49 protein-coding genes and 1 pseudogene (2 of these 50 cut by a window edge) are annotated in these 57,671 nt (G+C 72.6%); 32 read left to right on the top strand and 18 right to left on the bottom strand.

Features of this window, described 5'->3' with window-relative positions:
• Positions 1 to 508, top strand: the 3' end of a protein-coding gene (locus ACIA8L_RS38030) for a glutathione-independent formaldehyde dehydrogenase (RefSeq protein WP_395912264.1). The gene continues 653 nt to the left of window position 1, outside the view; the window shows 508 of its 1,161 coding nt (coding positions 654-1,161); its start codon lies beyond the left edge, outside the window; it ends in the stop codon at positions 506 to 508.
• Between the two features lies 1 nt (position 509).
• Positions 510 to 1,085, top strand: coding sequence for a type 1 glutamine amidotransferase domain-containing protein (locus ACIA8L_RS38025; protein WP_395912262.1), 576 nt, complete (start codon positions 510 to 512; stop codon positions 1,083 to 1,085).
• A 118-nt stretch (positions 1,086 to 1,203) separates the two neighbouring features.
• Here the strand turns inward: ACIA8L_RS38025 and ACIA8L_RS38020 are convergent, their stop codons facing one another.
• Entirely contained in the window at positions 1,204 to 2,907 is a 1,704-nt protein-coding gene (locus tag ACIA8L_RS38020; RefSeq protein WP_395912260.1) for an Hsp70 family protein, read from the bottom strand.
• A 362-nt stretch (positions 2,908 to 3,269) separates the two neighbouring features.
• Entirely contained in the window at positions 3,270 to 3,878 is a 609-nt protein-coding gene (locus ACIA8L_RS38015) for a DNA-binding response regulator (protein WP_395912259.1), read from the bottom strand.
• Positions 3,879 to 4,031: 153 nt separating this feature from the next.
• Here ACIA8L_RS38015 and ACIA8L_RS38010 point away from each other — a divergent pair, with 153 nt between their 5' ends.
• The 5 genes from ACIA8L_RS38010 (at position 4,032) to ACIA8L_RS37990 (ending at position 9,598) form a co-directional block, all read left to right on the top strand.
• Complete coding sequence (locus ACIA8L_RS38010) at positions 4,032 to 4,205, top strand: thiomuracin/GE37468 family thiazolyl RiPP peptide (protein ID WP_395912257.1); 174 nt, start codon at positions 4,032 to 4,034, stop codon at positions 4,203 to 4,205.
• Positions 4,206 to 4,212: 7 nt separating this feature from the next.
• Complete coding sequence (locus ACIA8L_RS38005) at positions 4,213 to 4,389, top strand: thiomuracin/GE37468 family thiazolyl RiPP peptide (RefSeq protein ID WP_395912255.1); 177 nt, start codon at positions 4,213 to 4,215, stop codon at positions 4,387 to 4,389.
• A gap of 39 nt (positions 4,390 to 4,428) precedes the next feature.
• Positions 4,429 to 7,104: a lantibiotic dehydratase gene (locus ACIA8L_RS38000; protein ID WP_395912253.1), complete on the top strand. Its 2,676-nt coding sequence runs from the start codon at positions 4,429 to 4,431 to the stop codon at positions 7,102 to 7,104.
• 114 nt (positions 7,105 to 7,218) lie between these two features.
• Positions 7,219 to 8,301, top strand: a complete 1,083-nt coding sequence (locus tag ACIA8L_RS37995; protein ID WP_395912251.1) for a thiopeptide maturation pyridine synthase — start codon at positions 7,219 to 7,221, stop codon at positions 8,299 to 8,301.
• 247 nt (positions 8,302 to 8,548) lie between these two features.
• Positions 8,549 to 9,598 (top strand): ParB N-terminal domain-containing protein, encoded by a 1,050-nt coding sequence (locus tag ACIA8L_RS37990; RefSeq protein ID WP_395912249.1) that lies wholly within the window; start codon positions 8,549 to 8,551, stop codon positions 9,596 to 9,598.
• Between the two features lie 87 nt (positions 9,599 to 9,685).
• Here the strand turns inward: ACIA8L_RS37990 and ACIA8L_RS37985 are convergent, their stop codons facing one another.
• From ACIA8L_RS37985 to ACIA8L_RS37950, 8 genes are all read right to left on the bottom strand, one after another.
• Positions 9,686 to 11,623 carry a TOMM precursor leader peptide-binding protein gene (locus ACIA8L_RS37985; RefSeq protein WP_395912247.1) on the bottom strand — a complete coding sequence of 646 codons (1,938 nt, stop codon included), beginning with the start codon at positions 11,621 to 11,623 and terminating at the stop codon, positions 9,686 to 9,688.
• A gap of 50 nt (positions 11,624 to 11,673) precedes the next feature.
• The gene (locus ACIA8L_RS37980) at positions 11,674 to 13,665 is read right to left on the bottom strand and encodes a YcaO-like family protein (protein WP_395912246.1); all 1,992 of its coding nucleotides are present in this window, start codon (positions 13,663 to 13,665) and stop codon (positions 11,674 to 11,676) included.
• Positions 13,666 to 13,727: 62 nt separating this feature from the next.
• Positions 13,728 to 15,101, bottom strand: a complete 1,374-nt coding sequence (locus ACIA8L_RS37975; protein ID WP_395912244.1) for a SagB family peptide dehydrogenase — start codon at positions 15,099 to 15,101, stop codon at positions 13,728 to 13,730.
• Positions 15,098 to 16,153, bottom strand: a complete 1,056-nt coding sequence (locus tag ACIA8L_RS37970) for a thiopeptide maturation pyridine synthase (protein WP_395912242.1) — start codon at positions 16,151 to 16,153, stop codon at positions 15,098 to 15,100. Before ACIA8L_RS37970 ends, ACIA8L_RS37975 begins: the two co-directional genes overlap by 4 nt.
• Before the next feature lie 37 nt (positions 16,154 to 16,190).
• On the bottom strand, positions 16,191 to 17,141 hold the full coding sequence (locus tag ACIA8L_RS37965; RefSeq protein ID WP_395912240.1) for a thiopeptide-type bacteriocin biosynthesis protein: 951 nt from the start codon (positions 17,139 to 17,141) through the stop codon (positions 16,191 to 16,193).
• Positions 17,134 to 19,965, bottom strand: a complete 2,832-nt coding sequence (locus tag ACIA8L_RS37960) for a lantibiotic dehydratase (RefSeq protein ID WP_395912238.1) — start codon at positions 19,963 to 19,965, stop codon at positions 17,134 to 17,136. The genes ACIA8L_RS37965 and ACIA8L_RS37960 overlap by 8 nt, the downstream gene beginning before the upstream one ends.
• Positions 19,966 to 20,072: 107 nt before the next feature.
• Positions 20,073 to 20,282 carry a thiomuracin/GE37468 family thiazolyl RiPP peptide gene (locus ACIA8L_RS37955; protein WP_395912236.1) on the bottom strand — a complete coding sequence of 70 codons (210 nt, stop codon included), beginning with the start codon at positions 20,280 to 20,282 and terminating at the stop codon, positions 20,073 to 20,075.
• A gap of 12 nt (positions 20,283 to 20,294) precedes the next feature.
• A complete protein-coding gene (locus tag ACIA8L_RS37950) occupies positions 20,295 to 20,585 on the bottom strand; it encodes a hypothetical protein (protein WP_395912336.1) in 291 nt (96 codons plus the stop codon).
• Between ACIA8L_RS37950 and ACIA8L_RS37945 the strand changes: the two genes are divergently transcribed.
• Entirely contained in the window at positions 20,532 to 20,678 is a 147-nt protein-coding gene (locus ACIA8L_RS37945; RefSeq protein WP_395912333.1) for a thiomuracin/GE37468 family thiazolyl RiPP peptide, read from the top strand. The two genes, ACIA8L_RS37950 and ACIA8L_RS37945, sit on opposite strands and share 54 nt — an antisense overlap.
• Positions 20,679 to 20,942: 264 nt before the next feature.
• Here ACIA8L_RS37945 and ACIA8L_RS37940 read toward each other — a convergent pair whose 3' ends face one another.
• On the bottom strand, positions 20,943 to 21,326 hold the full coding sequence (locus ACIA8L_RS37940; protein ID WP_395912234.1) for a hypothetical protein: 384 nt from the start codon (positions 21,324 to 21,326) through the stop codon (positions 20,943 to 20,945).
• Here ACIA8L_RS37940 and ACIA8L_RS37935 point away from each other — a divergent pair.
• From ACIA8L_RS37935 to ACIA8L_RS37880, 12 genes are all read left to right on the top strand, one after another.
• Positions 21,313 to 22,434, top strand: a complete 1,122-nt coding sequence (locus ACIA8L_RS37935; protein WP_395912233.1) for a transporter substrate-binding protein — start codon at positions 21,313 to 21,315, stop codon at positions 22,432 to 22,434. The two genes, ACIA8L_RS37940 and ACIA8L_RS37935, sit on opposite strands and share 14 nt — an antisense overlap.
• A gap of 92 nt (positions 22,435 to 22,526) precedes the next feature.
• Positions 22,527 to 23,411 (top strand): urea ABC transporter permease subunit UrtB, encoded by an 885-nt coding sequence (gene urtB / locus ACIA8L_RS37930; RefSeq protein ID WP_395912231.1) that lies wholly within the window; start codon positions 22,527 to 22,529, stop codon positions 23,409 to 23,411.
• Positions 23,408 to 24,505: an urea ABC transporter permease subunit UrtC gene (urtC, locus tag ACIA8L_RS37925; RefSeq protein WP_395912229.1), complete on the top strand. Its 1,098-nt coding sequence runs from the start codon at positions 23,408 to 23,410 to the stop codon at positions 24,503 to 24,505. Before urtB ends, urtC begins: the two co-directional genes overlap by 4 nt.
• Positions 24,502 to 25,329: an urea ABC transporter ATP-binding protein UrtD gene (urtD, locus tag ACIA8L_RS37920; protein WP_395912228.1), complete on the top strand. Its 828-nt coding sequence runs from the start codon at positions 24,502 to 24,504 to the stop codon at positions 25,327 to 25,329. The genes urtC and urtD overlap by 4 nt, the downstream gene beginning before the upstream one ends.
• Position 25,330: 1 nt before the next feature.
• Positions 25,331 to 26,014 carry an ATP-binding cassette domain-containing protein gene (locus ACIA8L_RS37915; RefSeq protein WP_395912226.1) on the top strand — a complete coding sequence of 228 codons (684 nt, stop codon included), beginning with the start codon at positions 25,331 to 25,333 and terminating at the stop codon, positions 26,012 to 26,014.
• Positions 26,015 to 26,113: 99 nt separating this feature from the next.
• Positions 26,114 to 27,793, top strand: a complete 1,680-nt coding sequence (locus tag ACIA8L_RS37910; RefSeq protein ID WP_395912224.1) for a purine-cytosine permease family protein — start codon at positions 26,114 to 26,116, stop codon at positions 27,791 to 27,793.
• Positions 27,793 to 28,374, top strand: a complete 582-nt coding sequence (locus ACIA8L_RS37905) for a TetR/AcrR family transcriptional regulator (protein WP_395912331.1) — start codon at positions 27,793 to 27,795, stop codon at positions 28,372 to 28,374. The genes ACIA8L_RS37910 and ACIA8L_RS37905 overlap by 1 nt, the downstream gene beginning before the upstream one ends.
• Complete coding sequence (locus tag ACIA8L_RS37900; RefSeq protein WP_395912222.1) at positions 28,356 to 28,919, top strand: helix-turn-helix domain-containing protein; 564 nt, start codon at positions 28,356 to 28,358, stop codon at positions 28,917 to 28,919. Before ACIA8L_RS37905 ends, ACIA8L_RS37900 begins: the two co-directional genes overlap by 19 nt.
• Positions 28,920 to 28,999: 80 nt before the next feature.
• Positions 29,000 to 30,172 (top strand): hypothetical protein, encoded by a 1,173-nt coding sequence (locus ACIA8L_RS37895; RefSeq protein WP_395912220.1) that lies wholly within the window; start codon positions 29,000 to 29,002, stop codon positions 30,170 to 30,172.
• A 127-nt stretch (positions 30,173 to 30,299) separates the two neighbouring features.
• Positions 30,300 to 30,926: a hypothetical protein gene (locus ACIA8L_RS37890; RefSeq protein ID WP_395912218.1), complete on the top strand. Its 627-nt coding sequence runs from the start codon at positions 30,300 to 30,302 to the stop codon at positions 30,924 to 30,926.
• 31 nt (positions 30,927 to 30,957) lie between these two features.
• Positions 30,958 to 32,964 (top strand): sensor histidine kinase, encoded by a 2,007-nt coding sequence (locus ACIA8L_RS37885; RefSeq protein ID WP_395912217.1) that lies wholly within the window; start codon positions 30,958 to 30,960, stop codon positions 32,962 to 32,964.
• 8 nt (positions 32,965 to 32,972) lie between these two features.
• Positions 32,973 to 33,605, top strand: coding sequence for a response regulator (locus ACIA8L_RS37880; RefSeq protein ID WP_395912215.1), 633 nt, complete (start codon positions 32,973 to 32,975; stop codon positions 33,603 to 33,605).
• Positions 33,606 to 33,649: 44 nt separating this feature from the next.
• Here ACIA8L_RS37880 and ACIA8L_RS37875 read toward each other — a convergent pair whose 3' ends face one another.
• Both ACIA8L_RS37875 and ACIA8L_RS37870 read right to left on the bottom strand, forming a co-directional pair.
• Complete coding sequence (locus ACIA8L_RS37875; protein ID WP_395912213.1) at positions 33,650 to 34,795, bottom strand: endo-1,4-beta-xylanase; 1,146 nt, start codon at positions 34,793 to 34,795, stop codon at positions 33,650 to 33,652.
• 151 nt (positions 34,796 to 34,946) lie between these two features.
• A complete protein-coding gene (locus ACIA8L_RS37870) occupies positions 34,947 to 36,146 on the bottom strand; it encodes an ROK family protein (RefSeq protein WP_395912212.1) in 1,200 nt (399 codons plus the stop codon).
• Between the two features lie 119 nt (positions 36,147 to 36,265).
• Between ACIA8L_RS37870 and ACIA8L_RS37865 the strand changes: the two genes are divergently transcribed.
• From ACIA8L_RS37865 to ACIA8L_RS37850, 4 genes are read left to right on the top strand one after another with little or no spacing between them, the layout of a single operon-like run.
• A complete protein-coding gene (locus ACIA8L_RS37865) occupies positions 36,266 to 37,342 on the top strand; it encodes a sugar ABC transporter substrate-binding protein (RefSeq protein ID WP_395912210.1) in 1,077 nt (358 codons plus the stop codon).
• Positions 37,342 to 38,076: an ATP-binding cassette domain-containing protein gene (locus ACIA8L_RS37860; protein ID WP_395912208.1), complete on the top strand. Its 735-nt coding sequence runs from the start codon at positions 37,342 to 37,344 to the stop codon at positions 38,074 to 38,076. The genes ACIA8L_RS37865 and ACIA8L_RS37860 overlap by 1 nt, the downstream gene beginning before the upstream one ends.
• A complete protein-coding gene (locus ACIA8L_RS37855) occupies positions 38,073 to 39,224 on the top strand; it encodes a sugar ABC transporter permease (protein WP_395912206.1) in 1,152 nt (383 codons plus the stop codon). Before ACIA8L_RS37860 ends, ACIA8L_RS37855 begins: the two co-directional genes overlap by 4 nt.
• Positions 39,221 to 40,111 carry an ROK family protein gene (locus ACIA8L_RS37850; protein WP_395912204.1) on the top strand — a complete coding sequence of 297 codons (891 nt, stop codon included), beginning with the start codon at positions 39,221 to 39,223 and terminating at the stop codon, positions 40,109 to 40,111. Before ACIA8L_RS37855 ends, ACIA8L_RS37850 begins: the two co-directional genes overlap by 4 nt.
• Positions 40,112 to 40,198: 87 nt before the next feature.
• On the opposite strand, the gene ACIA8L_RS37845 is transcribed toward ACIA8L_RS37850, so the two are convergent.
• On the bottom strand, positions 40,199 to 41,413 hold the full coding sequence (locus tag ACIA8L_RS37845) for an MFS transporter (protein WP_395912202.1): 1,215 nt from the start codon (positions 41,411 to 41,413) through the stop codon (positions 40,199 to 40,201).
• A gap of 56 nt (positions 41,414 to 41,469) precedes the next feature.
• Here ACIA8L_RS37845 and ACIA8L_RS37840 point away from each other — a divergent pair, with 56 nt between their 5' ends.
• The 3 genes from ACIA8L_RS37840 (at position 41,470) to ACIA8L_RS37830 (ending at position 46,318) form a co-directional block, all read left to right on the top strand.
• The gene (locus ACIA8L_RS37840; RefSeq protein ID WP_395912200.1) at positions 41,470 to 42,444 is read left to right on the top strand and encodes a transcriptional regulator; all 975 of its coding nucleotides are present in this window, start codon (positions 41,470 to 41,472) and stop codon (positions 42,442 to 42,444) included.
• A 151-nt stretch (positions 42,445 to 42,595) separates the two neighbouring features.
• The gene (locus ACIA8L_RS37835; protein WP_395912199.1) at positions 42,596 to 44,467 is read left to right on the top strand and encodes an Hsp70 family protein; all 1,872 of its coding nucleotides are present in this window, start codon (positions 42,596 to 42,598) and stop codon (positions 44,465 to 44,467) included.
• Between the two features lie 159 nt (positions 44,468 to 44,626).
• Entirely contained in the window at positions 44,627 to 46,318 is a 1,692-nt protein-coding gene (locus tag ACIA8L_RS37830; protein WP_395912330.1) for a tannase/feruloyl esterase family alpha/beta hydrolase, read from the top strand.
• A 22-nt stretch (positions 46,319 to 46,340) separates the two neighbouring features.
• Here ACIA8L_RS37830 and ACIA8L_RS37825 read toward each other — a convergent pair whose 3' ends face one another.
• Entirely contained in the window at positions 46,341 to 47,057 is a 717-nt protein-coding gene (locus tag ACIA8L_RS37825; protein ID WP_395912197.1) for a hypothetical protein, read from the bottom strand.
• A 77-nt stretch (positions 47,058 to 47,134) separates the two neighbouring features.
• Here ACIA8L_RS37825 and ACIA8L_RS37820 point away from each other — a divergent pair, with 77 nt between their 5' ends.
• On the top strand, positions 47,135 to 48,328 hold the full coding sequence (locus tag ACIA8L_RS37820) for a M28 family peptidase (protein ID WP_395912195.1): 1,194 nt from the start codon (positions 47,135 to 47,137) through the stop codon (positions 48,326 to 48,328).
• Positions 48,329 to 48,331: 3 nt separating this feature from the next.
• On the opposite strand, the gene ACIA8L_RS37815 is transcribed toward ACIA8L_RS37820, so the two are convergent.
• The 3 genes and pseudogenes from ACIA8L_RS37815 to ACIA8L_RS37805 all read right to left on the bottom strand — a co-directional run.
• Positions 48,332 to 50,650 carry an NACHT domain-containing protein gene (locus tag ACIA8L_RS37815; protein WP_395912194.1) on the bottom strand — a complete coding sequence of 773 codons (2,319 nt, stop codon included), beginning with the start codon at positions 50,648 to 50,650 and terminating at the stop codon, positions 48,332 to 48,334.
• A gap of 88 nt (positions 50,651 to 50,738) precedes the next feature.
• Positions 50,739 to 52,952: an Hsp70 family protein gene (locus ACIA8L_RS37810; RefSeq protein ID WP_395912192.1), complete on the bottom strand. Its 2,214-nt coding sequence runs from the start codon at positions 52,950 to 52,952 to the stop codon at positions 50,739 to 50,741.
• Between the two features lie 15 nt (positions 52,953 to 52,967).
• Positions 52,968 to 53,333, bottom strand: a pseudogene (locus ACIA8L_RS37805) (hypothetical protein); the annotation flags it as partial.
• A 184-nt stretch (positions 53,334 to 53,517) separates the two neighbouring features.
• On the opposite strand from ACIA8L_RS37805, the gene ACIA8L_RS37800 reads away from it, so the two are divergent.
• The 4 genes from ACIA8L_RS37800 to ACIA8L_RS37785 form a co-directional block, all read left to right on the top strand.
• Complete coding sequence (locus ACIA8L_RS37800; protein WP_395912190.1) at positions 53,518 to 54,759, top strand: cytochrome P450; 1,242 nt, start codon at positions 53,518 to 53,520, stop codon at positions 54,757 to 54,759.
• A gap of 74 nt (positions 54,760 to 54,833) precedes the next feature.
• Positions 54,834 to 56,351: a serine/threonine-protein kinase gene (locus ACIA8L_RS37795; protein ID WP_395912189.1), complete on the top strand. Its 1,518-nt coding sequence runs from the start codon at positions 54,834 to 54,836 to the stop codon at positions 56,349 to 56,351.
• 30 nt (positions 56,352 to 56,381) lie between these two features.
• Positions 56,382 to 57,194, top strand: a complete 813-nt coding sequence (locus ACIA8L_RS37790; protein WP_395912187.1) for a hypothetical protein — start codon at positions 56,382 to 56,384, stop codon at positions 57,192 to 57,194.
• Positions 57,191 to 57,671, top strand: partial view of a class F sortase gene (locus tag ACIA8L_RS37785; RefSeq protein WP_395912185.1) — the 5' portion only. 194 nt of this gene lie beyond the right edge of the window; the window shows 481 of its 675 coding nt (coding positions 1-481); its start codon is at positions 57,191 to 57,193; its stop codon lies beyond the right edge, outside the window. The genes ACIA8L_RS37790 and ACIA8L_RS37785 overlap by 4 nt, the downstream gene beginning before the upstream one ends.

Raw genomic sequence — 57,671 nt, 5'->3', positions numbered from 1 at the left:
CGAGTCGATCGGCGCGATCGCCATCGACGACTCGAAGGTCGATCCGGTCCAGGCCGTGCTCGATGAGACCATGGGGCTCGGCGCCGACAACGGCTGCGAGTGCGTCGGCTACCAGGCGCACGAGCCCAACGGCGAGGAACACGCCAACCTGACCATGAACCGGCTGGTCGCCTCCGTCCGCTTCACCGGCAAGATCGGCAACGTCGGCGTCTTCGTGCCCCAGGACCCCGGAGCCAACGACGAGCTGGCGAAACAGGGCAAGCTCGCCTTCGACTACGGCATGTTCTGGTTCAAGGGTCAGCACGTCGGCACCGGCCAGGCCCCGGTCAAGAAGTACAACCGCCAGCTGCGCGACCTGATCGCCGCGGGCAAGGCCGAGCCGTCCTTCATCGTCAGCCACGAGCTGCCCCTCGACCGCGCGCCGGAGGCCTACGAGCACTTCGACAGGCGGGACGACGGCTGGACGAAGGTCGTCCTGCACCCGGCGATGGCGGGGGCGGGTGCGTGACATGGCTGAGTTGCTGAACGGACGCCGCGTCGCCATCCTCGCCGCCGACGGTGTGGAGCGGGTCGAGCTGGAGCGGCCGCGGCAGGCGCTGCAGGAAGCCGGTGCCCGCACCGCCGTCGTCTCCATCGCCGCCGGCGAGATCCGGGCCCGCGATCGCGACCTCGACGACGCCGGCACCTTCACCGTCGACCAACTGGTCGGCACCGTCTCCGTCGACGACTACGAGGCGCTGCTCCTGCCCGGCGGCACCGTGAACCCCGACAAGCTGCGGATGGAACCGGCCGCGGTGCGGTTCGTCCGTGACTTCGTCCGGTCCGGCAAGCCGGTCGCCTCCATCTGCCACGGCCCGTGGAACTTCGTCGAGGCCGACGTCGCGCGCGGTCGCCGGCTGACCTCGTGGCCGAGCGTGCGCACCGACCTGCGCAACGCCGGGGCGGAGGTGGTCGACGAGCCGGTTGTCACCGACGGCAACATCACCACGAGCCGGTCGCCCGACGACCTGCCCGCGTTCTGCGAGCGCATCGTGCGGGAATTCGCCAAGGCCCCGGCGGCCACCGGCGCTGCGGGCCGGGCATAAGCTCGTCGAGCGTCCGCGACCACGACCGGGCGGCCCGTGTCGCCTGGGCGACCGGGTGGGACCTGGGCCACGGCGTCAATGCTCGGCGGGCGGGTGCCCGGCGGGTTCAGGAGCGGTGTCAGCTGGTGAGTGTGCTGATGAAGTCGCTGAGACCGGTGGCGACGTCGAAGGTGATGCCGGCGAGTTTGGCTCCGAGGACGACCGCCGCCTCGTGGTCACGGTTCAGGGCGATCGGGATGCAGGCCACGGCGATCAGCATGCCGAGCGTGGCCAGGCCGCCGCCCCAGGTGCCGGTGGACCGGGCGCGGCGGCTGGTGCCGGTGCCGATGAAGCAGGTGATGGCGGCGAGCCAGGCGGCCAGTTCGATGCGGTGGGAGGCGGTCGCGGACAGGGCGCTGATGCCGATGAGGAACACGGCGATGGCGAGGATGTTGATCGGGCGGCCGAAGGTGGCGTAGACGCGGACCGGGGTGCGGACCGGCATCCGGCGCGGGTGCACCACCTCCTCCATGGGCGGCTCCGGGCGGGTGCGGGGCAGGCGGCGGGTCGTGGGTTCGGGGATCGCCTCCGGCTCGGCGATCAGCTCCGGCTCGGGGCGCAGCCGTGGCCCGGGAACCGGTCGAGGCTCGGGGCGCGGGTCGTCGAGTGCCGGGGCGGTGCGGCGTGAGCCCTCAAGCGAAGCGTCCTCGAGCGAAGGGGCCTCAACCGCAGGGTCGTCGAGGCCGGAGGATCCGGGGCGGACCAGGCGTTCGGCGCGGCGGGAGGCACGGGGGAGGGCGATCGGGGCCGGCTCCGGGTGCCACAGCGCGCCCTCGGCCACCACCAGCTGCGGGTCCTCCAGGACCGTCGGCGGGACGCCCGTCGCGCGGTGCAGCAAGGTTGCCACGAGCGGGGTGCGGGTGGCGCCGCCGACCAGGAACCAGCCGGCGATGCAGTCCTCGCCCACGCGCGACTGGCGGACCGCGGACTGCGTCAGGGCCACCGTGCGCTCCAGCAGCGGCGTCGCGGCGGCCTCGAACTCCTCGCGGGTCAGCGGGGTCTCGGCGCCGTCGTGGCGGAAGATGGCCGAGACGTCGCGGGAGAGCGCCTCGCGGGTCTGACGGGCCTCGTCCCAGGAGGCCCGGAAGCGCTCGGCCTCGTCCGCGGGGGCGCCGGGGGCGAGGGTCAGCGGGGCACCGGCATGGCGCAGGACCAGCGCGTCCAGGTCCAAGCCGCCGATGTCGTCGGCGCCCAGGGTGGCCAGCTCGCGGAAGCCGTCGGCGGTGCGCTGCACGACGGCGGCGTCGAAGGTGCCCGCGCCGAGGTCGTAGACGACGACGCAGCGGCCGGGCTCCACGGCGTGGCCCAGGACGTCGGCGTAGTAGCGGGCGGCGGCGACCGGCTCGGCGACGAGAACCGGGGTGCCGAGGCCGGCCTCGGCGGCGGCCTCCAGCAGGACCTCGCGGCGGGCGGCGCCCCACGCGGCCGGGTGCGTGAGGGTCGCGGCCGGGCGGACGCCGCCCAGGGTGCGCGCGGCCTCGTCGGCGACGCGGCCGAGGACGGCGGCGAAGATGTCGGGCACCTGATGGACCCAGGTACCGAGGAGTACCTCACGGTCGTCGACGCGGCGCTTCGGGTGCGGCTCGAAGGCGCCGGGGTCGCGGTGGGAGGCGCGGACCGCCTCGCGGCCGACCTGCAGCCGGCCGTCGTCGTCGGACCAGACGGCCGAGGGCAGCAGCGGGGAGGAGTCGAACAGCAGCGGCCGGGTCCGCCCGTCGGGGTGGCGGACGACGGCCACCGTGCTCGAGGTGCCGAAGTCGATGCCCAGCCGGAAGTCGCTCACGCCGGAATCGTAGGGTCACCCTGTGTGATCACGGATCGGCTGAACTGGCCGCGGCGGGGTGCTCGGGTGCGATCCTCAAGAGCCGATCATCCAGGCACTTCCGGAGGACCGGCGGGCCCCGGTGGTGTGAAGCGAGTGTTCGCCGGGCGGGTAACCGGGCCGGACGCGGCATCGCCCAGCGCAGGAGGCACACTGACCGCGCGGGCGATCCAGCGCCCAAGGGGAGGGACACGACGTGACCGCTGCCCGCACCGGCTGCTCCCCCGCGTCGGCGCCTGTTCAACTGCTCGGTCAGGCCGGTTGAACACCGGCCGGCGGACTGGTCGCAGGACTCTTAACACTCGCGCCGCGGGCCGCCCGGATCACGGCCGGCGGGCTCCGCCGGCCAACAGCTCCGACCGCCGCCGCAGCGCCAGCTTGCGCAGGATCGCCGCCACGTGGTTCTTCACCGTGTTGGGACTGATCGACAGCAGCGACGCGATCTGCCGGTTGGTGCGGCCCTCCAGCACCGACCACAGGACCTCCAGCTCGCGGGGGGTGAGGTCGTCCCAGCCGTCCAGGCCGGGCGGCCGGCGCTCGTCCGGCGGGCCGAGCAGCCATTCGCGGTCCCCGCCCAGCGTCGCCGTGACGGCCGCGGCGAGCCGCTCGGGGCGCTCATGGGCGGAGACGAAGCTGTCCAGGCCGGCGAGGAAGCAGTACATCACGTCACGCCGGGTCCGAAACTCCGACAGTGCCAGCGTGTAGGGCGGCGACGGGAGCTGCTTGAGCTCGCGGCAGAGCCGCAGGCCGTCGCCGAACGTCGGCCGGTGCGGGTCCAGGATCACGAGGTCGACGTCGCCGGCACCGACCCGGCCGAGCGCCGGGTCGCGGTGCCCGAAGCGCTCGATGCCGATCGGGCCGGGCAGCTTCGTCAGCGCCGCCTCGACCCCGAACGCCGTCAGTGCCGACAGACCTACCAGCAGAATAGTCACGCGGTGCACCCGTCCCGTTCCGCCGACCGGCCGGCCGGACCATTTCGGACTATGCCTCGGCCGGGCCGATTGTGGTGACCGCGGGTGGATGCGGTCAACGGCACCGGTCGCGAGGATGAGACCCGTCGATGATCCATCGCCGAAGGGGAATGCATGATGAGTGTCTCCAACGAGCCCGACCTCGAGCTCGACGACCTGCCGGTCGACGTGTTCGACCTGAGCGACACCGGGCTCACGATCGACCTGCTGACCGAGGGCCACGGCATGGCCGAGCTGGCCGCGTCCTGCTCCGCCGCCGCGTATCCGTGCTCGTCCCAACCACAGTGAGGTCCGCATGACCATCTCACAGGAACTCGACTTCGAGCTGGAGAGCCTCCCGGTGGACGTGTTCGACCTGGCCGACAGCGGGCTCGTCGTCGAGTCGCTGACCTCCGGGCACGGCATGGCGGAGCTCGGCGCGTCCAGCACCTGTTGCTCGGTAACGGATCTGTGCTCTTGTAAGCCCCTCTGACCGGGGCACCCGGTCGTCTCGCGAAAGGGCCGCCATCCCATGACCACCGACTTCGTCCTGCCCAGTGGCGTCAGGGTCGCGTCGCCGGTGATCGTGCGGATGGCGGGCCTGCCGGCGCGGGCGCTGGACCGGCTGCGCTGCGCGGACTCCTTCGCACTCGCCGCCGACGTGGCGCGGCGGCGGGCCGGACTCGCCGCCGAGGGCACGGCCCTCTCCGACATCCTGCACACGGTCATCGGCGAGCATCCGGGCGCACCGGAGAAGCCGGCGCTCGTCGGGCTGCGCCGGGCCGTGTTCCAGGCCCGCCGGCCCACCACCCGCGAGTGGAACGCCGCGGTGACGGCGGTGCTCGGCCCCGGCCTCACCGGGCGGCTGGACCGCTGGATGTCCACTGTGGAGGAATGCGAGCGGCTGACGGCGCGGCTGCCGGCCCTCCTGGCCGAGGAGATCGAGGCCGGGTACACCGAGCTGCGGGCCGTCGTGGCCGCGCCGGCGTTCCAGCGGGCCCTGTCCCGGGCCAGCCCGGCCCTGTTCGCCGAGGCCGGCAAGTGGCTGGCCGACGAGGCGCACCGCCCGCGGCGGCAGTCCCTGGTCCGGCTGGTGAAGTACGTGGCCCGGGCGGCCGCCAAGACCAGCCCCTTCAGCACCTTCACCAGCAGCGGTGCCGCCCGCTGGGCGCCGGTCGGCCCGGACGCGTGGCCGACGGGGTCCGGCCCGGTCCGCGGTGTGCTGGAGCTCAACGGCTACCTCCTGCTCCGCCTGCGCGATGCGCTGCGCGCCGACCCCCGGCTGGTCGCGAGCCTGCCGTTGCGGGTCAACCCGAGCGCCACCGTCCACGGCGACGTCGTGCGGTTCCTCGGCCGCCCACCGGCCGAGCCGATCCTCTCGCTGCCGGCGACCCCGGCGGTCCGCCGATGCCTGGAGATCCTGGGCGGCGGCCGGGAGCACACCCCGGCCGGCCTGCGGACCCGGCTCGGCGGCGACCGCACCGGCGCCGCGGCGGTGGACCGGTTCCTCGACCGGCTCGTGGAGGCCGGCCTGCTGCACCGCGAGGTGCCGGTCGGCGACCAGGCCGCCGATCCGCTGGGTGCGCTGTCGCGCTGGCTGACCGGGCAGTCCGGGGCCGAGGTCGCCGACGCGACGGACCTGATCGACCGGGTCCGGTCCGGGCTGCGCGCCCCCGCCGCTGTGGACGACGTCGAGGATCACCTGGTCCGGCAGCGTGCGCTCACGGCGGCCGTCGGCGCGCTCAACGCCTGGACGGGCCGGCCCGCCGACGGGCCCGGCCCGGCCGAGTTCGACGCGGTGCACGAGAACGCGGTCATCGCCGGCCCGGTCGGCGCCCTGTCGATCCCCGGCTGGCGCCCGGCCCTGTCCGACCTGGACGTCGTGCGCCGCCTGCTCGGCCCACTGGACCCCGCGCTGCCGCTGCGGGTGTCCCTCGGCGAGTACTGCGCCGCCCGGTTCGGGCCCGGCGCCCGGACGCCGTTCCTGCTGTTGTACGAGGCGATGGCCCGGGACCTCGCCGGCACGACGGCACCGGAGCGCGGCGACGCCGTCCGCGATCTCGCGACGTTCGTGCGGGCCCCTCGCGACCTGGAGGCACCGCTCGCGGACAGCCACCTGCCGCGGCTGCGCGAGCTGGGACGCGTACGACAGGACCTGTGGCGGCTGCTGCTGTCCGCCCCGGCGCGCGACGGCGCCCGGCACACCGACCCGGCCGCGGTCCTGCGCCTCAGCGCCGGCTGGCCGCGGTGGATCACCGCACCCGCCTCGGTCGCCTGGTACGTGCAGGTCGTGCCGGGGCAGCCGGTACCCCGGCTGGTGGTCAACGCCGTGCACGGCGGCTACGGGCGCGGCCGGAGCCGGGCCCTGCACCTCATCCGGCAGGCCGAAGGGGCCACCAGCGGTGCACCGCCGGACCTGCCCCCGGCCGCCGCCGGCGGCCCCGTGCTCGCGGAGCTGAGCGGGATGTTCGGGTTCTCGCCCAACGTACGGCTGGCCGGCGCGCCCTACGAGATCGACTATCCGTTCACGGTGAGCGACCGCCCGGCGCGGGAGCGGATCGCGCTTGGGGACCTGACGGTCGTCCACGATCCGGTGTCCGGGCTGGCCCGGCTGCACGCGAACGGGCTCGGACCGCAGGTCCGGGCGCTGCACCTGGGCATGATGGCCGACGCGCTGCTGCCGCCGGCGGCCCGGATCCTGTCGCTGGCCTTCGGCGCCGGCCACTACCCGATCACCGGCATGCCGCAGCCGGCGTCGGCGCCGGCGGACGTGCTCGCCTACCCGCGGGTGGAGATCGGCCACGTCACGCTGCGCCGGGCGCGCTGGGTGGCGCCGACGCACCTGGTGCCGGTCCGTGACCGGGGCGAGACGGACGCCGGCTATTTGCTGCGGCTCGTGGCCTGGACCCGCTCGTGCGGCGTGCCGGACCGCTCGTTCGTGCGCGGCTTCGCGCCGCGGCTGTTCACCCCGTCGGCGGACTCGGCCGTGACGTGGGTGCTCGACAAGTCCCACAAGCCGGTCTACCTCGACCTCGCCAACTGGGCCATGGTCCTGGACTTCGAACGGATGCTCAAGGGGTGCGGCCCCGTCGTGATCTTCGAGGAGGTCCGGCCGGACCCGGCCGACGCGGGCACCGCGGCCGAAGCCGGCGCGCGGGTCGCCGAGTTCGTGGTGGAGCTGTCCGAGCCGGGGAGCGGCCGTGACTGACCGGGCCTCGCCCGAGTCGGCGTGGGTGAGTGTCCACATCTTCTACCGGGACGACCTGGACCGGCTGGCCGGCGACGCGCTCACGGCACTCGCCACGGAAGGGGCCTGAGCGACGTGGACTGGCGAAGGATCGACGTGTACTACTACGACCCGGACAAGGACCGGCTGATCCTGGAGGGTGTGCGCCCGCTCCTGCGCCGGCTGGCCGGCCGGGTCGACGGCGCCTGGTTCACCCGGCACTGGCGCCGGGGCCCCCATCTGCGGCTGCTGGTGTCGACCGGCGCGGCGACCTTCGACGAGGTGGTCCGCCCGGCCGCCGACGAGATCATCGGCGGCTTCCTGGCCCGGCACCCCTCGACGCACGTGCTGGACCCGGAGCGGGAACGGGCCGCCCATCAGCGCCTCGCCGAGCTGGAGCACGAGCAGGGTCCACTGTGGCCGTGGTTCCCGGACAACTCGCTGCGGGTGTCGGCCCACGAACCGCGGGAGGCGCAGCTCGGTGGCCCGGCCGCCGCCGAGCTGCTGGCCGACTTCTACGCGGGCACGAACGAGCTCGCCTTCCGGATGATCGAACAGGTCAGCGGCCGGAGCCGGCTGGCGCTGGCGTTCAACCTGATGATCACCACGGCGCACGCGCTGTCCAACAGCGACATCACGAGCGGGTTCGTGTCGTTCCGCTCCCACGCGGAGGCGTTCCTGCACGTCTTCCCCGAGGCCGACGGGCTGCGTCCCCGCTGGGACCGGCACTACCGCGCGCACGCGCCGGTGCTGCGGCGGCGGGTCGGCGCCGTCACCGCGGCGCTGGACGGCGGCGCGCCGGGCGTGCCGTTCGTCGAGGACTGGGTGCGGGCGCTCGCGCCGTACCGGATCAGCGGGGCCGAGCTCATCCGGTCCGGTGCCGTCGCGCTGCCGGCCGACCGGGCGACCACCGCCGCCGAGCTGCCCGACGTCAGCGCCTTCCACCGCCGCCTGTACACCAACCCCCGCTGGGCGCAGACGCGCGCGTCGGTGGACTTCCAGGTGTACCGGCTCATGCTGAACCTGACGTACCTGCACCTGACCCGGCTCGGCATCACGCCGGTCGAGCGGTTCCTGCTGTGTCACCTGGCTGCCAACGCGGTCGAGGAGGAGCACGGCATCCGCGCCATCGACCTCGTCGGCCCGCCGCCGGACCCGCGCGCCGAGGCGGTCCGATGAGTACGGCGATCGAGGAGCGGCTGAACCTGCGGCCCGGCGTACTCCTGGCCCCGTTCCTCGACGGCCGGCGGCGGTCGCACGACGATGGGCCGAGCAAGGCCCGCTGATCGTCGGGCGCCGATTTTTCGCATGGCACGAGATGGAACGGCGAATCTCATGACATCAATGCCGGGCTGTTCCGCGCCGGATTCCGACGTACAGCGTCGACATCCGGTTCGGTCAATCCCACGATGCAGGAGGTCGCACCGTGACGTCGCCCAGCCGCCGATACCGCAAGGCAACCAACACGGTCAACGGTGAACCGCGGGTCGCCCCGGCGGCCGTGGCCACCCGCGAGCCGGGCTGGGCGCCGCGGACCGAGCGGGTACCCATCGCCGCCCTGGCCCGGGGCGACTCGCCCCGCTCGGCCGGCGAGGTGCCGGAGCACATGCGCCTGCTGGCCGAGTCCATGGACCCGTTCCCGCCGATCCTCGTCCACCGGGCCACCATGCGGGTGATCGACGGCATGCACCGGCTGCACGCCGGCATGCTGCGCGGCGACGAGACGATCGAGGTCGAGTTCTTCGACGGCGACGAGTCGGAGGCCTTCGTCGCCGGGGTCCAGGCGAACATCACCCACGGCCTGCCGCTGACCCGCCCGGACCGGGAGATGGCGGCCGGGCGCCTGGTCAGCATGTATCCGGAGCGCTCGGACCGCTGGATCGCCCAGGTCGCGGGCCTCGCGCCGAGCACCGTGGCCAACCTGCGCGCGCGGGTCACCGACGCCGCTGACGCCCCGCAGTCCCGCGTGGGCCGCGACGGCAAGGTGCGGCCGCTCAACAGCGCGGAGGCCCGCCGGGCCGCGTCCGCGGTCATCGCCGAACGGCCCGAGGCGTCCCTGCGCGAGGTGGCCCGGCTCACCGGGCTGTCCCCGGCGACCGTCCGGGACGTCCGGCAACGCATCGGCCGGGGCGACGACCCGGTGCCGCCGCGGGAGCGCGAGGGCGACGGCGACACCCCCCGCCTCCGGCCGGCACCGCGCCGCCGGGAGCACCGCGACCCGCGGACGCTGCTGCGCATCCTGGCCCGGGACCCGGCCCTGCGCTTCAACGAGGCCGGCCGGTCCCTGCTGCACTGGCTCGCCGGGAAGGCCCGCGGGCCGGAGGACTGGCAGCTGCGGGTCGACGTCATCCCGGCGCACTCCGCGTATCTCGTCGCCGAGCTGGCTCGGGCCTGCGCCGACGAGTGGTCCGAGTTCAACGCCGAGCTCGAACAGCGCCTCAACGACCGGCCCGAGCTGCCGCTCAGGCGAGGGTGAGCCGCTCCAGCAGCGGCACCAGGCGTCGCCGGCGAGGACGGCCTCCGGCCGCAGGACCGAGTGCCCGACGTGTCTACCCCCACATGCTCATGGAAAGGGATGCGGGTGGGGGTTGACGTCCTCGGGAGCGAGTCGATCGGATCGGAATCCGAGCAGGCGGGGCACGTCGTACAGCCGGGGCAGGCCGTCGACGCGCCTGAACTGGTGGCCGAACGTCATCGGGAGGGTGCCCGGGATGATGACTTTGACGCAGGAGAGGCCGCCGGCGCGGTGTTCGGGGGTGGTCTGGTCCACGACGATGACGTCGAGGCCCGTGGTGCGGTAGCGGTCGATTGTCGATCGAAGATCGTCACATAGGTCGGTGTTGCGGTGGCCGTCGGATCGGGCGATGTCCGCGAACGAGCGGACCCGCGTGGATTCGGTCAGGAAGTCGAATCGGTGATAGGCGGTGATGTCGCCGTTGGCAATTGTGTGGTCGGCCATGGCCTCGACCCGCGAGGGGTCGGCCACCATCTCGCGCGCTCGCCGCCGTTCGTGCGGAAGTGTGGCGATGTGGCTGGCCAGGATGGGGCCGAGCTCGCTGAGCGCGTTCTCCACCGCACGCTCGGGATCGAGGTGCGACCCGGCCGCGCACACCACCTTGAGCTGCCCGTCGGACTCCGATGGGTTCACGGCCATCACCCAGAAGCAGGGAATCCCCTGCTCCAGAGTGATGTCGAAGATGTGGACCAGGTAGCCGGTTTCGGCCTCGATGGTCTCGACCAGCGTGGGAATGGCACGGTCCCGGGCGGAGCTCGGATCGATCCGAGGCACCGGCATGCGGGCGTACCAGGTCATCAGAAAGGCATCCCGCTCGGCTATCTCGAGGACGCCGTACAAAATCGCCTCCTCCAGGCAACTGCCCAGTGCACAGCCGTTGGAGATCTCGTACACGAAGGTGTCGTGGTCATGGGTCCCGTAGTACGCGTACGCCTCGGGCACGAGAACGGGTGCCTCACGCACGAACGAGTACCCCCAGACCCATCGGTAGGGCGCGTTTTCGTCGAAGGGCCGGTACCGGAAGTCCGGTGACTGGTAGGAGTCCGTCGCGTGCAGTCCTAGCGTCCTGGGGTCGATCGCTTGGGCGCGCAGCTCGGTGTAGCTGGCCCGCACCGCGGTGCGCTTGCCCCCTGGCTGCATTCCCGCGTAGCGCTCCAATGCCTCGAGCAGTGCGATCGTCTCACTGGCCAGGTAGCTGCGGGTCCGGCCGAACCCGCTCTCGACCTGGCCGCCCCGCAGACCCATCGGCGCGGCGGCGACGGCGAGGCCAGCCGAACTGTCGCGTCGAATCACCCTGACGACTCCACATTCGGCGTCCACGTACGTCTGCCGCAGCGCGTCGAGTTCATCCATCACGGCCCGCACCCGATAGGTGTCCGGTGTGGGCTTCGGACGTGATCGCAGGACGATCCGCGCCGATTCGGCGTCGTCGGTCGGTAGGCCACCGCACTCGGGGCAGAGTGGATCAGGCAGGAAGCGGTGGGTCGTCACCTGCAGCGTCCGCAGATCGACATACAGCATCGCGCAGTGGGTGCGAGCCGCGCTGACATCGCGCGTCAGTCTCGCCACCTCGTCGGCGACCAGCCCCGCGATCAGCTCCGCGGCCAGGACGGTGAGCAGCTCCGTTGGCCGCTGGGCGAGCGCCTCCGCGTGGCGGGTACGTACCGCGTCGTATCCTTCCGGGTGCTCACGTGCCCGTTGTCGCCGAGCCTCCGCGCATTGCACGCAGCCCGGGCGGCCCGCGACCTCGACCGGCCCGATGACGACGCGGCCCAGCTCGGCGCGCACCGGCAGCCACGGCCCGCCCGACACGCGGCCGGCCTCCCGCACCGCCGGATAGGCGTTCATGTCCCAGCAGTCGCTGGCAACGACGACAACCTGACCGGACGCCGCGGCCGTGGCCGGTTCCGCCGGGTCGCCCCGGCGCGGGCCGCTGTCGGTCCGCGCGATCGCATCGGCGATCAGTCCGGCTCCGATCAGCGCCACGCCGCGCCCTCGCCGGCGGCCGAGAGCTCGGGTCGATGCCGTACTCGCGGTCATCCGGACACCACCACGTGCACGGCGTAGGGCATGACGGCGTTGACCCCGCGATCGTCGACAAGCGGCACCGCGATGGGATTGTGCCCATGTTCGACCAGGGCGGAGATGACGGCGGCGGCGGTGGCGTCACCGGCCGCTCCGGCGACCTGAACCTTGTCGGTCCCCCGCAGGCCCGGCGGGATACCGGCGACGGGCGGCGGAGCGTAGACGCTTTGCCGGTTCGATTGAGCCTGATGGTGCAACAACACGTCCTCCAGTGTGTCGGTCAAGGCGGCCACCCTGGACAGCGAGCTGCCGCAGCCGGCCGCGACCGATCCGATACAGCCGACCATGGTCGGTACGCCGAGCGGTCCGGTTACGTCATACACGGTGACGGGCAGGCCGGTAGCCGCGAGCAGCGCTCGATACCGGTTTCCGCGGCTGTCCAGAGCCGCCCCGACCAGGTCGACGAGCGGGAACGGGGTGGTCGAGGCATGCATGCCGCCGATCGTGAGGCTTCGGCCCTGGCCCACCAGACCCGCGGTCACGGCCTCGTCCCAGTCATAGCCGACCGCGACACCAGGCGACGGCGCGTACGGTCGATCGGACCTACGGATCGCCGGAAACACACGCGGTGCGTCCACGAGGTGGCTGGCGCCATCGGCAAGTCCGTACCCCGGTACCAAGCCGGTCACGGCTCCCTTGCGCACTGCGAGCAGCAGCTCGTCAGGATCGGCCCGGAGTCCCATCTCACCGAGCGGGCCGGAGATGAATCGCCGTGGATCGACCATCAACGAGGCGTAGACGGCGAACGCCCTGCGCGCCGCCCTCCACCTGGCCGTGGCGAAGTCCAGGCCAGCGCCGGTGACTGTCGTAGTCGGCCCGCCGTGTGGCAGTAATCCGACGGGGTCGGCGACCTCGATCGCGCACACATGCAGCGGCTGCTGGGCGAAATCACGCTCGACCGGGTTGCCGAAGACACCGACCAGGTCGCCGACGCAGGCCGCGGCCCGTTGCGAGAACTCCTCATCGGTCAGCCGGGCGCCCCGTCGAAGTTGCCCGATCCGATCGACGATGTCGGTGGCGGGCTCCGCCGCCTCCGAGTAGGGGTGCGGCAGGAAGGTAGCAGTCTCACTGGCCAAGGTGGACAAGTCGACCCGTACCATCCGGCTACGGCCGCGCTCCGCGGGCTGCGTTATCGACTGGAACACGCCATGCACCATCTGCGCGGCCACTGCCATTGCGGACACCGACCTCACGTCCGGCCCGGCCGGCTGTGATGGCCCCGCAGTACCTGGGCGCCGTGCCTCTGCGCGCCGCCAACCCGCGGTCCAGCTGTCGCCGGGACGACTGGTCATCCAAGCATGCCCGTCGATGACGAGCGCCTGGGCCAACCAGATGTTCCGGTCCCCGCACAAGCGGTCGAGCAACCGGGCCCGCCCCACCATGGCGCCGTCCGTGGCATGCAGGACCAACTGGACCCCGTCGAGCAATGACTCGATCGCGGTGGCGGCCTGCGGACCGGCAAGCACATCTCCGGTCGCACCCCCGCACTCCGATGTCGTGACCACGCGGACCTCGCGCAGGCCCGAGCTCGCCGCGGCGGCAACGACCGCAGCGCTCAGTTCCCCGGCACCGAGCACCAGCGTCGGGGTGTTCTGGTACTCCCTGACCACGGTGGCCGGTGCGCCGCGGAAGTAGCCGGTGAAGGTGACCTCGTGTTCGTGCCCGGCCGGCCCGGCATCGGTATCGTCGGCCCGTTCGATATCTCTGATCACCGATCGTTCGACCAGCGCCGTTATCAGATCCCGCACCATGACCTTGCGTTCCGGGGTCAACTGCGCGGTGAGTTCATCGAGGGTGTACTGCCCGTTCAAGACCGGCGCCAGACGGTCGAGAAGCCGGTAGACCGAGCCGCCGGTGAACGCGAATTCCCCCTCATGCGAGAGGATGTGTGCGCCTTGGAGGGTCTCGGCATAGTAGGCACCCGGACCCAGCAGTAGTCCCATCATCGCTTCCTGTCGATATCGAAGGGTGTCAGCTGTGCACCGGAGTTGCGCGGGACCGGTCCCTACTGCGGGGTGCGGCTGCCGAGCATGAACTCGCCTACGCTGCTCTCGACCGTGTATTCGAGGCCCGTGGCGTCGGAGAACGCAACGGCGTCACCGGCACCTAGTCCACAGGGCGCCAACCCCATGGCCGTCGCCACCAGATACATGGTCTGGTACAGCACCCCGACGTGTTTGAGGATCAGCGAGTACGCGAGTTGCTCGTACATCGATGTCAGCCGGCCGAATCTGGCCGCCAGCACGATCAGCGCCTGCGGTCGGGCCGACATCATCGACGACCACATGGCACCTTGCAGCAACCGGTCGACTGCGGGTCCCGACCCACAGACGAGGCGGAGCTGATGCAGTCGCGGGTCGTAGTGGTACATGCCTGGCGCCAGCCCGTCGACGTGGCGCACCACCGGATACAGCTCGAGTTCGTACATTCCGCCGCCGGACGGGTAAGGCCGGCCGGTCCGTTCCGGAAAGCCGTCCTCGGCCCGGCTGCGGTGCGCTGCGCAGCGATACAGCAGTTCGCTGAGTTGGTTGACGGTCATGGGGTTCTCGTCGTCGTGCGTTCTGATGGATCGGCGTTCCTCCAGCACCGCCGCCAGCGGCGGGTCCGACCGGCCCAGCGCCGCCAGATCCGGTCGGTTCAGGGCGAGCACCGTATCTGTCCACCCCTCCCGGTCGGCGACCGGCGGCTCCACGAACGGCGCAGCCCAACCGGTCCGGCCGAAGCCGCCCGCGTAGCCGCCGGTGCCCATCCGGCTACGTCCGTGCAACAGCAGGTCGGGTGGACTCCACAGCCGCGCGGCCGGCGCGTCGTCACGGGAGCGCGGTACGGCCAGACCGGCGCGGGACAGGTCGGCGAGCAGTGCATCCCGTACCGCCGACGGCACGCCGGCCGCGCCGATCTCACCCTGCGCGAGTTCGGCGACCATCGCGGCGACCGCGGCACTGTGCACCAGCATTCGTGCCCGAGCCAGCGGCGACTCAACGACCACTTCGCCGCCTTCACGCCGCAGCACGGCGAAGCGGCAAAGCGTGAGATTCCGCGCAGGGAACTCACACTCCGGCGGGCGGCCGGCCACATCCATCGGCTGCATGCTGTAGAGGTCCCGGCCGTCGTACCGCACCGTTGTCACCAGCCAGCCACCGGCCTGCAGCGCCTCGGTGAAGGCGGCGGCATCACCATCGGCGGCTGTCGTCGCGGCTTCGAGGTCCGCCACCGAACACGGACCGTCAGCGAGCTTCGTGAGCATGGCGCGTTTCGAGGCCGTGGGCGCTCCGAACATGTCGCTGCGGTGCCAAGGCTCGCGGCGCAACAGCATCAGCCGGTCCGGGTCCGTGGCGAGGAAGACCCCCGGGCGCAAGCTGAGCCGCTCCTCCCTCACCGGATGCCCGCGATCTGCTCGGAGGCCGATCGTCCGCGGACGAGCTCGACGGCCGAGACGCCGTACGTGTCCTCGACCGTGTTGGCCACCAGGTGACACAACAGGAACCGTTCGACGGGGGTGACGCCGATCCTGGTCATCATGAGATACGTCAGGTTGAGCATCAGGCGGTACTGCAGGAAGGCCGACGACCGTGCGGTCTGCTCCCACGTGGGGTTGGCCAGCAGCACCTGGTGGAACGGACTGACCTCAGCCAGATCGACCCTGTCCCCGGCCTCCGCCTCGAAGTGGGCCGGCACCCCCATCGGCAGTGCGAGAGCGCCGGCCGATGCCAGACGTTCCGCCCGTTCCCATGACGGCCTGAGTGCGGCGATCCACTCCTGGACGAACGGCACATCGGCGATGTTCTCCGGCACCGCGGCGACCACCGCACGCACCCGGCTCCTCAGTGATTCCCGGTGTATGTCGTAGTGCCGATCCCAGGCCGGGCGCAGCCCGGCACTCTCGGGGAAACCGCACAGGAATCCCTCAGCATGTGACCGGAACGAGATGAACCCGTTGGTGATACCGCGCGTCGCCATGGTCTGCGCGACGGCGATCATGCAGTCGAAGCTCCGCGCCAGCCGCTGCCGCGGGCTGAGTTCCTCGGTCATCCTGAAGGCGAGCGCCGTGGCCCTCGACTGGAAGTCGGCCACAAGTGCCGCCGTCTGCGGACCGCCGACCACTGCGGTTCGCGCGTCGTACGGGGCAGTCACGATGGTGTTGTCCGGAAACCACGGCAGCAGCTCGCCCTCTTCCTGCTCCAACTCGGCCAGCCGCCGGTGAACCGCAAGTTCGCGCGTCGGATCCAAGTGCTTGGTAGAAGGATGTCTCGTCAGGAACGCGCCGACAATCCCGTCGACGGCCGGCCGGACCACGTCGGCGAAGCGGCTGGCCGTGGTGCGGATGTTCAGCCGCAGATGTGGTCCGTTCCGCCAGTGCCGGGTGTAGTAGGCGGAGTCCACCTGTCCCTGCAAGGTATGGAACAGCGGGCGGACACCGTCGAGGATCAACCTGTCCTTGTCGTGGTCGTAGTAGTAGACGTGGACGCTATGCCAATCCATCCGGTCGGCTCCTTTCGGTGTGCAGTGAGTCGACAGCCTGAGCCGCCAGGTTTCGCAGAGCTGCTTCGGTGAGAACCGAGATGCCGAGCCGGTTGCAGACCAGATGGGCGCACAGATCCAGCACCGGCCCCACGTTGCCGCCGGAACCCGGCTCGGCGGCCTCAGCGGCCGACAACGCCGCTCGAAGATCGGTCATCGACCGCGTCCAGCGGGTCAATACGCCTTCGGCCCGCGCCGCCGGGCCACCCTCGGCGAGGTGCCGAGCTGTTCGTGCGAGCTCGACCGTGCGCGCAAGCTCTCCGATCTGCACCGTACCGAGGTACTCGGCGCCCTTCCGGTAGCTCGTAGCCGGCCACATCGTGATGCTGCCGCGATCGGAGTGCCCGACAAACCAGGCCACGAGGATGCATGCGAGCGCCAACGTCGCTCGGCGCTCGGCCGGCGCCGCCAATGTGACGACCCGCAAAGCGATCCGGCTCGATTCGACGAAGTGCCGCTCAACGGCCTGGATCGAAGCGCCGTGTCCATAGCGCTCGTGCTCCCGCCGGTAGGCGATGAAGGACACCGAGTTGTTCGGATACAACGCAGCGGTCCACGACCGCATCTGCTCCCGCAGCGCCAACTGTGGTGCGACCGCCTCGTACTGCGCGGCCGACATCCGCTCGGCCGACGGGTTCCTGGACAGATACTGGCCGAACCGTGCCGCAATCACCCGCCGGACATCGACCGGGGACACACCAGCGGCCGGTCGGACCCGCAGCCGCAGATGCGGGCCACCCTCCCAGTAGCGCAGGAAAAAGAAGTCGCTCGCCATCCTCCGGGCGGCGAACTCATCCACCAGGGGAGCCACCACCTGCTTCACCAGCAGGTCCAGATCACTCTGAAAGAACGCATGGGCGCTCACCCACGCGGACTCGTGCCCGGCCCCGTCAACCATCGTGTCGCTCCGGCGCGCGGAGTTCCACAATGAATTCGGACACGCTGGCGGGGCCGTGCTCCGGGCCGATCGCGTCATGGACGGCCGGCAAGACCTCCTCGAAGACGATCACCGGACCAGCATCCGCGAGCATCCGTTCGAAAGCCTGCACCAGGTACCAGTTGGCGAAGTCGACATAGACCGGCTTGCGGGACTTGTCGAAGCGCCCGCCGCCCCCGGGACCGTCCGCCACGGGGGCGTCGTTCATCCGCACGAAACAGCGGCTCGGCATTTCCCGCGCCAGGAGCCACTGCGCGATCCTCAGCAGGAACCCGGCATCGGGCTCACCCTTGTCACGCATGGGTACCTGCGCTTTCGGCGCCACCCACCGCGCCCGCCGAACCACCACCCGGCCGATCTCCACGCGGGGGAACCGCACTACCGTCGCGGCGGTCGGCGCCGATGGCAGTGCGGTGAATATCGGGACGCCGGCGTGGATGAGATAGCCGGAACCAAACGCCTGGGTCAGCAACCGCGCCGCGGGCGGCAGGAGAAAGTCCGCCATCATGCCCAGATGCAGAGCCTTGATGGGCGAGGTGACACCGGGACCGAACAGCGAGGCGATCCCGAGGACCGGGTCATGCCCGACCGTCAGCCGCCGCAGCGGCAAGCGCTCGCCACCTGGTCGCCCGCTGACCGCGAACGGATAGTCGATCTCATACGGGGCGCCGGCCAGCCGCACATTGGGCGCGAAGCCGAAGAGCCCGCCGAGCTCGGCCGCGGCCGATCGGCCCGCAACGATCGCGGCTTCAAACGGCGCCTGGCCGCCGGCCTCTCGGATCAGGTGCAGCGCCCTGCTGCGACCCCGTCCCTGCCCGCCGTGCGCGGCGTTGACGACCAAACGCAACGAATCCCCGTCGAGGATCGTCTGCAGATAGCAGGCGATCGAATCCGGCGCGGTGATCCATCGCGGCCACGTTGCCGCCAACCGCCCGAGCGCATCCGCATCAGCTCGGATGACACCGTCCGGGTCCGGTGACGTCAGCACGGCGGCCTGCAGGCTCTGCCGGAGCTGGTCCAGCTCACGCAGCCGGACCAACCGGCTGTCACGCAGCGACGGCCTCGCGGTGCCTGAGAAAGTCCTGAGCCGGTCCATGATCTCGTCCATGACCGGCCCGCCGTCGGATGGCGGGCGACGCGCCAGATCTCGCGCGACTGCCTCATACAGCGTCAGAAAGGGCACTCGTGACCCGGATCCGAACCGTTCACCGCAGTACGCGCCCAGCGCTACCCGCATGGGCAGCGCTTGGTCGAGTACGGCCAGCACCCGTCGGACGACATCAAGATCAGCCAGCGCCGGTCGCCATACCGAGGCCGACAACTGACCGGCCCGCTCGGTGAAGACGGCATTCTCGTGCCACAGATCCACCTGCTGCTCCGCCAACTGCCGGACCGGGAGATCGGTCCGCTCACCGAGAGCCTCGACAGCCGCGCCGAGCGCCTGCTGGTGACGAATGTGATCGGCTATGAGATGCACCGGCACCGGGTGCCGCAGCCTCGACCCGGTCAGGTCGATCGCCGCACCGAGATCCTCCGCCCCGCTGCTGGACAGCCAGGAGGACAACTCACCGAACGGGTCCGTCGACAGGTCGGCGACCATCAGTGGCCGCTCCAGCAGGCCCACCTCGAGAAGCCGGTCGAGGAGCCGGTCGACCCCCGGATCAGGTACGTCACCCGCATCCAGTGCCACCCGCAGCTCCGCCCTGGGTAAGCTCGCCCCGTCATCGAGGATCCGCAAGCATTCCAGCACCATCGGCAGGGCGGGCACGGACACGATCGACTCGTGCGGCGGTGGCCCCAGGAAGCGGACAGTCCCGTCGACGGCGGTGGCGCTCGGGTTGAGCCGCAGCGGCAACGCCACGGCCAGGCGGGGGTCGTCGCGCAGAGCGACCCGCAGGCCGGCCTGCAGGAAGCCGCTCAGCTCGAGCACACCGACCGCGGACCTGAGGTCGCCGAACCGGACACCCGGGCCTCCGGCTGTCCAACTGCACCAACCGCTGATGGTGAACGTGCTGTACGGGCTGGTCTTCGCGGCCGCACGGGCCGCATATTTGGCCAGCCGAACCAACGAACCACGCCGGGGCACGTGGGTGTCGTCAGCCAGCCACTTCGTGGTCTCACCGAACAGAGATGGGCTCGCCAACGACAACGCGTGCCGAAACCATGGGCGACCAACGACGTCGCGCAGGACGGCCTGCTTCGCCGCGAGCTCCCGGGCCAGGACATCTGGCAACGCCGCGCGGAGTCGGCCGCACTGCTCCAGCCGCGATATCCAGTCGCGCAACCGCTCAGCGACGTCGGTGGAGAGCAGCTCGGCCACCTGCTCGTTCCATTCCCGTCCGTTCGGCGCTCGCAGTTGGAACACGGCCCGACGAAGCCCGACGAGCGCACCCTTCTCGACGCCCGGCACACAGCCGCGAATCGTAAAAAATAGGTCATCCGACAGCGCCGCGGACTCGACTCGCAGACACTGCAAGGCTCTGGCGATGGAACCGGCCAGCGAAAAGGATTCGACCAAACGAAGGTCTCGCAAAACACCGGCCGGCAAGCCGGCGATCCGCACCACCACCGGCGATACAACGTCGACACCACCCGGCAGGGCAATGCTGCCGACGCTGCCGGAACCATCGACGAGATCGACGGCCGGTCCATCCGGATCGAGGCTCGACGCCGCAAAGACACCGGCCGATCGCTCCGATGCCGAGCCAAGACTCATGGTGTGGAAGTTCCTCTCACGAATGTCTGTGGCATCCAAATCGACGCCGTCCTCCGGGAGACGTTCCACCGCGTTCCACTGCCGGCGCCATCGTCACCGCCAGACCGGACCGGGCCGGCCGCGCCGTCACTGGAGTGGACAAACGCGGCCGGACCGGTGGCCTGTCTGCTGAGCTCCTACTGCTGCCAGCAGGAGCAGATGCAGACCAGATTGCCGGGCAGGGGGCAGGACGCGCCGGTCTCGGTCATCCCGTGGCCGCCGGTCAGCGACTCAACCGTCAAGCCGCTTCCGTCGACCTCGAAGACGTCGATGGGCAGATCGTCCAGCTGGAAGCTCAACGCCGCGAAATCGCCGGCCGCTCGCTGCGCCGCAGGGTCAGAGCCCATGGTGTGATCCCTTCACGAGTCGTCCACGACACCCGATCTGGGTGTCCACGCATCGATGCGTTCCGTCCCGTTCCAAAACAAGATCACGCCGGACGGAACGAAGTGGAACGCCGCAGCCAGGACGGCATCGGTTGGGATGCCATCCAGAGTTCGCGAGGGGGTCACACCATGAGTCTCGACCGAAATTCCCGGCAATCGGGCAATGGTTTCGAAGCGCTGAACTTCCAGCTGGACGATCTGCCCATCGACGTGTTCGAGGTCGACGGGGTCGGCCTGACGGTTGAGTCGCTGACCGGCGGCCACGGCATGTCCGAGATGGGTGCCTCCTGCACGTGCTCGTGCTGCGGCGACCGACCCTGCGCGTGCGGCGCATCCGGCTCCTGCGCCCAGCTGTAAGACGGGGCCACACGGCCTCGATGCCGGTCAACGCCCGGCAAGGTGGGCGCCGCCGCCCGCGTGGACGAGCTCCGGATCGGCCTGCCGTCACGGCGGGCCGGTGCGGAAACGCTCGATGAGGCCGGCGCCGCGCGCGAGCCGGGCCCGGCCGGCGGACCGATCCGCCGGGCCGCCGGCCATCGGCTACTCCCGATGTCAGAAGTGTGCCATCCGATGGCCCCTGTCGACGAACGCGGCAGAAGTCTGACATCGCTCAACCGCGATTTATAGCGTTTCTCCTGGATCAGGGCAGCACTGCTGGGTGTCGGTTACATAGTTGGAACGGTCGAGAAATGTCAGAGCAATGACATGAGACCAATCTGCTCTCACCTGCAGCAGCGGCTGCATCTCGTCGGCGATATCGAGCGCTTGGAACCCCGGCGTCACGCCTTCCTGACCAGGAACGGAGTTTCCGTATATGTTCAGTACCAGCATGCGGCTGCGCACGGCTGTCGCCACGGGCGCCTTCGCCACGACCGTGGCGCTCATGCTCGCCGGCTGTGGCGCCCGCGCGGGTGACGAAGCGTCCGCCAGCAGCAAGTCGGCCGGACCGAGCTGCGTCGACACCTCTGGCAGTACCATCAAACTCGGCTTTTTGAACTCTCTCACCGGTGGCATGGCGATCTCCGAGAAGACCGTCTCCAATGTGCTGCACATGGCCGCCGACGAGATCAACGCCGGCGGGGGCATCCTCGGCAAGAAGATCCAGTACGTCCAGGAGGACGGCGCCACCGACTGGCCGACCTTCGCGGAGAAGACCGAGAAGCTGCTCACGCAGGACTGCGTCGGCGCGATCTTCGGCGGCTGGACCTCGTCGTCGCGCAAGGCGGTCAAGCCGGTCGTCGAGAAGAACAACGGCCTGTTCTTCTACCCGGTGCAGTACGAAGGCCTGGAGGCGTCGCCGAACATCTACTACACCGGTGCGACCACCAACCAGCAGATCATCCCGGCGATGGACTTCCTGGCCGCCAAGGGGGTGAAGAAGCTGTTCCTGGCCGGCAGCGACTACGTCTTCCCGCGCACCGCGAACGCGATCATCAAGCTCTACGCGGCCAAGCTCGGCATCCAGATCGTCGGCGAGGAGTACGTGCCCCTCGACAAGGACGACTGGACCACCCAGGTGGCGAAGATCAAGGCGGCCAAGCCCGACTTCATCTTCAACACCATCAACGGCTCGTCGAACGTCGGCTTCATCAAGGCCTACTACGACGCCGGCCTCACCGCCGCGACGACGCCGATCATCTCGGTGTCGATCGCCGAGGAGGAGGCACCGGCGATGGGCCACGAGGTCACCGGCCACTACGCGTCCTGGAACTACTTCCAGTCGCTCAAGTCCGACACCAACCCGAAGTTCATCGCGAACTGGAAGGCCTACCCGAAGAGCAGCGGCGTCACCTCCGACCCGATGGAGGCCGCCTACATCTCGCTGTACCTGTACAAGGCCCTCGTCGAGGCGGCCGGCTCGTTCGACGTCACCGCGGTGAACGCCGCGGCGAAGAAGAACGCCATCACGTTCGCCGCGCCGGAAGGCACCGTCACGCTCGACGGCGAGAACCACCACATCTCGAAGCCGGGCCACATCGGGCAGATCAACTCCAGCAACCAGTTCGACATCGTCTGGTCCTCCGACAAGTTCATCAAGCCCGACCCGTTCCTCAACGGCTACGACTGGTTCCCGGCCAACGTCCGCGACCAGCTCGTGAAGGCCGCGGGCTGACCGCACCCGGCACAGACGCGGGGTTGCCCGCCACCGCGGCCGGCAACCCCGCGTATCCCCCCAAAAAAGCAACGCACAGAGAGCGAGAGCACGTGGACGCACTAATCTCACCGCTGCTGAACGGCAGCGCGCAGGGTGCGCTGCTCCTGCTCGCCGCGCTCGGCCTCTCGCTCACGTTCGGTCAGATGGGCGTGATCAACATGGCCCACGGCGAGTTCCTCATGATCGGCGCCTTCACCGCCTACCTCGTCCAGCAGGTGATCGACTCCAGCGACCTGTCGATCCCGGTCGCGCTGCCGGTCGCGTTCGTCGTCGCCGGGCTGTTCGGCCTGCTGCTGGAGGTCAGCATCATCCAGTGGATGTATCGCCGGCCCCTCGACACCCTGCTCGTCACGGTCGGCGTCAGCCTGATCCTGCAGCAGGCGGCGCTGCACATCTTCCCGTCCCAGGGCGTCCCGGTGGAGAAGCCGGGCTGGCTCGACGGGCAGCTGACCGTCCTGGGCTACGACTGGCCGCTGCGGCAGGTGTTCACCATCGTCCTCGCGGCCGTCTGCGTCGCCGCGCTGGCGGCCTGGATGAAGTACACCTCGTTCGGGCGCCGCATCCGGGCGACAGTACAGAACCGGGACCTCGCCGAGGTCGCGGGTATCTCCACCCGCACCGTCGACCGCCTGACCTTCTTCGTCGGTTCGGGTTTCGCCGGGGTCGCCGGCGTGGCCGCGTCGCTCGCCGGCGGCACGAACTCGCAGATGGGGGCGCAGTACATCATCCCGGCCTTTCTCGTCGTCGCCGCCGGCGGCATCGGCCAGCTCAAGGGCACCATCGTCGCCGCGTGGGCGGTCGGCGTCGGCCTCTCGGCCTTCGCCTACTGGACGACCGGCAGCCTCGCCCAGGTGCTCGCCTTCATCCTCGTGATCGTTTTCCTGCAGCTGCGCCCGCAGGGCCTGTTCACGGTGCGGACCAGGAGTCTGGTATGACCAAACTGAAGCAGTCGGGCGTCTCCCTTGTGGGCATCGGGGTGTTCGCCGTCCTGCTCCTCGCGGTCGCGCCCCTCGTGCTCAGCGACCACTGGCTGGGCAACCTCGGCAAGTACTGCTGCTGGGCGATGGCCGCCGTCGGCATCGGCCTGGCGTGGGGCCGGGGCGGGATGCTCGTGATGGGGCAGGGGGTGTTCTTCGCCCTCGGTGCCTACTCGATGGCCATGCACCTCACCCTGGAGACGGCCGGTGACGGGGTCCCCGGGTTCATGGTGCTCTACGACCCGCTCGCGCCGCTCCCGGCGTTCTGGGAACCGTTCCGCAGCACCGCGGTCACCCTGGTGGCGATCGTACTGCTCCCGGTGGTCGTGGCCGGCATCCTCGGCTACGCGCTGTTCAAGCGCCGCGTCAAGGGCGCGTACTTCGCGATCCTGACCCAGGCGCTCGCCGTCGCGCTCGCCACCCTGGTCAGCTCCACGATCCGCGAGACCGGCGGCGACACCGGGCTCAGCGACTTCAAGTACTTCTTCGGCTTCGTCCTGAACGACCCGGCGAACCGGAACATGGTGTACCTCATCGCGGCCGGCCTGCTCGTCGTGTGCCTGCTCGTGGTGTGGCAGCTCTACCGCAGCCGCTTCGGCGAGCTCCTCGTCGCCACCCGGGACGCCGAGGAGCGCGTGCGCTTCCTCGGCTACGACCCGGCCAACGTCAAGCTCGTCGCCTTCGTCGGCGCGGCGTTGATGGCCAGCATCGGCGGAGCGATGTTCGTGCCCATCGTCGGCATCATCACACCGGCCGAGATCGGCGCGGCCGCCTCCATCCTCATGATCGCGGGCGTTGCCTTCGGCGGCCGCGCCTCGCTCTTCGGCCCCGCGCTCGGTGCGATGGCGGTCGGCTGGGGACAGTCCAGCCTCGGCTCCGCCTGGCCCGACGGCTGGACGTACATCCTCGGTCTGCTGTTCATCGTGGTCATCCTCTTCCTGCCGAAGGGACTGTCGTCGGTGCTCGCCCGGTTCACAGCCACCCGCCGGAGCCACGGCGAACAGCCCCCGGCGGCGGCCCCCGCCCGGCAGCTCGAGGAGGCGACGTCGTGACCGACGCCTCCTCCTCGCTGGTCGTCACGGACCTGCACGTCGAATTCTCGGGCTTCGTCGCGGTCGGCGGCGTCTCCTTCGACGCCCACCCCGGCGAGGTCCGGTTCCTCATCGGCCCGAACGGCGCCGGCAAGACGACCTGCATCGACGCGATCACGGGGCTCTCCGCGGCCACCGGGTCGGCCCGGCTCGGCGAGCAGGAGCTGCTCGGCCGGCCGGTGCACAAGATCGTCCGGCTCGGGGTCGGCCGCACGTTCCAGACCGCCAGCGTCTTCAACGAGCTCACGGTGCTGCAGAACCTCGACATCGCCGCCGGCCGCCACCGCCACTGGGCCTCGCTGCTGCGGGCCCGGCGGGGCGTCGAACCGTCGATCCTGCAGGCCCTCGAGGAGACCGGGCTCGCCGGCGAGCTCGCCACGCCCGCCGGCATCCTCTCGCACGGCCAGAAACAGTGGTTGGAGATCGCGATGCTGCTCGTGCAGGACGCGAGGGTACTGCTCCTCGACGAACCGGTCGCCGGCATGAGCCACGACGAGCGGACCGCGACCGGCGAGCTCCTGCAGCGCATCGCGGCGAAGCGCATCGTGCTGGTCGTCGAGCACGACATGGACTTCATGCGCCGCTTCGCCACCCGCGTCACGGTGCTGCACCAGGGCAAGGTGCTCTCCCACGGCTCGGTGGCCGAGGTCCAGGCCGACCCGAAGGTCCAGGAGGTCTACCTCGGCACCGCCGGCGCCGCGACCACGGCCGCCATGGCGGTCGTGCCCGAAGCGGCCGTGGTCGGGGTGGCCGGCACGCCGACGGCGTCACAGGAGGAGGACTGACATGCTCGAGCTCACCGACATCGAGGCCGGCTACGGGCGCACGCGGGTGCTGCACGGCGTGACGGTGCCGGCCGGGAAGGTCGTGGCCGTGCTCGGCCACAACGGCGCCGGCAAGACGACGCTGCTGCGGGTCGCGATCGGGCTCATCAAGCCGACGAAGGGCCGCGTGTACTTCGACGGCGAGGACATCGCCTCACTCGCCCCCAACAAGCGCGTCGCCCGCGGCCTGGCCTACGTGCCGCAGGGTCAGCAGGCGTTCGGCCAGCTCACCACCATCGAGAACCTGCGGCTCGTCGCCGACGGGCGCCGGCGCGGCCAGGCCCTCATCGACGCGCAGCTGGCCCGCTTCCCGGCGCTGGAGCAGTTCGCGGCCCGCAAGGCCGGCCTGCTCTCGGGCGGGCAGCGCCAGCAGCTCGCGATCGCCCGCGCACTGATCACCGAGCCGAAGCTCCTGATCCTCGACGAGCCGACCGAAGGCATCCAGCCCACGATCGTCGCCGAGATCGAACGCACCATCGTGCAGCTGGCCGGCGAGGGCATCAACGTGCTGCTCGTCGAGCAGCACATCGGCTTCGCCCTCGAGGCCGCCGAGCGCTACGTCGTGCTCGCCTCGGGCTTCGTCACCCAGACCGACGAGGGCGGCTCGGCCGCCGTCTCCACCGTGCGGGCCGCCATGGCGATCTGAGCCGGCCGGAACCGACACGGCCGGTTTCCGGGCCGGCAACAGCTTCGTAACAACGAAACCGGAGGATGCCCCACGCCCGGCGCGTGAGGGGATGCCACTGTGAGCAGGACAGGCAACGCGCGCGCGGCCGCGGAGGACAGCCTCGAGGACTACGCCTTCCGATATGTGCCGCGCACCTTCCGGCGCTGGAGCGCGGCCTCCGTCGGCGCGACCGCCCTCGGGTCCATCGCGTTCCTCGCCGACTTCTCCATCGGGGCGACCGTCGGCATCGACCACGGTACCGCCAATGCCATGCTCGGTATTTTGTTCGCTTCGGTCATCATCGTCATCGTGGGCGTTCCCGTCGCCTACTACGCCGCCCGCTACAACCTCGACCTCGACCTCATCGCCCGCGGCTCGGGGTTCGGCTACTACGGCTCGATCCTCACCACCGTGGTCTTCGCGGGCTTCACCTGCATCTTCTTCGCCCTGGAGGGCGCCATCATGGCGCAGGGGCTGCAGGTGGCGACCGGGACGCCGCTGTGGCTCGGCTACCTCGTCTCGACCGTGGTCGTCATCCCGATCGTCATCTACGGCATGCGCGCGCTGGAACGCCTGCACTTCTGGACCACGCCCCTGTGGCTCGCGCTCGCCCTGCTGCCGCTGCTGTGGATCGTCGTGTCCGACCCCGAGTCGGTGCGCGCCTTCACGTCGTTCACCGGCAACTCCGACGGCTCGATCAGCTTCGGCGCCATCGTCTCCGGCGCGGCCGTGTGCTTCGCCCTCACCCCGCAGCTGGCCGAACAGATCGACTACATCCGCGCCATGCCGCCCCGCACGCCGGCCAACGCCCGCTCGTGGTGGACGTCGTTCGCACTGGCCGGCCCGGGCTGGGTCATCTTCAGCAGCATCAAGCAGGCGATCGGGGTGTTTCTCGCCGTCTACGTCCTCGTCAAAGTCGACCCCACGCTCGGGCACGCCGCGACCGAGCCGGTCAAGCAGTTCGTCGGCATGTACCAGACCCTGTTCCCCGACTGGCTCGCCATCGTCCTCGCCCTCGTGCTCATCGTGATCGCGCAGGTGAAGATCAACGTGACGAACGCGTATTCGGGCTCGCTGGCCTGGTCGAACGTCTTCACCCGGGTCGCCAAGCACTACCCGGGCCGCACGGTCTTCGTCCTGTTCAACCTCGTCATCGCCTACGGGCTCATGATGCTTGACGTCTTCACCCTCATCTCGTTCGTCCTGAGCCTGTACGCCAACGTCGTCATGGCCTGGCTCGTGACGATCGCCACCGACATCGCGATCAACAAGTGGGTGCTGCGCATCTCGCCGCGCTTCCCGGAGTTCCGCCGGGGCATGCTGCACGACTGGAACCCGGTCGGGCTGGTGTCGGTGGGGCTCGCCTCGGTGCTGTCGCTGCTGGCGTTCGCCGGGCTGCTCGGCCCCGGCGTCAAGCCGTTCTCGGTGCTCATCGCGATCGGCGTCGCGTTCGTCGCCACGCCGGTCACGGCCCTCGCCACCCGGGGCCGCTACTACCTGCGCCGCCGCTCCGACGGCATCGACTCCCCGCTGTTCGACGAGCACGGCAACCCCTCGGGCGAGCGGCTGCGCTGCCATGTCACCGGATACATGTTCGAGCGACCGGATATGCTGGCCTCGGCTCAGCGCGGGGCGCACGGTCAGGTGCAGTACGTCTCGTCGCTGGCGCTGACGCTCGACGATGCCGATCGCTACGTGCTGCCGCCGGAGGTCACCGGCCCGCCGCACTGGGCGACCGAGCGAGGCAGGGGAACGTGATGGAGGAGCCGGTCGACACCGCGACCGCGATTCTGGCGAGCGCGGCGGTGCTGCTGCGTGAGCACACGTTCGACGACATCTCCTACCGTGCCCTCGCCGACGAGGTCGGCATCTCGGAGCGGACGGTCTACCGGCAGTACCCGACGCGTGCGCACCTGCTCGCCGCGCTGTCGACCTGGATCGAACAGACCCATTTCCCGCTGCCGCCGTTCGTGACCGTGGCCGATTTCCGCGCCGCCGTGCACGAGCGCTTCCGTGCCTTCGACGCGTCGCCCGCATACGCGTTCGTCGGTGCCCGGGCGGCGACGATCTCGCTGACGCTCGACGGTGAGCCCGCCTACATCACGCGGGCGATCGAGGCGATGCTCGACGTGTCGGCTTCGACGCTCAACCGGCGGGATCGGCGGCGGGTCGCGGCATCCCTGCTGTACTTCTCCTCGGCGATGTTCTGGGCCCGCCTGCGCACGAACTTCGACCTGGACGCCGTCGAGATCGGCGACGCGTTCGACCGCGCCGTCGGCACGATGCTCGCGAGGCTGCCGGACGGGACGTGGGCGGGCCGATGGCCGGCCAAGCGCTGAGCGGCACGCAGGCGGCGATCCTCGCCGCCTACGCCGAGCTGATCGAGGAGGTCGGCAGCGACGACGTGTCGTATCGGCTCGTCGCCCGCCGGGCCGGCATCGCCGAGCGCACCGTGTTCCGCAACTATCCCACGCGGGTCGATCTGCTGCTGGCGACCGCGGCGTGGATCGAGGCGACGGTGTTCGTCCGCGAGGAGTCGCACTCGATCTTCGACATTCCGCTGGCGATCCGCGACGCGATGCAGCGCTACGACGCGCGGCCGGAGCTCGCGCACGTCGTCGCCGAGACGGCGATGCGGGGCGTGAGCGGCGCCGCGCCGTCGCTCGGCCGGGAGCATCTCGAGCGGCTGCTGGACGCCGAGGTGCCGGCCCTGGACGCGGCGCAGCGCCGGGCGGTCGTCGTGGCGCTGTCCCACCTCGACTCCGCGGCGACCTGGGTGACGTTTCGCCGCGAGTTCGGGATGGACCGGCGGGACATCGCCGACGCCGCCGCATGGGCCGCGGAGGCGGTGCTCGACAGCATCCGCGACCGCGTCGTCCCGTAGACGCCCAGGAGGGCGGCGGCTGTAACCCCGGTCCGTATCAACAATCGCACCGATTGTTCCTACGGAAGGGACGCACAGCAATGAGACGATCCATCCTCCCGGCGGCCGCGGCCATCGTCGCGGCCGCCGCCATCGCGGCCCCGTCGGCGGCCAACGCCGCCGGCGCCGGGACCGTGTGGTCCGTGGTGCAAAGCCCCAACGTCACCAGCGGCACCTTCGCCCATAACGAGCTGGTGAGCGTGTCCGCGCTGTCCGACACCGACGTGTGGGCGGCCGGGTTCTCCAACACGTCCACCAGCGGCCACAACGACCGGCCCCTGATCGAGCACTGGAACGGCACCACGTGGACGGTGACCCCGGCCGGCACCGCCAACATCATGCTGCGCGGCATCAGCGCCGACGCGGCGAACGACGCCTGGGCCGTCGGCGAGTCGTTCGACGGCCGGGCGCTGCTGGCCGAGCACTGGAACGGCACCGCCTGGAGCGGCGTCGCCCTGCCCGTGCCGGCGGACTCGCTGCGCGCCTCGATCCAGGGCGTGACCGCGCTGTCGCCCACGAACGCCTGGGCCGTCGGCTGGTACTCGAACAACTCGCTCAACCTGCCCCTGATCGAGCACTGGGACGGTACCGCCTGGTCGGTCGTGCCCAACGTGCCGCGCCAGGTGTCGGAGTCGAACTTCCTGCACGCCATCACGGCGGTGTCGGCCGACGACATCTGGGCCGTCGGCGAGTACTTCCAGGGCGGCTCGGCCACGCTGCTGCTGCACTGGAACGGCACGGCCTGGTCCGTGGTCAAGCCGGCGCAGCTGGGCACCGGAGAGGGCAACGCGTTCCCGGTCGCGGTGTCGGCCGTCGCGTCCGACGACGTCTGGGCCACCGGCCGGCGCACCCGCACCGGTGACGACGGCGTGACCAACGCCGAGCCGTACGCCATCCACTGGAACGGCACCCAGTGGACCGAGGTCGCCACCCCGCTGCCCGCGACGCCCAGCGCGGCGTTCGACTTCACCGGCGTCGCCGCGGTGTCGGCGAACGACGTGTGGACGGTCGGGATCGACGGCAGCGGCGCCTTCGCCGAGCACTGGGACGGCACCGCCTGGACCCGGGCCGGGCTGCCCGCGCTCAGCACCGCCGGCAGCGCACTGTTCGGCGTGGCCACGAGCGGCCCGTCGAGCCTGTGGGCGGTCGGGGAGAGCAACCCGAAGAACGGGCTGAGCACGCAGACCCTCACCCTGCACACCACGCGGGGCTGACACCGCCCGGCCGGCGGGACATTCTTCCCGCCGGCCGGGACGCGGCGCACCATCCGGGCCGGGACGCCGGGCACCGATCGTGGTCTTCGACGGAGAACCTGGAGATCGGAGACGGACGATGACCACGATGCAGCGAATGCTCCGGGCGGCCGGGACCGCCCTGGCCGCCGGCGGGGCGCTCAGTGCGGCCGCGGCCGGCGCCAAGGCGTTCGTCGACACCACGGAGCCCAGTGCCGGGCTGACCGCGGTCGCGACGGCGGAGGCGGCCGGGGCCGTGCTGATGATGCTGGGCCTGCCCGTCTGGTACGTCGTGCAGGCCGGCCGGGCCGGCAAGCTCGGCGTGGCCGGTTTCCTGATGACGTTCGTCGGATGGGCGACCCTGCAGCTGGGTACCGTGCCGCTGTACTCGTTCCTGGCCCCGGCGCTCTACGCCCGGCCCGGCAACGAGGAGCTGGCCGCGCCGGGCGGGCTCGACGAGGTCTCCACCGGGTTCCTGGTGTACGTGTCGGTCGGCTTGATCGCGCTGAACCTCGGCATCCTGCTCTTCGGCATCGCGACGATCCGGGCCCGGGTGTTCCCGCGGCCGCTGGCCTGGTTCGTCACCCTCGCCCCGCTGGCGATCTTCATCCCGGTCGTCGAGGCGGCGGCCATCAGCCTGGTGCTGGCCGGCATCGGCGCCTGCGGCCTGCTGGTCGCGATGGACCGGGTCCGCACGCCCGGGATGCCCGCCGAACCGGCCGCCGTCGCGGGCTGACAAGCCGTCGGTGACGCGGCAGGCTGGCGTCGTGAGACTTGCCCGAGCGGCCGTCGCCGTGCTCGCCGTCCTCGGCACCGCCGCGTTCGCGGCGAGCATCGGGCCGGCCTACCGGCGGATCCGCGCATTCGACCCCGGCTTCGTGTGGCGCGCCGACGCGGTGCCCGCCGGCCTCGCCGAGCTCGGCATCCCGGTGGCCGTGGCCGCCTCCGTCCGGGTCGTGGTGCTGGTGCTGGTGGCCGCGGCGTTCGTCGGCGCCGGCGTGCTCGTCGTCGTCCGCCGGCCCGAGGAGCCGGTGGCGGTACTGTTCGCGGCGGTCCTCATCGCCTTCGGCGTGCACTGGCCGAACACGCTGCCGGTGCCGGGCTGGCCGGCCCCGCTGACGGCCGCGGCGCAGGGTGTGGGACTGGCCGGGCTGCTCGGCTTCCTCGGCCTGCTGTTCCTGTTCCCCGACGGGCGGTTCACCCCGGGCTGGACGCGGTGGGCGCTGCTTGCGGTCGCCGCCTACGTCGGGGTCGGCGAACTGACGGCGACGGCCGGCGTGCTCGATCTGGTCGCCGTGCTCGTCTGGGTCGGGGCCGGTTCGTGGTCGCAGGTGCGGCGCTACCGGACGGTGTCGACTCCGGTACAGCGGCAGCAGGTGAAGTGGGTCGCCGCGGCCCTCGTCGTGGCCGCGGGCGGGCTGACCGTCGTGGCGTTCGTCCGGCCGCTGTTCACCGGCTCGCCGGCCGCCGCCGTGGCGTACAACGGGCTGCAGCTGCTGGTGTTCGGCGGGGTGTTCGGCCTCGTGCCGCTGGCGATCGGACGGGCGGTGCTGCGGTACCGGCTGTGGGACATCGACCCGATCCTCAACCGCGCGTTCGTCCTCGGCGGGCTCACCATCGCGCTGAGCGCGGTGTACGCGGCGGTCGTGGTCGGGGTCAGCCGCGCCGCCGGCCGCGCGTTCGAGGGCGTGCCGGTGGCGTCGTTCGCGGCGGCCGGCGTGGTGGCCGTCCTGTTCGAGCCGGTGCGGCGCCGCCTGCAACGGTGGGCGAACCGGCTGACCTACGGCGAGCGCGACGACCCGTACACCGCGGTCACCGCGCTGGCCCGGCGGCTGCAGGACACGGCCGCCGCCCAGGCGGTCCTGCCGACGCTGGTCCGGTCGGTGCGCGAGGCGGTCCGGTCCCCGTACGCGGCGGTCGCCGGCCCCGACGGCTCCGTCCTGGCGGCGGACGGCGACGCCGGCGACGGACCGCCCGCCCGGCGGGACCTCACGCAGCGCGGCGAGCCGGTCGGGACCCTGCTGGTCGCCCCGCGCGGACCCGGCGAACGGTTCGACGCCCGCGACGACCGGCTCCTCGACGACCTGGCCCGGCAGGCCGCGACCGCCATGCACGCGGTGCGGCTGGCGGGCGAGGTGCAGGCGTCGCGGGAGCGGCTGGTGCTGGCGCACGAGGAGGAGCGGCGGCGGCTGCGCCGCGACCTGCACGACGGGCTCGGCCCCACGCTGGCCGCGCAGGCGATGCGCGTCGAGGCGGCCCGCGACCTGGTCCGCCGCCGGCCGGACGCGGCCGTGGCGCTGCTCGACGAGGTCCTGATCAGCTGCACGGACGCGGTCGCGGAGGTGCGCCGGGTCAGCCGGGGGCTGCGGCCGCCGGCCCTGGACGAGCTCGGGCTGTGCGAGGCCGTCCGGCAGGCGGCGGCCGTGCTGGGCGCCGAGGTCGTCGCCGACCCGGGGGCCCTGCCGCCGCTGCCGGCCGCGGTCGAGGTGGCGGCGTACGCGATCGTCCGCGAGGCGCTCACCAACGCGGCCCGGCACGCGGCCGCCGCCTCGGTCGTGGTCCGGCTGACCGTCTCGGCGTCCGCGCTGCGGGTGGAGGTGCGCGACGACGGACGGGGCCTGCGCGCCGGCGAGCGTCCCGGCGTCGGCCTCCGCTCGATGATCGAGCGGGCCGCCGAACTCGGGGGCCGGTGCACGGTGACCGCCGGGGCTGGTGGCGGCACCCGCGTGTCGGCGACACTGCCATTGGCAGCCGAGCCGCCCGCCGACGTGTGAGGAGTCCCGTGAGCCAGATCAGCGTGCTGGTCGCCGACGACCACGCCCCGTTCCGGGCCGGACTGCGGGCCCTGCTGTCCACCGTGGACGATGTGGTGCTGGCCGGTGAGGCCGCCGACGGCGCCACCGCCGTCGCGGAAGCCGCACGCCGGCAACCCGACGTGGTCCTGATGGACCTCAACATGCCCGGCGTCGACGGCGTCGAGGCGACCCGCCGGATCGTGTCGGCGAGCCCGCACATCGGCGTCGTCGTCCTGACGATGCTGGACGACGACGACTCGGTGTTCGCCGCGCTGCGGGCCGGCGCCCGCGGATACCTGCTGAAGGGGGCGCTGCGGGCGCAGGTGGTCCGGGCCGTGCGAGCGGCGGCCGCCGGTGAGGCGCTGTTCGGGCCCGCGGTGGCCCGCCGCATCACCGACTACCTCGGCCGGCCGCCGCCGGCCGCCGCGTTCCCCGGCCTGACCGACCGCGAGCGCGAGATCCTCGGCCTGATCGCCCGGCACCGGACGAACCCGGAGATCGCCCGGAGCCTGGGCCTGTCACCGAAGACGGTCCGCAACCACGTGTCCAACATCTTCACGAAGCTCCGGGTCGCCGACCGCGCCGACGCCATCACCCGTGCCCGCGGCGCCGGCCTCTGACGCCGGCGCCGGACGACCCACCAAGGCCGGCAGCGCGCCCGGGATCAGTGTCCCGTGCCCGGGCGCCGGGGAGCGCTGCCGTTGGCCAGCCGCAGGTCCTGCTGCAGGACCGTGTACGCCGGCTTGGGGTTGAGGTTGACGTCGTAGATGAGCGCGTAGCCCTCGCCCGCGAAGACGGCGGGAATCCAGGAGCTGGCGTCGGTGAGGCCCCAGATGGTGAACGAGAGGCACTGGCGGACGAAGAGGCAGGCCTTCAGCATCTGGTCGTACTCGAACGGCTGGGCGAAGACCGCCAGGTGGTCCGTCGGCACGTTGTCGGTGGCGTTGTTGACGAACGTGCGCACGTCGGCCTCGGTGATGGCGACCTTCAGGCCCAGGTCGGCGTAGCGCTGGAGGTCCTGCTGCATGAGCGGGCCGGAGAACCCGTACTGGGTGTCCAGGTGACCCTGGTCGCCGATGCAGTCCAGCGGCACCCGATGAGCCAGTGCCTGCTTGGCCCACGCGTAGACCGCGTCCGCCTTGGCGTTGCTGCCGTCCTCGCCGGCGATGTTGTAGTCGTTGTAGCAGAGGATCGCGTGCGGATCGGCCGCGCGGGCCCAGCGGAACACGTCCTCGAGGATGCCGGGGCCGAGGTGGCGCACCCAGAAGTCGTTCGGGTTCAGCTGTGACGGCGTGGAGTCGGTGAAGAACTCGTTGGCCACGTCCCACTGCCAGATCTTGCCCCGGAAGTGGGTGACCTCGTCGGTGACGTGCTTGTGCAGCAGCGCCCGCAGCTGCTCGTCGCTGATCGTCCCGTTCGTGACGCCGTCGGTCAGCCAGGTCGGCAGCTGGTTGTGCCAGGCCAGCGTGTGCCCGCGGACGAGCTGGTCGTGGGCCCGGGCGAACGCGATCAGGTTGTCGCCGCCGGACCAGTCGTAGGTCCCCTGGGTCGGCTCCACGAGCTGCCACTTCATCTCGTTGCCGGGCGTCACGACGGAGAACTGGTCGCCGATGATCTGCCCGTAGGCGGCCAGCTCGGACGGGACGGCGGCCGTGCCCAGGCGCAGCCCGATCGGTGCGGCCAGGGCCCGCAGCGAGTCGGCCGGCGGCCGGAAGTCCGAGTGGCTGGACACCGCACTGGAGGCGGTGCCGCCGGTCAGGACGAGCCCCGCGAGCGCGGCTACGACGGTGAGCAGACGGCGTGATCGCACCGTGAACCTCCTTGGAGATGCCGGACCGAAACTTTCGCGATTTCCCCCGGAACTTTCGGAGCGACGATATCGATGCGTTAGATCAGCGTCAATATGCAGGGCGCGCACCGCCGGCCGGTCCGCCCGCCGGCGTGATACTTACATCAGGGCGTCAGCGGGTCGGTGCGGTGCGGTCCAGGACCAGCGTGCGGGCCTCGGCGAGGCCGATGGCGAGGGCGCCGAGCAGCACGGCGTCGGCGCCGAGGGTGGAGACCTCGATGCGGGGCGGGCGCAGCGCGACGAGGGTGCGCAGCCGGTCGGTGAGCGGGCCGGTGAACAGGTCGCCGAGCTGGCTGCCGACGCCGCCGCCGAGGACCACCAGCTCCGGGTCGAGCACGGCGGTGATTCCGGCCAGGGCGTGGCTGACGTGGTCGACCTCGCGGGACACGGCCAGCCGGGCGGTCTCGTCGCCGGCGCGGGCGGCGTCGAAGACGTCCTTCGCGGTGCGGGCATCGGACCGGCCCAGGCGCTGGGCCACGCCCACGATGCCGTCGGCGGAGGCCACCGACTCGAACATGCCGCGGGGGCGGGCGGCGGGCGCCTCGAGCAGCGGGTCGCCCTCACCGATCGGCAGGTAGCCGATCTCGCCGGCCGCGCCGCGGAAGCCGCGGTACAACCGGCCGTCGATGATGATGCCCATGCCGGTACCGGTGCCGATGGAGACGTAGACGAAGTGCCGCACGCCCCGGCCGAGCCCGTAGGTGGCCTCGCCCACCGCGGCCAGGTCGACGTCGTTCTCCACCACGTATGTCGAGCCGGCGATGCCCGCGAGCCGTTCGACGCTGCCGCGGCGGTCCCAGCCGGGCAGGTTGGGCGCCAGGTGCAGGGCGCCGGTGGCCTTGTCGTGGATGCCGGGGGTGCCGAACACGGCGAGCGTGATGTCGTCGCGGGTGATGCCGGCCCGGCCGGCGAGCTCCTCGGCGAGGCGGGTGAGCTGGGCGAGGAGGTCACGGGCGCGAGTGCCGCGGGACGGCTCGTCCTTGCGGGCCACGATCGTGCCGACCAGGTCGGCCAGCCCGACGCGGACGTAGGAGCGGCCGACGTCGACGGCGAGGACCCAGCCGGCCTCGGGGCGCACCTCGTAGAGCATCGCCGAGCGGCCGGCGGCGCCGGCGCGGGTGCCGACCCGGCGCAGCAGCCCGGCCCGCTCGAGGTTGGTGAGCGCCACGGCCACGGTCGGCTTGGACAGACCGGTCTGCTGGGCGAGCTCCGGGCGGGACACCGTGCCCAGCCGGAAGGTCTCGGCGAAGACGGCGCGCTCGTTCATCACCCGCAGCACGCTGGTCGTGCTGGCGGTGTTCGTGGTCTGCACAGCCAACAGCCTGCCACATCAAGTAAAGAAGGGTCCTTTATCAATTTCGTAAAGGACCTTGCCAAACGGTGGGCGGGGGGTCAACATGCACGCAGTACCTCCGAGGAAAGGTGCCCTCCGTGAACGCAAGATGGTTCGTCGCAGTCGTGGCCGTCGCGGCCACCATCGTCAGCGGGTGTGGCGGCAGCACCGGCGGCAAGTCCGGCGGCGGTGACGCCCCGACGATCGCGCTGTTCCTGCCGGAGTCCAAGACGACCCGCTACGAGGCGTTCGACCGGCCGCTGTTCGAGGCCAAGGTGAAGTCGCTGTGCGCGGACTGCAAGCTGCTCTACGCCAACGCCGACCAGGACGCCGCGAAGCAACAGCAGCAGGTCGAGGCCGCCCTCGCGCAGGGGGCCGACGCGCTCGTGCTCGACGCCGTGGACGCCAGCGCCGTCGCGTCGCTGGTCAACCAGGCCAAGCAGAAGAAGGTCCCGGTCATCGCCTACGACCGGCTGATCTCCGAGATCAGCTACGAGTACTACGTCTCCTTCAACAACGTCCGGGTCGGCGAGATGCAGGGCCAGGCCCTGCTGGACGCGCTCACCAAGGCCGGCACGACCGACAAGGGCAAGATCGTCATGCTCAACGGCGCGCCCACCGACCCCAGCTCGGCGGACTACAAGACCGGCGCGCACAAGGTCCTGGACGGCAAGGTGCAGATCGGCCGCGAGTTCGACACCCCCGACTGGAGCCCCGACAAGGCCCAGCAGGAGATGGAGCAGGCCATCACCGCGCTCGGCCGGGACACCGTCATCGGGGTCCTGTCGGCCAACGACGGCATGGCCGGCGGCGCGATCGCGGCGATGAAGCGGGCCGGCTACCCGGCGCTGCCCCCGATCACCGGCCAGGACGCGGAGCTCGCGGCGGTGCAGCGGATCCTGACCGGCGAGCAGTACATGACCATCTACCTCGACATCCGGGCCGAGGCCGAGCAGTCCGCCGCGCTGGCGGTCGCCCTGGCCAAGGGCGAGAAGCCGGCCGCACCCGCGAAGGTCGCCAACGGCACGGCCGACATCCCGGCGTTCCTGCTCGACCCGATCGCGGTCACCGCGGACAAGGTCAAGGACACGATCGTCAAGGACGGCTTCTACAAGGCGGCGGACATCTGCGCCGGCCCGGTCGCACCGGCGTGCGCCAAGGCGGGAATCCAGTAGTGCTCACCGCGACCCGGATCAGCAAACGGTACGGCGCGGTCCAGGCTCTGGACGGGGTGAGCCTGGACCTGCCGGCCGGCGAGGTGGTCGCACTGGTCGGCGACAACGGCGCCGGCAAGTCGAGCCTCGTGAAGGTCCTGTCCGGCGTCGTCACCGCCGACGACGGCGTGATCGAGCAGGACGGCCACCCGGTCCGCATCGCCGGCCCGCACGACGCGCAACGGCTCGGCGTGTCGACCGTCCACCAGGACCTCGCCCTCTGCGAGAACCTCGACGTCGTCGGCAACCTGTTCCTCGGCGCGGAACGGCGCCGCTGGACACTGCTCAGTCACATCCGGATGGAGCGCTCGGCCCGCGACCTGCTGTCCTCCCTGGACGTGCGCATCCGCGACATCCGGGTGCCCGTCGCCATGCTCTCCGGCGGCCAGCGCCAGTCCGTCGCCATCGCCCGCGCCCTCATCGGCGAGCCGCGCGTGGTCATCCTCGACGAGCCGACCGCCGCCCTCGGCGTCGAACAGACGGCCCAGGTGCTCGACCTGATCCGGCGCCTGCGCGACCGGGGCCTGGCGGTGCTGGTCATCTCCCACAACTTGGCCGACGTCCGGGCGGTCAGCGACCGGATCGTCGTGCTCCGGCTGGGCCGCAACGCCGGCGAGTTCCGCACCGCCGACGTCACCCCCGAGACCGTCGTCGCCGCCATTACAGGCTCCGAAACCTTTGGGGGTACCGCATGAGGGCGCTGCTGCGCACGGCGGGCCGGACCGACCTCGGCGCCTGGCCGGTCGTCGGCGGCCTGATCGTGATCGCGGTCGTGTTCGGCTCCCTCAACGACCGCTTCCTGTCCGCGGAGAACCTCACCAACCTGGCCCTGCAGATGGCGGCCACCGGCACCATCGCGCTCGGCATCATCATGGTGATCCTGCTCGGCGAGATCGACCTGTCGGCCGGCTCGCTCAGCGGCCTCAGCGCCGTGGCCATGACGATCCTGTCCGTCCACCACGGCTGGCCCCCGCTGCTCGCGGTCGCCGCGGCCCTCGCCGGCGCCGCGCTGATCGGCCTGCTGCACGGCTTGATGTTCACCAAGCTGGGCATGCCCTCCTTCGTCGTCACCCTCGCCGGCCTGATCGGCTGGCAGGGCCTGATGCTCTACCTGCTGGGCCGCGGCGGCACCATCAACCTGCCGTTCGAGGGCCTGCTCGCCCGGCTCAGCGACACCTGGCTGCCGCTGTGGGCCGGCTGGCTGCTGGCCGCGCTCGTCGTCGCGGGCTGGACCGCCGGCTCGATGGTCAACCGGAGCCTGCGCCGCGCCGCCGACCTGCCGGTCACCTCCGGCCGGTGGCTCGCGGTGCGGCTCACCGCGCTGGGCGGCGTCCTCGCGGGAGCGGTCCTGGTGCTGTCGGCCGATCGTGGAGTACCACTGCTGCTTGTGCTCTTCGGCACGTTGGTCCTGGTTCTGGATCTGGTACTGCGACACACCGTCTTCGGCCGCCACATGTACGCGGTCGGCGGCAACGCCGAGGCCGCGCGCCGGGCCGGCATCAACGTCACCCGCATTCGGCTGCTGGCCTTCATGGCCGCCTCCACCCTGGCCGCGTTCGGCGGGATCCTCGCCGCCAGCCGGCTCGCCGCCGTCAACCAGAGCTCCGGCGGCAGCGACACCCTGCTCATGGCGATCGCCGCGGCGGTCATCGGCGGCACGTCACTGTTCGGCGGCCGCGGCCGCGCCTTCGCCGCCCTGCTGGGCATCCTCGTGATCCAGTCCATCACCAACGGCATGCTGCTGCTCAACGTCGACTCCTCGGTCCGCTACATGGTCACCGCCGTGGTCCTGGCCATCGCCGTGGCGATCGACTCCCTCGCCCGCCGCGGCCAGCCCCGGTGAGGCCGCAGGTCCTGGCCATCGACTTCGGCGGCACGAAGGTCGCCCTGGGCACGGCGGCCACCGACGCCCTCGACGGCCGCCCCCAGATCACGACCCGGCTGCCCACCCGGGGCGCCCAGGGCGCCCTGAAGGTCGTCGAACGCACCCTCACCGCGGCCCGGGAGCTGCTCAGCACCCCGGCGGCGGTGGGCGTCTCGACCTTCGGCGTGCTCCGCGACGACGTGATCCGCCTGGCCCCGAACGTCCCCGGCTGGGACGGCCTGCCCCTCCCCCAGCTGCTGCGCACCGAGTTCGGCCGCACCCCCGTCGCGATCGACAACGACGTCAACGCCGGCGCCGCCGCGGAACTGCGCTGGGGCGCCCTGCGCGGCGTCGACGTCGGCCTGTACGTCAACCTGGGCACCGGCCTGGCCGCCGCGCTGGTGGCCGGCGGCCGGGTCCTGCCCGGTGCCCACGGCGCGGCCGGCGAGATCGGCTACCTGCGCGACGCCGCCGACGCCCCCACGTTCGCCGACGGCCACGCCCCGCTGGAGGAGTCCGTCTCCGGCAGCGCCCTGGCCCGCCACGGCTCAGCGTTGCTGGGCCGGCCCGTGACCGCCGCCGAACTGTTCGCCCAGCGGCACGTGCCCGCGGTCGCCGCCCTCCTCGACGACGCGGTCGGCACGCTGTCGCGCACGATCGCCAACCTCTGCGTCACCTTCGACCCGCAGCGGGTCGTCATCGGCGGCGGCCTGCTGGGCGCGGCCCCGCACATCCTCCCTCCGATCGCGACCGCCCTCACCCGCTCGGTCCCGTTCCCGCCGGACCTGCGCCTCGCCACCTTCACCGACGACGCGCCGCTGCTGGGCGCCCTCGCCATGGCCCTGGCGCTGGCCACCACCGCCTGACCCGGCCGATGACCGGGAGTCCGGCAACCCGGCGCCGCCGGGCCGTCTGCGCGGCGGCTCGTTCCCGGAGGCCGGGCCCGACGGCCTTCACACCGGTTGCCGCCGGACCAGCCACCGCGTCGCCAGGCCCGCGGCCAGGAACACGGCGGCCAGCACGGCCCAGCCGGCCCGGCCGTGCTCGATCGCGGTCGCGGTGACGACCAGCGGCGCGAGCATCGTGCCCATCGCCATCCCCATCTGGCTCACACCCTGGTACGCGCCGGCGTTGGCCGGGTCGGCCAGCTCGAACGCGAGGGTCCAGTTGCCCGCCTCGGACAGGATCTCGGCCAGGCTGTGCGCGACCGTGGCCAGCGTCAAGACCGTCACGGTCACGACGACTCCGCCCCCGGAGGCGGCCGCGTAGAGCCCGCAGGCCCCGGCGAGCAGCAGGCCGCCCCGGGCCGCCGCCCGCCCGGCCGTGCGCAGGGTGTCCGCGCCGCGGGCCGCCCGAACCTGCAGCAGCGAGACGATCGCGGTGTTCAGGGCGAGCAGCACCGCGACGGTCACCGGCGGCGCGTGCGTCGAGCCGGAGACCCACAGCGGCACGCCCACGGTCAGCAGGCCGAACTGCATCGTCGTGACGGCGTAGAGGCCGGTGGCGACGAGGTAGGTCGGGTCGCGCAGGGGCGAACGCGGGACCGGGCGGACCGGGCCGGCCGCGGTCGGCGCGGCCGCCCGGGGCACTCGGCGCAGCGGTATCGCGGCGACGAGTTGCAACACCCCGGTCGCCGCCATCGCGGTGAGGTAGGCCGATCGGGTTCCCACGGCCAGTGCGACCGCGGCCAGCCCGCTGCCGCCGCCGATGAAGGCGTTGGTGACCGCTCGCAGCCGGGCCCGCACCTCGACCCGCTCAGGCCCGGTGAACGACTCGGCGATCGTCGTCGTCAGCGCGGTGCGCTGCATGGCCAGCAGTCCCACGACCAGGCAGGCGACGACGACGAAGGCGGCCGGGGTGCGGGCGACGAGATAGCCGCCGAGGGCCGAGCCCTGCCCCGCGGTCGTGATCAGCAGCAGCCGGCGCGCGCCGACGAGCCGGGCGAGGTAGCCGGCTCCGAGCGCCGCGGCGACGCCGACCCCACCGGCGATGGACAGGGCCACGCCTACGGTGGTCGCGGTGAAGCCGGCGACGCGGGTGAAGTACAGGACGCTGACGCTGAAGAAGACGCCACGCGACAGTGACGACGCGATCGTGGTCCAGGTCAGGGCCCGCGCGACCGGGTCGTCCGGGCGCAGGTAGCGCTGGACGCTTGTTTGCAGCAGCACGCCTCAGTTGTCGCAGGAGGTCGACCGTCGCCACCAACGATGTAGCGTATTGCTTCATGGTGCGGTACGAGCTGGTCGGCATGGACCTGGCCGATGTGCGATTCGCGGTGTCACCGCTCAACGAGCTCGTGCTGTCGCTGCGCGCGGTCCGCGACCCGGGCCGCTTTCCGCTGCACCTGCGCTGGCTGCACGGCCTCGACGAGGCCAAGGGCGACCTCGACCTGACCCTGCTGCTCGCCGTGACCAACGCCCGGCTCTGGACGCCCGACTTCCTCAACCCGCGCCCCTACTCGCCGCTGACCCGCATCGACGACGAGCTGGACCGCATCGCCGCCACCGACCCGGACGTCGTCCGGCGCGACCTGCACCTGGTCCACCCCGGCGGCCCCCTGCCCGCTCCCCTGCGCGGCCGGCCCGCGGCCGTGCTCGCCCGGATCGTCGACGCACTCGCCGAATACTGGCGGCGCTGCTTCGAGTCCCACTGGCCGCGCATGCGAGCCCTGCTGGAGGGCGATGTCACGTTCCGCGGCCGGCAGATCGCCCAGCACGGCCTCGCCGCCATGTTCGCCGGCCTGGCCGGCACGGTCCGGCTCGTCGACAACGTCGTCGAGGTCCAGCTCCGCTCGAAGCTCGACTGGACGAGCCCCACCACCGGCGGTCTCACCCTCGTTCCCACGCTGTGGGCGACGATCGCGTCGGCCCCCATCTCCCCCGACGAACCCCCGATGATCCTCTACGCCGCCCGCGGCGTGGCGACGCTGTGGGAACCGCAGCCCCTCCCGGCCCCGGACGCGCTGGCCGCCCTGCTCGGCGTGGCCCGGGCCGGCCTGCTCAGCCACCTCGACACCCCGGCGTCGTCGACCGAGCTGGCCATCCGCCTCGGCGTCACCACGACCGCCGTGAACCAGCACCTGCGCGCCCTGTACGCCGGCGGCCTCCTGGTCAGTGCCCGTCACGGCCGCTCCGTCCTCTACCGCCGCTCCGACCTCGGCGACGCCCTCACCGCCGCACCGGCCGGTCGCGCCGGCTGACCCCGGCCCGGCACCGTGCGGTCGGCGGCCCCGAGTAGGGCGTTCTGCCGATGTGCTGCACCCACCCGGATGCGTATGGTGGCGAGCCGGGCCGGTCCGGGTATGCGTCGTAGGGTGGAAACGTGCAGCGTGCAGGTGGTGCGAACCGGCCATGGTGACCCTGGGCATCGACTTCGGCACATCCTCGACGGCCGCGGTGGTCGGGCTGGACGACGGGCGGGCCACGCCGCTGCTGTTCGGCGAGACGCCGCTGCTGCCCTCGGCGGTGTGCCTCGCGGCGAGCGGCGAGCTGATCGTGGGCCGCGACGCCGTGCAGGCCTCGCGGAGCCGGCCGGAGTGGTTCGAGGGTCACCCGAAGTCCCGCATCGACGAGGGCGAGCTGCTGCTCGGCGACCGGGCCGTGCCAGTCGCCGACGCCATCGCCGCGGTGCTGCGGCGGGTGCACGGCGAGGCGCTGCGGGTCGCCGGGGCGGCCGTCGACCGGGTCGTGCTGACCCACCCCGCGGGCTGGGGCGGGCGGCGGCGGCAGGTCCTCCTCGACGCCGCCGCGCGGGCCGGGCTGCCGCCGGCCGGGCTGGTGGCCGAGCCGGTCTCCGCGGCCTCGTTCTACGTCTACGCCATGCGCGGCGACGTGCCGCCGGGCCGGTGCCTGGTGGTCTACGACTTCGGGGCCGGGACCTTCGACGCCTCGGTCGTGCGGCGCACCGCCGACGGGTTCGCGGTGCTCGCGGCCGAAGGCCTCAACGACGCCGGCGGCCTCGACATCGACGCGGCCGTCGTCGCCCACCTCGGCGCCACCTACGGGGCCGGGCACCCCGAGGCCTGGCAACGGCTGACCGCGCCCCGGCTCCCGGCCGACCGCCGGGCGTCCCGGGCGTTCTGGGACGACGTGCGGGCCGGCAAGGAGGCGCTGTCGCGCACCGCCATGGCCACGATCTTCGTGCCGATCCTCGAGGTGGAGGCCGTCCTCGGCCGGGAGCAGCTCGACCACCTGGCCGGCCCGCTGCTGGAGCGGACGGTGGCCACGACCCGGCTGGCCGTGCGCAACGCCGGCATCGGGCCCGCCGACATCGCCGCGGTGTTCCTGGTCGGCGGGTCCAGCCGGATGTCCCTGGCGCCCACACTGCTGCACCAGGCCCTCGGCGTCGCGCCGACGGTGATCGAGCAGCCCGAGCTCATCGTGGCCGGCGGCACCCTGCACTTCCACCGGGCGACCGTCACGGCCCCCACGACGGGCCCCGTCACGGCCCCGGTCTCGGCCGTGCCCGCCGCGCCGGTGTCGATGGCGATGGCCCCGGTGTCGGCCCTGCCCGTCTCCGTCCCGCCGGTCGCACCGGTGTCGGTCCCGCCGAGCGTCCCGCCGGCCCCGCCGAACGTCCCGCCGGCCCCGCCGAGCCGCCAGGCCGCCTTGCCGCTGCGGTGGGTGCTGACCGCCGCCGCGGCCGTCGTGATCGCGCTGGCGACGACCCTGATCATCACCCAGCCGTGGCTGGGGAAGCCGATGGACACCGGGCCCGGCCAGAGCCCCACGCCGAACCGGGGCACGCCCGGGGCGCCCACCGACGACCAGCAGGCGGAGGCGGCCACGAAGGTGCCGGCGTGCGAGCGGCAGCACGGGATGACCAAGGCGAAGCAGAGCACCGGCGGCGACACGGGCAGCTGGGTGTTCAAGGGCTGCGAGTGGCCGCCCACGAAGCTGACCGACGCCGACGGCTACTCGGAGATCCGCTCCGAGCGCGAACAGGGCCCCGGCGACAGTTCGGCCTCGGGCACGAGCGCCGCGGACCGCATCGACGGCCCGTGCGACACGTTCGAGGTGTCCTACGACTACGGCCACATGGGCGAGTCGCGGCACCTGAACCCGTTCAAGGCGCCCGCGGGCGAGATCTGGATCGTCACCTACGACCGCGACGGCGAGCCGTGGACCGGCGACCGCACGACGCTGCCGTTCTACCCGGTCCGCAACGAGCTCGTGGTCCTGGCCACCGACAACTACGCCATCACGAACATCGCCTGCGCGTAACACCGGTATCGACACCTGTTCATGAGGACGGTTCGCGGCCATACTGAGCGTTCCGTGCTCGTGTCGCCGCGAACGGGAAGGACAGGCATGCGTGCTCGTCTGCGGGTGTTCAGGCCGGGGCGCGGCGTTCGCGCCGTGGGGTTTCGGGCGTTGCCGGTTGTGCTCGCCGTCCTCGTGCTGGCCGGTGGTGGGCCGGGCGCGCCGCTGACGCCGGTGGCCGGGATGCCCGGCGCGGCGGGCGGTTCGGCGGGCGGGCCGGCCGTGGTGCTGCCCAAGGTCGACTGTGCGGCCCTCGTCGGGCGGGACCTGTCGGACACGCCCGGGGCGCCGGCGGTGGTCGGGTCGGCGACGGCGACGATCTCGCCGGGGGGCTGGGCGGCCTGCGAGGTCAAGGGGATCGCGGCGCCGCAGATCCAGTTCGACGTGCTGCTGCCCACCACGACGTGGCGGCAGCGGTATCTGCAGACCGGATGCGGGGCGTTCTGCGGCAGTCTCGACTTCTTCGCCGACGCGGCGGACGGGTGCGTGCCGCTGGACCGCGGTGACTTCGTCGTGGCCACCAACAACGAGGGGCATGTCGGCGTGTCCGGGTTCGACGCCACGTTCGGCACCGACCCGCAGCTGCGCGTCGACTTCGGCTACCGGGCCGACCACGTCGTCGCGCTCGTCGTCAAGCGGCTCATCACCCTCTACTACGGGCAGGGGCCGCGGTACTCGTACTTCGACGGCTGCTCCCAGGGCGGCCACCAGGGGCTGACCGAGGCGCAGCGGTACCCGCACGACTTCGACGGCATCGTCGCCGGCGCCCCGGCGTCGTTGCTCACGTCGCTCATCGTGTGGTCGGCGGGCTGGCACGCCACGGCCAACACCGACGCGCGGGGGCGGCCCATCCTGACCGCGGCCAAGCTGCCCGCGCTGCACGCCGCCGTCCTGCGCGAGTGTGACGCCCGCGACGGCCTCGCCGACGGCCAGATCGACGACCCGCGGGCCTGCTCGTTCGACCCGCGGGTCCTGCGCTGCCCGGCCGGGAGCGACAGCGCGGGCTGCCTCACCGACGCGCAGGTCGACGCCGTCCGCAAGCTGTACGACGGGCCGCGCGACGAGCGGGGCCGGCGGATGTACCCGGGTGGCGAGCCGGTGGGCTCGGAGGCGAACTGGGCCCGCTGGGTCACCCCGACCGCGGCCGGCGACCCGGCCGTGGCCGCGGGCAACGCCACGAACGCACTGCGGTACCTCGCCTTCCCGGCTCCGCGGCCGTCGATGACGCTGGGCGACCTGCACTACGACTCGGCGACCTTCGCCGAGGTCAACCAGCAGGCCGGCATCTACGACGCGACCGACCCCGACCTGACCGCGTTCCGCGCCGCGGGCGGGAAGCTGCTGCTCTGGCACGGCTGGGCCGACCAGGCGATCTCGCCGTACGGGACGATCGCCTACTACCACGCCCTCACCGAGCGGATGGGCGGTCCGGCCGCCACACAGCGCTTCGCCCGCCTGTTCATGCTGCCCGGCGTCGCACACTGCGGTGCCGGTCAGGGGCCGGACGCGTTCGACGCGCTCACCCCCGCCCTCGCCTGGGTCGAGCAGGGCGTCGCCCCCGACCGGCTGGTCGCCGCGAAGCGCCAGGACGACACCGTCGTGCGGACCCGGCCGGTGTACCCCTACCCGACCGTCGCCCGCTACGACGGGAGCGGCAGCACCGACGACGCGGCGAACTTCGCACCGGTACCGCCGCCCGCGCGCTACGAGGACGACATCGCCTGGCTCGGGTCGTTCCGCTCCGGCTACGAGCAGACCTGCGGCTGGCGCGACGGCCGCTGGACCTGCACGCCGGCGCCACCGCCGAGCTAGCCCGGCGATCGGCGGGCGGCGGTCATCCGTGCCGCCAGACGCGCAGCGCGCCGAGGGTGACGAAGCCGGCGGCGATCGCGGGTTCGAGATCGGCTCCGTGCTCATACCCGACGAGGGGCATTCCGGGGTACCGTTCGGCGGCCGCGCTGATCGCCGCTGACCAGACGGCCGCGACGTCACCGCGGCCGGTCGCGAAGAGGTTGGAGAGCCCGACCACATCCGCGCCGCGGGTCAGCACCACACCCCCGGCGAGCGCTTCGCCGTCCCGCACCGCCAGCACAACCACCGCCGGGTCCTCGAGCAGCGCCGGCCGGAAGACGTCCGGGGCCCCGGCACCGCCGTGCCAGGCGGCCTGCCAGTCCCCGAGCCGGCTCTCCGTGACGACAGGACTGACCCGCAGGGCCGGCGCCGGCGGGACGGGGAGCCCCGCGGCACGGTGAATCCACTGGGCGCTGAACAGCTCCGTGTAGCCGTCGGCGGTGAGGTCGAGCGCGGCGAAACTGTCCTTGATCGAGCTCGCCGGCGACGCCGTGTCGATCGCGGGCAGGAAGTCCGCCGGCACCGCGTCGGGGCGCAGGGTGACGGCATCGGGGAAGTACGGCGGCGGGCGGCGGGCACTGCACCAGGCCGAGTCGCCGAAGGTGCCGGCGATGCCGTGGGAGCGGCACACCGCGGCGCACCAGACGGCATTGTTGCGGGCCGCGGCGGCGTGGACGGCGGCTATCCGTGATGAGGCCACCCGGCCAGGGTGCCAGACCGCCGACACGCCCACCAGGGGCCGGTACCGCACCCGCCGGCGTGCGTAGGCTGGCCCGCATGAGCGGCGATGAGCGTCTGCTGCGCGATGTGGTCGAGGAGCTCGCGGCGCTGAACCGGCTGGCGACGTCGCCGGGCGAGCGGGCCGCCGCCGTGCGCATCCGTGACCTGCTGCGGGAGCACGGCTGGGCGGCCGAGACCGAGCCGGAGCCGGTGTACCGCTCCTATGCCCGGCCGATCGGGCTGCTCCTCGCGGCCGGGCTCGTCGCCGGCCTGGCCGCCGGGCGGCGCGGGAGCCGGCGCGGGCGCTGGATCGGCGCGGCCGGCGGGGCGCTGGCCGCGGCCGGCATCGTCGACGACATCTCGGCCGGGCCGATGCTGGCCCGCCGCGCCCTGCAGCGCCGCCGGCTCACCGACAACGTGGTGGCGACGCTCGGCCCCGCGAGCGCGCCGCGGACGCTGTGCGTCACCGTCCATCACGACGCGGCACCGTCGGGCGTCGTCTTCGACCCGCGCCCGATGGACTGGGTCGCCCGCCGCTTCCCGGCCCTCGTCGAGGCGGCCACCGCCAATCCGCCGCTGTGGTGGCCGGTCGTGGCCGGGCCCGCGCTCATCGGGGCCGGGAGCCTGGCCCGTTCGGATCGGCTCCGCCGGCTGGGCCTGGTCCTCGCGGCCGGGTCGCTCGCCGCGATGGCCGACATCGCCCGGCGGCCGGCGGTGCCGGGAGCGAACGACAACCTCAGCGGGGTGGCCGCCGCCCTCGGGCTCGCGGCCGAGCTGCACGCCCGGCCGGTTTCGGGCCTGCGGGTCGTGATCGTCTCGGCGGGCGCCGAGGAGGCGCTGCAGCAGGGCATCATCGCGTTCGGCAGGCGGCACTTCCCGGCGCTGCCGACGGCCTCCACCTGGTTTCTCAACCTGGACACCGTCGGCTCCGGCCGGCTGGTACTGCTCGAAGGCGAAGGCCCGGTCCGCATGCGCGACTACGATCAGGCGTTCAAGGAGCTCATCGCCGAATGCGCCGCGGACGAGCACATCCCGCTGCTGCGCGGCCTGCGCTCGCGCAACAGCACGGACGGCTGCATCCCGGCCCGCGCCGGATATCCGGCGGCGACGCTGGTCTCGGTCGACGAGCGCAAGCTGCTGCCCCACTACCACCTGATGTCGGACCGCCCGGAGCACGTCCGCTACGACAGCGTCGCGGCCACGGTCCGGCTGGCGGCCGCGGTCGCCCGCCGCCTCGCACCGCGTCCCTAGACGCTAGGCCGGCGCGAGCTCGGGCCGCGCCGCCCCGGCGGCCAGGTGGTCCTGCAGCGAGCTGTGCCGGAACTGGTACACCGCACCCGCCCGGCGCAGCACCCCGTGCCGGTGGGCGTCGTCGAGGAACCGCATGAGCAGCCACGGCAGGACGCCCCGCAGCGCCAGCCAGGTCTTCGCGACCAGGTAGCGGCCCCAGACGGTCGCGCTGATGCCCGTGTATCGGTCGGCGAGCGCGAACACCAGCCCGAACCCGAGGGCCTGCAGCACCGCCGCGCGCGGGCCGTAGGCGAACCCGAAGGCGATGCCGGTCGGCACACCGACGACGATGGCGACCATCGCGCTGCGGGCGATCGCGGCGAGCGCGTCGGCCCGCCGCGTGATGCGCGGGCTGAGCACCCGGGTGACGTCGGCCGACACGTCCAGCCACAGGTTGAGCCCGTCGATCAGGCCGATCGCGACGCCGAACACCAGGCCCACGACGATCCCGAACGACGTGTTGAGCACGATGGCGACCGTGATGCCGGCCGAGAGGCCGATGAACAGCCCGACGAAGACGTGCCGGACGAACGCGCCGAGGCTGCGCCGGGCGTCGAAGGCGACCTCGCTGGGCGTCTGGCGGGGTGAGATGGTGAAGAAGCCGACGACCAGGCCGACCGCGAGCGCGGCCCCGAGGCCCTGAGCGATCGCCGGCCACAGCCCGTGGTGGGGGAAGTAGCGCAGACCCTGGGCCAGCCCGGCGAACAGCGCGATGATGCGCCCGGTCCCGAGGCCGAGCCGGCGCGCGAGCGGCAACGGCTCGTTGACTCCCACGACGACCTCCACCGCCCGGCCGAACGCGGTGTCGGCCGGGCGGCCCAGCAGCCGGTCGATGCCCGCGGTGATGAGCGCCTCGACCGTGCGCTTGCGCCGCCGTCCGACGAGCGTCGCGATGAGCGTCCAGCCGGCCGCGAACACGATGCCGGCGGCGGGGCCGAACGCGAGCCACAGGCCCAGGCCGCCGAGCACGCCCGCGAGCGCCTCGAGCACGACCCGCGGGACGGCCCGGTCCAGCTGCCACCACGCGAACTCGTCGCCCCGGCCGCTGATGTGCCGGGCCAGGAAGGCCAGCCAGCGCGAGACGTCATCGGTGTGCCACCGCCGCGCCCGGTCCCGCCGCCGCTGCCGGGCGTCCGGGTACAGCGTCGGGATCAGCTGCTCGATCAGGTGCCGGGCCAGCCGGTCCGGGTCGGCGAACTCCGCCCGCAGGAGCTCGCCCGGGTCCCGCTGGCTCTCCCCGTAGACGGCCCGGGCCAGCCACGTCATCAGCGGGGTCCGCAGCATCGCCGCCAGCGGTGCGCCGGGTTCGTCCCGCAGCCGCGCGAACACCTCGTCCCAGTCCCGCACGCGCGGCGGTGCCGTGGTCCGGGTGAGGTAGCCGATGACGCTCTCGATGTCGATCGGTTCGAGCAGCAGGGCCGCGGCCCGGTCCACGACGACGCCGTCGGCCTGGAAGCACTCGCGGTATTCGGCCTCGCGGCAGGTCAGCACCACCGGCCCCGCGCCGAGTGCGGCGTTGAGGTGGCGCAGGATGCCGGGCCGGGACTCGGCCGCGATCTCGTCCAGGCCGTCGAGGATCGGCAGCAGGCGGCCCTGGTCGACCAGCTCCTCGTGCGGGCTGAGGGTCCGATGGTCCTGGAGGTGGATCTGATAGACCTCCTCGAGGTGCTCGACCATCCAGTCCCGCAGGTGCTGGCGGCGGGGGTTCCAGGTGCCGATCGGGAACACCACCGGCACGGGGTCACCGGGCTCGCGGGCCCGCACCAGATCGAGCAGCAGCGTCAGCGCGAACACGGTCTTGCCCGAGCCCGACGGCCCGAGGATCACCAGCCGTCGCTGCGGCAGGCGGCGGAAGGCCCGGCCCGGCCCGAGCCGGCGATCCAGGACCGCGTCCCGGCCCGGCGCGGTACCCCCGAAGATCTTGTCGTCGTGATCGGACAGGTCGGACCAGCGCACGGAGAACGGCATCCGCTCCCGCAGCCGGCGCACCTCGAACTCCTCCTCCCACTCGCCTCGCACGGCCTCGGCCAGCCGCTGCGCCGCCGCGTCCAGCTCCTCCCGGGTGATGCCGGCGGTGCGGGGCGCGCCGACGAGCCACTTGCCGACCCGCTCGCCGGCCGCGAGACCGGCGGCCACGAACCCCATCAGCGCGGTGACGATCCCGGCCCACTTGGTCGCGGTGTTCACCTCGCGGGTGGCCACCAGCGCGACCACGCTGAGCAGACCCGCGACGAGGGCGCCCGCCAGCAGCCAGACGATCACCCGCCGGCGTCGAGGCGCCATGCCGACTCCCCTCCGACGACCGAGCACCGCATCCATCATCGACGACACGAGCGCCCCGGCGATAGGCCCGGGCGCCCGGGCATCGGGTTCAGTCCCCCTTCCGCGCGGGGCGGCGGGCGGCGCGGGTGGTGCGGATCAGGGACGGTACGGCGACGGCTGCGATCGCGGTCAGGGCCAGGATGAGGGCCACGGCCGGATACGGGCCGGAGAACTCGTCGAGGCGGACGAACCTGGACCAGTACCATGCCTGCACGTCCACGACCGGGACGCCGTAGGGCACCGGCTGCTCCCAGACCTGGTCGAGCAGCAGCAGCCCGGCGCACTCGGCGGCGGCGAACCAGCCCAGCGGGCGCAGGCCGGCGTGGGCGGCCGGGCTGCGGACGATCGCCGTGCGCAGGGCCGCGCCGAGCAGCAGGGCCGCGGCCAGCATGAGGGTGAGGCCGAGGAGGTAGCCGGCCCACCAGCCGGCCGCGCCGCCGTTGTGGATCAGGCCGCCCAGCGGCTGCACGTCGCGGAGGCGGCCGTCGCCGAACGAGCGGTACTCCCACTGGCGGCGGCTGCCGGTCGCGAGCACCAGCAGCGCGCCCATGGTGGCCCACGCCCCGATCCAGCCGAGCCGGGCCCGCACCCGGCCGGGCGCGACGAGCGGGTCGGCCGACGGCGGGCGGACGGCGCGGTACAGGCCGAGGATGAGGCCGGCGACCGCGGCCGCGGTGACGACCCACAGGCCGGCCGCGCTGTACTGCTCGCCGTAGCCGCGGTCGCCGTCGGAGAACGAGAACGCGTCGCCGTCATCGCGGGTCAGGCCGAGCACGAGCAGCGCGACGGCGCCGCCGCCGGTGGCGAGGACGGCCGGGCCGAGGGCGCGGTGGGCCGGGGCCGCGCGGCGCCCGGGCGCGCCGCCGACCGCGACGCCGATGACCATGGTCAGCAGGATGAGCACCGACCTGGGCAGCAGCGGCGTGAGCAGACCGGAGACCAGCGGCGGGCCGTAGTCGTCGTCGAACTCACCGGTCAGCAGGCCGAGCACCCCGAGGGCGGCGATGACCGTGCACGCTATGAGCGGCCAGCGGCCTCCGGGCAGTACCACTGCCTCGTCTTGCGGCTCTGGAACGGGCGCGGTCGTCGGCTCCGGCTCCGGTGCGACGGGCGGTGGAGGTGGCGGCGGCGGAGGTTCAGGAGCGGTCAGGACGGTGGGTACGGTCGCGGCCGGCAGCGGCCCCGGGTCGGTGATGAGGCTGCCGTGGGCGACGACGAGCTCCGGCTGCTCCAGCACCACCGGGGCGATGCCGAGCGCCTGGTGCAGCAGCGTCGCCACGAGCGGCACCCGGCTCGCCCCGCCGACCAGGAAGACACCGGCGAGCCGGCCCGCGGTGACGTCGCTGGCGAAGAGCGTGGCCGTGGTCAGCGCCACCGTCCGGTCGATCCACGGGCGGGCCAGGGACTCGAACTCGGGCCGGGTCAGGTGCAGGTCGACCTCGTAGAGCGGGATCGCCAGGCCGGTGCTGGTGGCCCGGCTGAGCAGCTCCTTCGTCGAGCGGGCGTCGTCCCACAGCACGCGGCGGTGGCGGCGGTCGGCCACGGTCGCCGGGCGCTCCAGGCGCTCCCACAGCTCCGGCGCCCGCGCGGCGACGAGGGCCCGGGTCCAGCCGACGACCGCGGCGTCGAGGTCGATGCCGCCGACGTCGTCGAGGCCGCTGGCCGCGGCGACGTGCCAGCCGTCGCCGACCCGCCGCACGACGCTGATGTCGAAGGTGCCGCCGCCGAAGTCGTAGACGACGACCGCGTGGCCGTCGGGGACGCGGTGGCCGAGGACGCCGGTGAAGTACATGGCCGCCGCGACCGGCTCGGCGACCAGCGTGGGCTCGGCCAGGCCGGCGTTGCGGGCCGCGGCCGTGAGCAGGCCCCGGCGGGCCGCGCCCCAGCCGGCCGGATGGGTCAGCACGGTACTGCCCGGTGGCCCGCCGAGGATCCGCCCGGCCTCCTCGGCCACCCGCCGCAGCACCGACTCGATCAGCCGCTCGACCGGCACGTCGTGCCCGCCCAGCAGGACGCTGCCCTCGTCGATGCGGCGCTTGGGGTGCGGCTCGTAGGCGGCGGGCTCGATCCGGGCGCTGCGCTCGGCGTCCCGCCCGACGAGCATCGTCTCCTCGCCGGTGAGGTACACCGCCGACGGCATGAGCGGCGAGGCCTCGAACAGCAGCGCGTCCGCGCGTCCGCCGGGGCGGCCGAGCACGGCGACGGTGTGCGAGGTGCCGAAGTCGATCCCGAGTCGTACGGTCTGCACTGTGTCGACCTCCATGACGACGTTGCCTGGCTAATGGAGCGCCTCGGCCCGGTCCTGATACATCGCGGGGCGAACACCGAAGATGGGCCCGCGGCCGCTCGACGGTCGCGGCCAGGCGCGGGACGGCCGGGGCGCCGATCTCGACCGGGATCGGCATCGCCGCGCGAGGGCCTCGAGGGCCGGAGCGATCCCGAGCTCGGTGAGCGCGGCCGGGCGCAGGCCGTGCGCGATCTCGCGCAGCTCCCGGGTCACGTCGACGAGGGCCAGGTCGCTGCGGCGCAACGCCTCCAGCGCGGTCGCGTCGGCGGTCCCGTCGAGCCGCCCGACGGCCTGGCGCAGATACGCGGCGGCGACCGCGAGGTTCTGCTGGGCCCCGTCGTGCCGGTCCTGGCCGAAGCGGCGGCGCTCGCGAGCCGTCCTCGGCCTTGAGCGTCAGGCCGACGACCCCGAGGGGTGACCCCGCCGGCCGCCAGCAGCGCCGGCCCGACCGGCGCCCGCATTCCCACACTGCGTGTAGCCGATCCCGGCAACCATGTCATCACCTATCGATGTTGATCATTTGTACGGCTATCATCGGCCGATGCGGACGGTGGTTGCGCTGAAGGAGCTCTTCTCGGCCGAGGGGCGGCGGGACCCGTACCCCTTCTATGCCGATCTGCACCGGCAGGGCCAGGTCGCGCCGCTCGACCCGGCCGTCGACCGATACTCGGTCGTCGTGCACGGGTGGGAGGCCGTCGAGCGGGTGATGCGCGAACCGGCGTTCCGCATCATCGACGCCGCCTACCTGGACCAGCTGGAGCGCCGCGCCGAGCCGCTGTGGCGCCGGCGGCTGTCGCTGCGGGTGCTGAAGCAGTCCGTCTTCTTCCTCAACCCGCCGGACCACGCGCGGATGCGCCGGCCCCTGGCCCAGGCGTTCTCGGCGCGGCGGGTCGCGCAGCTGGAGCCCGCGATCGTCCGGCACATCGAGCGCCGCCTCGACCTGATCGAGGAGCTGGGCGCCGGCGGGAAGCCGGTGGACTTCATGGCCACCTTCGCCTATCCGCTGCCGAGCGACGTCATCGGCGAGCTGGTCGGCGTGCCCGAGGAGGACCGGGCCTGGTTCCCGTCCCAGTCCGAGCCGTTCTCGCTGGTGCTCGAGCCGGGGCCGCAGCAGTGGCGATACCTGCAGGCGGGCGACAAGGCGGCGGCCGAGCTGACCGCCTACTTCGAGCGCCTGATCGCGGCCCGCCGGGCCGCGCCGCGCGACGACATGGCCAGCGCGCTCGTCCAGGCCCAGGCCTCCGGTGCGGCCGACTTCAGCGACGCCGAGCTGGTGAACAACCTCGTCGGGCTCTACAACGCGGGCTTCCTCACCAGCGTCCACTCGCTCGGCAACGGCCTCGTCCTGCTCCTCGACCGGCCCGACGCCCGGGCTGAGCTGCTGGAGCGGCCCGAGCTGGCGCCCGCCTACGTCGAGGAGACGCTCCGCTTCAACACGCCGGTCCAGTTCAGCGTCCGCTGGGCGCCGGAGGACACCGAGATCATGGGCGTGCCGGTGCCGGCCGGCAGCGAGGCGCTCGTCCTGCTCGGCGCGGCCAACCGGGACCCGCGCCGGTTCCGCGACCCGGACGTCTTCGACCCCAACCGGCCCGACGTCGCCACGATGACGTTCGCGGTCGGCCCGCACTACTGCCTGGGCGCGGCGCTGAGCCGCCTGGAGCTCCAGCTGGCCCTGCCGATGCTGCTGCGCCGGTTCCCGAAGCTGGCCCTGGCCGACCGGCCGCGCACCCTGGACCTGCTGACCTTCCACGGCTACAAGGAGATAGCGGTCACGATCGCGTAGGCCTCCGGCGGGAGCCGTCATGGGCTCGCCGAACTGTCACCAATCCGACCGCGGGCCGGCTCCGAATACCGTGCATGGCAGTCGACGGCGGAGTGGAGGAAGCGGTCGTCGCCGGCCGGTACCGGCTCCTGCGGGTGGTCGGCCGCGGCGGCATGGGCCGGGTCTGGCAGGCGCGCGACGAGGTCCTCGACCGGGCGGTCGCGGTCAAGGAGATCCTGCCGATCGCCGGGGTGGCGCCCGGGCGGACCGACATCTGGGAACGCACGATCCGCGAGGCGCGCACCGCCGCGCGGCTGCGGCATCCGAGCCTGGTGCGGGTCTACGACGTGCAGTTCGCCGACGGGCGGCCGTGGATCGTCATGGAGTACGTCGAGGGCCGCTCGCTGCACGCGACCGTGCGCGACGACGGGCCCCTCGCGGTCGCGGCCGTGGCGAAGGCCGGCCTGGCCCTGCTCGACGGGCTGGCCGCGGCGCACGCGGCCGGTGTCCTGCACCGTGACGTGACGCCGCGCAACGTGCTGGTCGCGCCGGACGGGCAGGTGCTGCTGGGCGACTTCGGCGTGGCGGTGTTCGCGGAGGAGAGCTTCCGGGCCAGCGCGACCCGCGAGGACGTCCTGCTCGCCGCGCCCGCCTACGTCGCGCCCGAGCGGGTGACGGCCGGCGAGTCGAGCCCGGCGACGGACCTGTGGTCGCTCGGGGCGACGCTGTACCTGGCCGTCGAGGGCCGGCCGCCCTTCACCCGGCCGACCCCGGTCGAGCAGCTGACCGCGCTGATGCGGGAGCCGCCCGACGTCATGCTGCACGCCGGCCCCCTCGAGCCGGTCATCCTGGGGCTGCTGCGCCGCGACCCGAAGAACCGGCTGAGCGCGGCGAAGGCCCGCACGCTGCTGGAGACGGCGCTGACCGGAGCGCCGCCACCGCGACCCGCGACACCGGCGCCGGCCCGGAAGCTGATCGTGGCCGCGGCGGCCGCGGCGATCCTCGGTGCGGGCAGCGTGGGAGCGTGGGCCGCGACCCGCCCGGCCGGCGGCGGCGGCGACCGGACCGCATCGCCGGCCCCGGCGTCGGCGTCCGCGGTGCCGGCCGTCGTCTTCCCGGCCCCGCTGCGGTGCTCCGGCACCCTCCAGGTGTCCGGGCGGGCGGCCGCGGGGCTGCCGGCCGGGTGGGTGCGGTACGACCTCGACGAGTTCGGCACGCCGGCGCCCGGCGCGTTCACGGCCGCGTCCGAGGGTCCGGTCACCTGCTTCCGCGATCCGGCCGGGCGGCAGGGGTTCACGGTCGATCCGACCCCGCCGCTCGACGACGACCGGGTGGCGTACTGGACGCAGCGCGAACGGCAGCTGCTGGCCGGCCCGGCCGCGCCCGCGGGCTACCGGCGCATCGCCATCAGTGTCGCGCTCTACCAGCGGGGAGCGGCTGACTGGGAGTACACCTTCGACGAGAACGGCACCCGCTGGCACACCCTGCGCCGCACCTTCGCCACCGCCGCCGGCCACGGCTTCGTCGTCTCCTGGACGGCGCCCGACGCCGGCTGGGACGCCGCGCTCGACGGCCTCCACACGGTCCTCGACGGCTTCGAGTCCCGTGCCTGACCCCCGGCCCTATCCGAACGGAGACCCCTCATGAACCTCACCCGAGCCGCCCTCGCGGTCCTGCCCCTCGCGGCGGTCGCGCTGACCGTGCCGCTGCTGGCCCCCGCGCCCGCATTCGCGGCCGAGTCGGTCTCGGTGGACCTGCAGGAGATGGGCACCACCGGCGCCAAGGGCAGCGCGACGCTCACCCCGATGGCCAACGGCGACCTGAAGATCGCCATCCGGTCGACGGGAATGACGCCCAACTCGCCGCACGCCCAACACCTGCACGGCTCCGCCGGCGGCATGGACTTCCACTGCCCCTCGATGGCCGACGACCAGAACCACAACGGGTACATCAGCGTCGAGGAGGGGCTGCCGATGTACGGCGACATCTTCGTCTCCCTGACCACCGCCGGCGACACCACCAAGGCCAGCGGGCTCGCGGTCGACCGCTTCCCGACCGCCGACGCCCAGGGCAACCTCGCCTACGAGCGCACGATCCCGGCCGCGCAGCTGCCGGCCGGCACGATCGAGCACATCAAGGACTTGCACATCGTGCAGCACGGCATCGACGCCAACCACAACGGCACATACGACCTCGGCGCGCTCGGCGAGTCGACGTTCGCCAAGTCCCTCGGCGTGCCGAACATCCCCGAGGAGGCGACGGACGTCGCCACCTGCGGCATGGTGGCCGGCGCGGCCGCCGGCTCCGTCCCCGCGGGCGGCGTCGACACCGGTGACGGCTCGTCGCTTCCGCAGCCCGGCCCGGAACCGGCGCTGATCTACTCGGTCGGCGGGGCCGCGGTCGCCGGCACCCTCGGGCTGGCCTTCTACCGCCGCCGCCGGGCAGCGCGGGCATGAACCGCCGGGTCGTGACCGTCGCGGTCGGCGCGGCCCTGCTGCTGGCCGGGTGCTCGGCCCGGCCATCAGCCCCGCCCACGGTGCCGGAGCCGGCGTCGAGCCCGGCACCCACGGCGGGCCGGTCGGCCGCGGCGAGCCGCACCGGCGAGCTGACCTCCGGCCCGCTGATGGCGTCCTCGCCGCCGGTCACCGTGAGCATTCCCCGGCTCGGCGTGACCAGCGACCTGATCGACCTGGCCACCGAGCCCGACGGCACCATGCAGGTGCCCGACGACGCGAGCACCGTCGGCTGGTTCACCGGCGCGCCCACCCCGGGCGCGCTGGGGCCGGCCGTCCTCGCCGGCCACGTCGACTGGAAAGGCACCAAGGGCGCCTTCTACCACCTGGCCACCCTCGCCCCCGGCGACGAGGTCAGCGTGACCCGCCTCGACGGCAGCCGCGCGGTCTTCGCCGTGCACAAGGTCGGCCGGTACCCGA

The organism is Dactylosporangium sp. NPDC051541, assembly GCF_044454505.1.
Taxonomy (GTDB): domain Bacteria; phylum Actinomycetota; class Actinomycetes; order Mycobacteriales; family Micromonosporaceae; genus Dactylosporangium.
Note: the sequence above shows the minus strand (reverse complement) of the source record. Positions and strands in the feature narration are given on the sequence as shown.

Excerpts from the sequence above, each read along its gene's own strand:
- ACIA8L_RS37900 (WP_395912222.1), top strand. The coding sequence starts at position 28,356 with ATGGCCGGCCAAGCGCTGAGCGGCACGCAGGCGGCGATCCTCGCCGCC.
- ACIA8L_RS37820 (WP_395912195.1), top strand. The coding sequence starts at position 47,135 with ATGAGCGGCGATGAGCGTCTGCTGCGCGATGTGGTCGAGGAGCTCGCG.
- ACIA8L_RS37980 (WP_395912246.1), bottom strand. The coding sequence starts at position 13,665 with ATGGGACTACTGCTGGGTCCGGGTGCCTACTATGCCGAGACCCTCCAA.
- ACIA8L_RS37955 (WP_395912236.1), bottom strand. The coding sequence starts at position 20,282 with ATGGGCTCTGACCCTGCGGCGCAGCGAGCGGCCGGCGATTTCGCGGCG.
- ACIA8L_RS37840 (WP_395912200.1), top strand. The coding sequence starts at position 41,470 with ATGGTGCGGTACGAGCTGGTCGGCATGGACCTGGCCGATGTGCGATTC.
- ACIA8L_RS37855 (WP_395912206.1), top strand. The coding sequence starts at position 38,073 with ATGAGGGCGCTGCTGCGCACGGCGGGCCGGACCGACCTCGGCGCCTGG.
- ACIA8L_RS37800 (WP_395912190.1), top strand. The coding sequence starts at position 53,518 with ATGCGGACGGTGGTTGCGCTGAAGGAGCTCTTCTCGGCCGAGGGGCGG.
- ACIA8L_RS37965 (WP_395912240.1), bottom strand. The coding sequence starts at position 17,141 with ATGGTTGACGGGGCCGGGCACGAGTCCGCGTGGGTGAGCGCCCATGCG.
- ACIA8L_RS37795 (WP_395912189.1), top strand. The coding sequence starts at position 54,834 with ATGGCAGTCGACGGCGGAGTGGAGGAAGCGGTCGTCGCCGGCCGGTAC.
- ACIA8L_RS37895 (WP_395912220.1), top strand. The coding sequence starts at position 29,000 with ATGAGACGATCCATCCTCCCGGCGGCCGCGGCCATCGTCGCGGCCGCC.
- ACIA8L_RS38025 (WP_395912262.1), top strand. The coding sequence starts at position 510 with ATGGCTGAGTTGCTGAACGGACGCCGCGTCGCCATCCTCGCCGCCGAC.
- ACIA8L_RS37790 (WP_395912187.1), top strand. The coding sequence starts at position 56,382 with ATGAACCTCACCCGAGCCGCCCTCGCGGTCCTGCCCCTCGCGGCGGTC.
- ACIA8L_RS38010 (WP_395912257.1), top strand. The coding sequence starts at position 4,032 with ATGATGAGTGTCTCCAACGAGCCCGACCTCGAGCTCGACGACCTGCCG.
- ACIA8L_RS37835 (WP_395912199.1), top strand. The coding sequence starts at position 42,596 with ATGGTGACCCTGGGCATCGACTTCGGCACATCCTCGACGGCCGCGGTG.
- urtC (WP_395912229.1), top strand. The coding sequence starts at position 23,408 with ATGACCAAACTGAAGCAGTCGGGCGTCTCCCTTGTGGGCATCGGGGTG.
- ACIA8L_RS37815 (WP_395912194.1), bottom strand. The coding sequence starts at position 50,650 with ATGGCGCCTCGACGCCGGCGGGTGATCGTCTGGCTGCTGGCGGGCGCC.
- ACIA8L_RS37810 (WP_395912192.1), bottom strand. The coding sequence starts at position 52,952 with ATGGAGGTCGACACAGTGCAGACCGTACGACTCGGGATCGACTTCGGC.
- ACIA8L_RS37915 (WP_395912226.1), top strand. The coding sequence starts at position 25,331 with ATGCTCGAGCTCACCGACATCGAGGCCGGCTACGGGCGCACGCGGGTG.
- ACIA8L_RS37890 (WP_395912218.1), top strand. The coding sequence starts at position 30,300 with ATGCAGCGAATGCTCCGGGCGGCCGGGACCGCCCTGGCCGCCGGCGGG.
- ACIA8L_RS38000 (WP_395912253.1), top strand. The coding sequence starts at position 4,429 with ATGACCACCGACTTCGTCCTGCCCAGTGGCGTCAGGGTCGCGTCGCCG.
- ACIA8L_RS37905 (WP_395912331.1), top strand. The coding sequence starts at position 27,793 with ATGGAGGAGCCGGTCGACACCGCGACCGCGATTCTGGCGAGCGCGGCG.
- ACIA8L_RS38005 (WP_395912255.1), top strand. The coding sequence starts at position 4,213 with ATGACCATCTCACAGGAACTCGACTTCGAGCTGGAGAGCCTCCCGGTG.